The sequence below is a fragment of the Clostridium fessum genome, from assembly GCF_003024715.1.
Classification (GTDB): Bacteria; Bacillota; Clostridia; order Lachnospirales; family Lachnospiraceae; genus Otoolea; species Otoolea fessa.
Genome location: NZ_PYLO01000003.1, coordinates 173,015 through 230,685, shown reverse-complemented (window position 1 = coordinate 230,685; position 57,671 = coordinate 173,015). Strand labels below are relative to the sequence as shown.

Here is a 57,671-nt window from a genome sequence, read left to right as displayed (position 1 = left end):
TATGGACTGGCAAGATTAAATGGTAATAGTCGAGAAAGATTGTATGTTGAATTAAAGGATGCAGGCGCAGATTTTGTAGATGAATTGCAGGAATATAGTGCCACTGTGAGTGGTTATATAGAGGCTATTGATTGGGAAAATGAGATACCTAGGGATGATATTGAAACGTTGTTCTCAATTATTGAAGGAGGCGGTCAAGATGGTGGCCTCATAGGAGTAAAACTGCGAAAAAATTATGCAAATATTGACGTAAAGGACATGGTAAAGTTTGCTTCAATATTGAATCAATACGGGTTGGGTGTTCAGATTCCAAGTTATTTTGAACAAATCTTCAATGATTATATTTATAATGATGGTGAATGGAAAAAATACAAGATATATACAAATTTTAACGCAAAAACGAAAGATTCCTTTGCGAAGGACTTGAATGAGTATGGCCAAGCGAATAAAACGATAATATGTATCATTGATAATCAGTTGGAAGAAGAACAAAGAGCTAATGAAATTCTACAAGAAATTGAACAAATTAATGAGAATGGTAGAAAAAATATTGTTGCTGCTATTTTGAGTTCTAAAGAAAAGGAAGAAAAAATTAGCAGTAAAGTTTTTGCAGAGCATGTGTCAAAGGATGCACCAGATGGTTTGCAGATTGCATTGGCTAAGAGTGCATATAGTTTGCTACTATTCAAGTTGAAGAATGTATATCAGAAGATATTAGAAGAAGCTTTTGATGACGCTATAGTAAACAAGGACATTGCATACTATTTTGCTAAGATGGCATCTAATGAAGGTGTTACAAATTATAAGGTAGTAACGGATTGGCTCAATTTACTATTTCAATATAAACTTAACGTAAATAATGAAATATTTGATATTATAAGGCTTACTCAAATGATGGATATATTGAATGATGAAGATATTCAATATTCAAGTGAAATGCAAAAATTGAATACATTTGAAGCGTTTGATTTAAGCATTAATCAATATTACCAACCTCCGGCTGCCGGCGATATTTTTAGAGATAGTAACGGGAATTATTATATTCTTGTAGGACAAGATTGCGATCTAATGATTAGCCAATCGCGTAGTGGAAATAACGCTGTGATAGAATTGGTTAAGGCTTCGGTTGTTAGTCAAAAGGATATTGAAAAATATGAGAAAAATTTGGAGTATATGTATGTTAATAATTTTAGGGAGTCCGATACAGAGCAGCCGAAAGGGTTAGAAATCAAATATTCATCAAGGGTATATCTTGATAATGTAGTTATACGATTATGTTGTTTTAATAAAGACGGAAAATGTAAAATAAGTTTAAACGAAAAACTTGATCCTGTAATACAGGATATAATATCGCCATACTTGTGTGATACATATGTAAAAATCCAACAGTTTTTGAGAAATATAGATGAACTTAAACAAACAGTTGGTGATAAAATGAATGCGGTTCTGGAGTCGGAATTTTCGCCGCGATTAACATCTATCGTGCATTATGAAAAAGATCAAGATGGTTGCATAGAATATCCGTATAGAAGAATTGGCCGATTGAACAGAAGCTATGTATTGTATTTGTATAAATTGTTCTTAGAATACAGAGGGAGACATCCGTTTGATTGTATTAATTTGACACGCCATGCAAGCTTAACAATACCTGTGGTTGGCAGTAATATAGAACTTCCGATAGAAGTGATTTTGTCCACGAATCGGGAGGATAATAGAAAACACTATTGCAAAAAATTAGATTGGTATATATATCCAAACAATTTAGAACAGGTAATAAAGGAATTATTTAATGAAGCTGTTCAAATAAAAGATTCGAAGTTACTTGTTTTGACAGATAGTGAAAATAACATAGAATGTACTGGTAATAAAAAGATAATCCTTACTAAAACTAAAAAAGGTGTACAACTTCAGTTGAAGTGACATGCAATAAGTGTCGAGATGCTCTCTATAGTGGGGAGGTTTACCTATCCCCACTATAGAGATAGAAATAATTTCGCAAAAGCTACCAGTTTCGCTATTTAGTATAAGAAGTAACTTTCACCGCATGTGGAGACGGTAGTCTTGATGTCAAGAAAATAAAATCAAGTGCCAGAAAGCGGTGTATTTCCGGGCTTTTTCGGAGGGTTGGATTTGAAGCCAGACTTCCGAAAAAGCTCGGTTTTCTTATATTGAAACATATCTACTGCAAAAAGTGTGTCAGGTTGTAACCTCGGATTAGATGTCACGATTTGAGACAGTGGATTAGATGTCAGGCATTTTGGGATGATTTTTGGAAAATGAAAACGGATGACAACCAATCCGGCAACTCGACCATTTTGGGTGTTTGTAGGCAATGGGATAGATGTGAAGGAAAAGCAGATTAAATCGGAGGTCAGAAAAATATAAAATGAACAAATATAGAATTATTTTTAGCCCAACAGGTGGAACTGAAAAGGTAGCAAATACGATGACAAAATTCTGGAATGAAGTGAAAGACATAGACCTTTCAAAAACAGATTTGGATTTTAGTTCCATTTCATTAACAAAAGAAGACATAGCTGTGATTGCAATGCCTTCTTTTGGTGGAGTAGCACCACAGCTTGCATTAGATCGGCTTGCGAAGATGAAAGGTAATCAGTGTAAGTGTGTGATTGTTGCTGTATACGGAAACAGAGCATATGAGAATACGCTTGTACAGATGGAAGATTATGCTGTTAAAGCAGGTTTTCATGTGATTGCAGCTGTATCAGCAGTTGCGGAGCATTCTATTTTGCATCAGTATGCGACCGGAAGACCGGATGAAAATGATGACAATCAATTAACTGAATTTGGTAATCAAATATTAGAAAAAACGGGAAGTGGTAATGAATCTACGCCAAGCATTCTGGGGAATAGACCATATAAAAAATCTAGTGCAGTTCTGATTCCAAAAGCAAATGCTTCATGCTCTGGTTGTGGATTATGTGCGGATAAATGCCCTGCAGGAGCAATTGACAGGAAAAAGCCAGGAATGACAGATAAAAGTAAATGTATTTCATGTATGCGGTGCGTAGCCGTATGTCCAAAGCATGCTCGGAAGGTAAGTGGCTTTATGACGGCAGTTGCGGGTATGGCAATTAAAAAGGCTTGCTCAGTCAGAAAAGAATGTGAATTGTTCATATAAATCGAAATTTATCGACAACTCCACTTATTTTATATCCTGCATATCTCCATATTTATCTTTCAGACTTTCTATTCCGCTAATTACAGAGAGGAAACATGATTGATCTGTATCCATTTCAAAAGAGAGAACATTATTAATGTCAGGCCTTTCCTGAGATTTACCCTTTACCGTTGCATGTCCAGAAGAACCCATTGTTAGGGTAAATATTAAATCGTTTTCTAAGAGCAGTGCATACCGATATGTTCCGGTGCGAGAGTGATTGCAGGGATTAACGATTTGGCGACATTAGAGCCGCTACTGGAAAAGCAGTGGTCGGAAAAGAATAAGATAAAACCGACAGAAGTTTCTATTGGTTCTCATAAGAAAGTGATTTGGAGATGAGAGAAAGGACACGAGTGGGAAGCTGCTGTTAAGAGCAGGACAATAAATAAAACAGGTTGCCCGTATTGCAGTGGGTACATACTCCTGAAAGGGTTTAACGATTTGCAGACAACACACCCTGAAATTGCTTCGGAGTGGTCGTAGAAGAACTTGCCATTGAAGCCTGATGAAGTAAATGCAAAGTCGAGGAAAAATGTCTGGTGGAGATGCAGTAAATGCGGTAACGAGTGGAAATCTGTTATCAATGCCCGTGTGAAAGGTACGGTATTGCGGTATGGAAAAATCCCATACCGCAGATAGTATGTTAGGTGAGATGGTACAAAGTTATACTGTCAGAAATAATATTTTCAAAAAAATTAGAAGATGTTAATCTGTCAGTTTGTTTTCTTCACCCCAAACACAAAGCTGATCTAACACTACCATTAGTGACTTGCCACGTTCCGAAAGACAGTATTCCACCTTGGGTGGAATTTGAGGATATTCAGTACGGATAATCAGTTTGTCAGACTCTAGTTCCTTGAGATTGGTACTTAATGTTTTATCGGAAATTGTTTTCAGATAACGCTTCAGCTCATTGAACCTTACAGTTTTAAATTCCATTAAACAATAAAGAATGACCATTTTATGTTTGCCGGAAATCAGGGACAAGGTGTAAGCAAAGCCTGTATCTTCAAAATTGGCATTTTCAATGTAGTTTTGTATCATTACACTTTCTCCTTGGATAGTACCTATCATTTTGACCAGTACTTGAAATTCTGAATTGATTGGATATAATTATAAGCAGGATAAATAATTCTGTCAATTTAATTTTAAGGAGAGATTATTATGAGAACAAAGTTGAAAATTACGGAAGGAATTTTTCCTATGCCAGTGTTGATGGTGGCAACTTATAATGAGGACAACAGTGTGAATGTAACTGCCGATGAGAGCGTTATGGTAGACGGTAAAATTGATATTTCCAAGGTAAATGCCATTGCATTTGACCCTTATGCTCATGGTTACTACAAGGTTACAGAGCGTGTGGGTGAAGCTTTCAAAGATGGGTTAAAACTGAAAAAGTAAAGCTACAGGAAAGAAAAATTGATTAAGAGAAGATTCTTTCATAAAACATAGACACAAAATTTAATATTATATGGAGAATGGCACAGGTGCTAAATTCGGTAATCATCAATAAAATAATAGCCAAGCTGGGATATATATCCATGCTTGACTACTATCTAACAGTTTGTGAAAACTAAAGAACCGCCTTGGTACGGAACCGTATGCCAGGTGGTGTGGGAGGTCGGTAGATAAAATAATTATCTACCTCCTACCCGATTTTAGAAATTAAGAAAGTTCTGCCACATTCTTGTAGCCCGGATGGAATTAATCATCAATGCCGTATTTGTTTTCCAGCGCTTCTTCTGCTAATTCCAGTTCATCTTCCAGTTTTTCAATCGCGCGTTCTCTCGCTTTGTATATCTCGAAGCTAATCTCTTTCATCTGGTAAGCATACTCAAATTCATCATCAAGTTTATCCAGTTCGTCATCAACTGCGTCTACCTGTTTTTTCAAAGCGTAGAATTGTTCGTGATTCTCAGATGCATTTGTAGATGTTTTTGCATTGTTTACACTTTTTGTTATATTACGGATATCGTTTTCATAAGAAGAGAAATCATAATCCATTTCGTTCGCATTCTCTACTGCGTTTTCTGTGTTGCTGATATTATCATCATTGTCATCTGTATTTGATGTTACAACTTCCTGTGTCTTAATTTCTATATCTTCTGCTGCTCTATTATTGGATGAAGTGCATCCTGTAAAAGCAAATATTAATGTGAGAGATAATAAAACTACTAATATTTTTTTCATAACGTGTTCTCCTTCCGTCTCTTGGATGTTTTGTTTTTGCTGTTATATGTATCATATAGGGGGAAGATTAAAAAAAGATTAAAACAAATAGTAATTTCAAAAAATGAAAAAAGGACTCTAGCACACGAAAATGATTGGTATTATAATAATTACATTATGAGATTACTGATTGTAGAAGACGAGAATGATTTAAGAAACATTGTCAAAAAAAGGCTTGTCAAGGAACATTACAGTGTAGATGCCTGTGGGGATGGTCTGGAAGCGATGGATTATATCGATATGACTTCCTACGATGGTATTATTCTTGATATCATGTTGCCGGGAAAGGACGGATATGAAATCTTAAGAGAATTAAGGCAACGAGAAGATGATACACCGGTTCTGTTACTGACAGCAAAAGACAGCATTGAAGACCGTGTCAAAGGACTGGATCTTGGTGCCGATGATTACCTGATCAAACCATTTGCATTTGAAGAACTGCTTGCAAGAATCCGTGTCATGATGCGTAGAAAGCCACAATTTACATCCAATCAACTAAAAATAGCAGATCTTATTCTGGATCGTGACACAAGAAAGGTTACAAGAGCCGGAAATGAAATTGATCTTTCTGCAAAAGAATTTATGGTTCTGGAATGTCTTATGCGCAACAAAAATATCGTAATGACAAGACAGCAGATTGAACAGAATGCGTGGGACTTTGATTTTGAAGGCGGTTCCAATGTGATCGACGTATACATTCGCTATTTGCGAAAAAAAATCGATGCACAATATGAACAAAAACTCATCCACACTGTTCGCGGTGTTGGATATGTAATGAGGGAAAACGAATGAAACAGATGACGATCAAGAAAAAAATTACGCTATGGTACACCGGAATCATCGCCGTAGTTCTTGGGACTATTCTAGTTCTCTTCCTTCTTTTTGTGGATAGGATTGGAATTTCTGCGACAGAAGAAGCAATCAGTGCCGCAGTGACCGGATTCTCTTCAAATATTAATTTTCAGGATGATTCCTTTTATCTTGACGGCGATACCGAATTTTACGATAACGGTATTATGTTTTGTATTTATGACAAAAACGGACGATTACTTTATGGAACGATTCCAGCCCAATTTCCAGAAGAAACTATCCTCATGTCGAATACACCGCGAACGATAAGCGAATCAAATCGAAAATGGATGATATATGACAGCGTTTACACTTACGGTGATGATGACGAAATGTGGGTACGAGGAATTACCTCTGTACATTCTATAGAACTTTTCATACAGACATCCGAGAAAATGCTGTTGATTGTATTCCCATTACTCATTATTCTGATCGGGGCCATCGGATATTTTATGATCAAGCAGGCATTGAGACAGGTGGATCGTATCTGCGATGAAGTTGAAAACATCAGCAATGGAAAAGATCTTTCCAAACGATTGTCTCTGCCAAAAGCAAAAGATGAATTATACGAATTGTCGAAGAAATTTAACGAAATGTTCGAGCGCTTGGAATTTTCGTTTGAGAAGGAACGTCAATTCACATCAGACGTATCCCATGAATTGCGGACTCCCGTTGCTGTTATCATTTCCCAGTGTGAGTACTTATTGGAAAATGAAAACTTATCTGCGGAAGATAAGGAAGAGATTGCAGTCATCTTAAGGCAGGCAAAACGAATGTCAAAGCTGACAAGAGAAATGTTAATGATCGCCAGAAACGAACAGGATGAGCAGCATCTGATGGAAAAACTGGATTTTGGATTATTAAGCGAACTTGTAATAGAAGAACTGCAGACAAAAGCACAGGAAAAAAATATTGAGATCACCCTGCAAAAGCAGGACGACTTATTTATGAATGGCGACCAGACATTGATTTTGCGTATGATGATGAATTTAATAACCAATGCCATCAATTACGGAAAAACAAATGGACATATTCATGTTATCCTGAAGGGCGAAAATGACCAGATTGTCGGTGAAGTGAAAGATGATGGTATTGGAATAAGTGAGGAACACCTGGACAAAATCTGGGAGCGTTTCTATCGCATAGACAAAAGCCGTTCCAGAGAAAATGGCGGTACCGGTCTCGGCCTTTCTATGGTGCGCTGGATTGTAAACCTCCACAATGGAACCATTCACGTCGAAAGTATCGAAGGTATCGGAACGAGTTTTATTTTCCGATTTCCGAAAATATAATGAGTACAGCTATCGTAATCTATTTTGGAAAATGGATAAAATCTGTCATTCCGATAAACCTCATTGTACTGTTACTACTTGGGCATGCCCTGCACCCTTGTATTTGCCCTTATCAGAGTCCATAAACGCTGGTGGGACGATATAACACAAGGGAAACAATAAGGGAAAGCTCACCTGCGATAAACCCAGTGTTTTCAATGGTTTGAGGAGAATTTAATAACAAAATATAATAGTTATTAAATCTCTTAAAACAGGTGAAATCTCAATCGAGATTGACAGAGGTAATGAAATGTTTGAAGAATTAGGAATTAGTTTTGGCACAGCACTAATCGTCTTACTTGCATTATATTTTATAATTAAATGGGCGGTCAAAAATGGAATAAAAGAAGCCTATAGGGATATTACAGGGAAAGTCACTACCGAGGATATTGAGGCAGAACAAATATGTAACGAAGAGGAAAAATAGTTAATAAAGAGAGGTGCATATGCTATGCCAGGTATACTCGTGGTTGAAGATGATGAAAATTTAAATCGTGGAATTACATTCTCACTGAAAAAATCCGGATATGAGGTTTTTTCAGCAGAATCAATGAAAAAAGCGAAAAGAATTGCAAGTGATAATAATGTGGATGTTACCATTTGTGATGTGAATCTTCCGGATGGGAATGGACTGGAATTTGTAAGGTGGATGAGATGCAATTATAAATCATACATTATTTGTCTTACAGCACTAGATCAGGAGATGGATCAGGTCATGGGATATGAAGCAGGGGCAGATGATTATATTACAAAGCCGTTTAGTCTTTCGGTACTTCTTTTGAAATTAGAAGCACATTTCCGCCGCAGACAGGAGAAAACGGAAGCCGGAAAGATGATTTCGGGAGATATCGTATTTATCGCAGGAGAAATGAAAGTCCTGATAAAGAGTCGTGAAATCAGTCTGACAAAAACGGAGTTGAAAATGCTGACTTTTTTTCTTCAGAATCCGAAACAGATTCTTTCAAAAACACAAATATTGGAAAATGTGTTTGATCTGGAAGGGGATTTTGTGGATGAAAATACAATCGCTGTCAATATCAGAAGACTCCGTGAGAAAATCGAAGACAATCCGGCTGCACCGGTCTATATAAAGAATATCAGAGGTCTTGGGTATATATGGAATCAGGAGGTAAGGCAGTGACAAAGAGATATCGCAAGAAGATCACAGTAGCGCTCTCCTTGGTTTTGCCTGTCATAGTATTGTTTGCAATATTAAATTGCTTTACCACGTATGTGTTTTATGAAGATTATAAATATAAAATGAATCTTATGACAGAGATTGCTGCAAAGGAAGAATTTTCCGGGCTGGATGCTGTTTCGGAATTGCTTAAGGATAAGGATATTGAAACTAACGAACAGGGAAGGCGATTATTGGAGCAATATGGATACTGGGGGAATAAAGGGAATGAATTTTATTCGCAATTCCGGCATCAGGTTATGGTGACCGGTGCTGTAAGCACTGTGATATGCGTGCTTCTTTTGACTTTTTTACTTTATTGGAAGAAAAAAGAAGATGCGTGTCATCAGAAAATTTTAGACCAGTTGGAAGAAATTCTGATCAGATTCCGTGAAAATAAATTTGATGATTTACTGAAAACGGAAAATCATGCAGAACTGGAAAAATTGAATGACCAGCTTGAAGCAATCGGACATCATATTCAGTTGATAAAGGAAGAAGCAAGGGCAGAAAAGGAGAACACGAAAGAAATGGTTTCTGATATTTCTCACCAGTTAAAGACACCGGTTGCAGCTTTGGATACATGTTTTAGTGTGCTGATGCAGAATGATTTAAGTGCCACAGAACAGGAGGAGTTTCGTATCCGTTGTCGGAGTGCTCTGGATGGACTGGAGACATTATTGCAGTCGCTTCTTGAAATATCCAAGATGGAAACTGGACTGATTCAGATTAATAAGAAAAAACTTCCGCTTATGGATACTGTCATATCTGCTGTGAACCGCACTTATCCTAAAGCGGATGAGAAAGAAATTGAATTCGTTTTTGACTATGAAAAAGAGCTGGAAACATGCACGATTATGCAGGATAAAAGGTGGCTTGGTGAAGCTGTGATCAACGTTCTGGATAATGCGGTCAAGTACAGTCCGTGTGGTTCAAAAATATTTATCCGGTTACAAAAAAGAAACGATCTTGTAAGAATGGAAATTGAGGATCAGGGAATTGGTATTCCGCAGAATGAGTATCACAAAATTTTTCAACGATTTTACAGAGGAAGTTCCAAGGAGGTCATGGAAAAGAGTGGTACAGGAATCGGACTTTTTCTATCGAGAGAAATTATCGAAAAACACGCAGGTACGATTACGGTAACCTCCGGCAAAAAGAAAAAAGGAAGCATGTTTGTGATTCAATTACCATATGTTGGTTAAATTTTAAGTGAGCAGAAATCTTACAATTCTGTAAGACTTCTGCTCGTTTTTTGAAAGTGAAATGAAAGATTGCCCTGATACAATTTGGATGTAAGATGAAAAGGAGGCAACACATGAGTGTGATATTAGAAACCAAGCAGCTTTGTAAGTTTTATGGCGCAGGTGAGAATCAGGTCAAAGCGGTCAATCAGGTGGACATTCAGATTGAGCGGGGAGAATTTGTCGCAATTGTTGGAAAGTCAGGTTCCGGTAAAAGTACATTACTTCATATGCTTGGAGGGCTTGATACCCCGACAAAAGGCAGTGTTACTTTAGCAGGGAAAGATTTATACAGGATGAAAGAAGATGCTCTTGCTGTTTTCCGCAGAAGAAAAATCGGATTTGTTTTTCAGGCATTTAATCTGGTTTCATCTGTTAATGTATGGGAAAATATTGTACTGCCACTGGGGCTGGATGGAAGAAAAGTGGATGAAGCGTATGTAAATGATATTATTGCAACTCTGGGGATTGAAAAGAGGATTTACAATCTGCCAAATCAGTTATCCGGAGGACAGCAGCAGAGAGTAGCGATTGCAAGAGCACTGGTGAATCGTCCGGAAATTATATTTGCAGATGAGCCGACAGGCAATCTTGATTCTAAGACCAGTGATGAGGTGATTGCACTGCTTAAAATGACAGCAAAAAAATATGGTCAGACGATTGTAATGATTACCCATGATGACGAAATCGCACAGGTCGCTGATCGCATTCTGGTGATTGAGGATGGACAGGTGGTGGATTTCAGATGAAGACAATAAGCAGGATTGCACATAGCAATGACAAAAAGAACAAGACAAGAAGTATACTGATCATGATGTCCATATGTCTGACCACGATGCTGCTTGTTATCATCAGTACTGTGGGAAATGGGGTAATTCATTTACAGAAAAGTCAGGCGGCAGGCTCATATGGAAGCAATTATGGTCTGTTTGTTTCCGCAGACGGATCGCAGTTAAAAGAAGTAAACCGCCGTGCGGAAATAGATGCTACAGGCACTATGTGCACCGAAGGTGTCATAAAAGGCAATGAAAAAGGCGGGTTTGTCTGCATGGATGAGACTGTAAAAAAAATGCTTCCCTATAATAAAGAATATGAGTTAAAGGAAGGAAAGTATCCGGAAAAAATGCAGGAAATTGCCGCAGGAAGAGCATTTTTCCGTGCAATGGGGTATGGTGATGTAAAAGTCGGGGATACGGTGACATTGGATTACCGCGCAGGGATGCAGTCAGAATATAAGCCGGAAGAATTTGTTGTCAGTGGAATCCTATATGATCGGGATGAGTATACCATCGAGGCATCTTATGTTGTTTTCGGGTCACAGGAGTTTTATGATGAGCACGTCGCAGAGAATGACAGACAGTATAATATTTATTTTACTTTAAATGATTCTGCAAATGTATCTATGAATAATATTGATTCGGTTATAAAGCAGTTTGCAGCAGCCTGTGGGATCGAAGAAAAAAACGTTATAGTCAATGATCTCTATTTGCAATGGGTCTTGCAGCCGAGTTATGAAATGATTGTGGTTTGTGGAACCCTGATCCTCGGAATCGTGCTGTTTTCCGTTGGGGTCATTTATAATATCTTCCAGGTCGGGATCGCCCAGAAGGTTCAGGAGTACGGAAAAATCAAGGCGCTGGGTGCAACCAGAAAGCAGATGAAGCAGTTGATCTTTCGTGAGGGCATTCTTCTGGCGGTTCCTTCGATACCGCTGGGGCTGCTGTTTGGCTTTCTGATTGCAAAATGCGGTTTTAACTGGCTGGTAGAACAGGGGAACCTTGTATCAACCGGAACTGGCTCTATGGGAGTTCAAAATCAGCAGGTGCCTCTGTTTTCCCTGCCTGTTATGTTTCTCTGTATTTTCGTATCATTTCTTACCGTTGCTTTGGCACTGCGTAAACCAATGAAAATTGTTTCATGGATTTCACCTATCGAAGCAACACGGTATTTAGAAAATGCAGAAACACAAAAAAAAGGAAAACGAAATGGCAGAAAAAATGTCACCGTGTTTTCTATGGCAATGGCAAATGTAACGGGTAATCCCAAAAGAACTATTGGTACTATCCTCACAATGGGTTTTTCTTGCGTATTGTTTGTGATTATCTCTAATTATGTGGGAAATATTGACACGGAGCATGAAGCACGTCTTTCCGTTAATCATGGACAATTTGAACTGCAGCTTGACTATTCTGCTGAGTATGATGAAAGATATCCGGAGAATAATCTGGATACGATTCTGACGGATGATCCATTGAATGATTCGCTGATTGAAGAAATCAAAAGCATTCCGGGAGTGACAGATGTCATGACGAGAGAGATAGTCTCTGTAAATCTGAACGGAACAAGATTTCCGGCTGATATTGTGAGTAAAAATGATTTTGATTTTATGCGCCAGGACGGGGATATTGGCTCTATGGACTATGATCAGGCGGTAAAGAATGGTGATATTTTCTTTGGCTGGTCAACGTGGATGGAACAAGATGGATATGCTCCGGGTGAATCCATTGTATTTGACTTTGAGAATGGAAGTGAAACCTATACCTATCAGGGAAAGATTGCAGGATCCTTTGTAAGCGCGGACACTTATCTTGTCATTCCAGAAGGTGTATACCGTTCCATGAATCCGAGAGGAACAGCCTATGGCTATCTGTGGGTGGACTGTGACAAAAAAGATGTGGCATCTGTGGAGCAAAATCTGAATACATTGATTTCTAATACTTCGCATATAAAAATGGGTACTTATCATGCGCAGTTACAATCTGCAGAATTCTCAGCTCGCACGATGAAGCTTGGCTGTTATCTGTTTATGGCGGTTGTAGGATTCATCGGTTTTATGAATATGGCAAACACCATGATCATGAATATTACGACAAAAAAGCAGGAATATGGTGTATTACAGGCTGTGGGTATGACAAATAAACAATTAAATTTATGTCTGCAGTTACAGGGACTGATTTTTACGGTTGGCACCATATGTGTAGCACTTGTCGTTGGTCTGCCACTTGGCTACGTGCTCTTTGCCTATGCAAAGCATAATGGGATATTTGGAATGAATGTCTATCATGTTCCAATTACACCAATTCTTGCTATGATTTTGCTGGTCAGCCTTTTGCAGATTGTGCTTTCCTGCGTTTTAAGCAGTAATCTGAAAAAGGAAACGTTGGTTGAAAGAATAAGGTATCAGGGATAGCAAGTAACCAGGCTGTCACTCGGACAATGAGTGACAGCTTGGTTTGCGAGTATACGTCAAAAGATTCTGTGCCCTTGTATTTTCCCTTATCAGAGTTCGTAAACTTATATGGGAATATATAACACAAGGGAAAAAATAAGGGAAAGCTCACCTGCGACAAATCCAGTGTTTTCAAGGGTTTGCGGAGAATTTAATAAGAAAATATAACAGTTATTAAATCTCTTAAAACAGGTGAAATCTCAATCGGAATTTGATGAGGTGATAATATGAGCAAAAGTAAGAAGTTGACAAATAGGATTATTGCTGTCCTATTGATTGTTTTGGGTCTTATATTGGGTGGCACATGGAATAGCACGAAGTATTGCATTGGAGATAAAATTTTTATCGCCTTAGGTATATCTCCTTGGTCAAATGGTTCAAGTGGAACACATTATCCTGCTATTATTGGTAGTTTTGTTATTTTGGCTGGAATAAGTATCTTGAACTTAACTTTGCAAAAGAAAACTCGTCTGTGGATTTGGACTGCTGTTATTCTATGCTTTATTTTGTTTAAGTTGTTTTTTACCTATATGTAGTAGATGATAACTTCCAGTTTGGCTTTATAAAGAGAGAGATTTAGTAGAAAACTACTTTCTCAAATTAAAAGTGTTTCGCCGAATAGCTTGACCACAACATAGCGACACGTTATGATAAACTTGCTTCCACTTTTCTGGGTTTTGTATGCATCGTCTCAATATTAATTTGGGTAAAATGAACAACTCAAAATGTTTTTCAAAGACGCTCTAGGACAATTATATCATGGGCTTTACTAAGCCTATTACAAACTGGAATTTCATAGACGCATTTGCTTTTTAAACGCAAACATTCCCTCGTTTCCATCACCGACAAAATCGTCCGGTGTATCCGGCATAGGATGTTTTTCATTAAAAAACTCCGTAATATGAAAGCCGCAGACATTCACATAAAAATGAATGTTGCGCTTATCAAAGTACGGCGTACAGGTTTCCCATACTTTCGTGTTCGGATATATTCGTTCCAATTCAAACCATATCTTCTTACCGATACCATTGCTCTGAACTCCGTTCTTTACAAAAAGCAGGTCAAGATGGTTATGCTGTGTACTCTCATTGATAACAACAACAGCACCACCCACCATTTCTCCATCGACAACGGCTTTATAGACAACAGAACCCTCCGCATTCAGCGACTGGTCAATGTCCTTTTCAGGTAGAATAACAGCAGCTGTTTTTCCGAAAGCATCTTCAAAACCTTTTTGAAATGCTTCCTGCATATCCGACTTGTATTGCGTTAATTCTTTTGGTTCTATACAAACTAATTGGAAGGTCATTTTATATCGATCTCCTCAAAAATACCGATTTTCTTAATTCTACATACTGGAAGTTATAAACATCTTTGCAAATATATCATATCTATCAACTGTACACCGCCCTCATAAATTGGGTGGTCATAATTGTCAGTAAAGAAATTGGGAATCTTGTGAGAACGAACAAACCCACATTTTTCATAAAATGGTATCGTCAATGGACTGTCACCTGTTCCAACTTGCAAAACAGAATATTCATCTGCATATTTACTGGCAAGAAAATCAATTAGTGCTTTGCCATAGCCCTTTCCCTGATTTTCCGGATCGACTGCGATATTCTTGATTTCAAGTATTCCATTACCTTCATCGGTAACAACACATTCTGCTTTTTCATCATTGTCTTCAAGCACATACATAGTACCTTTTTCAAGATAGCGCTCAACCATGCTCTCCTGTTCATCAGCTAATAACAATAATGATATAAATTGCTTTTTATTTTCGTTCACTTCTCGGATTTTCATATCCATTACTCCGTCAAATTGGAATTGATCGTGCTCTGTCTTTCGCTAATGCAACTCCATTTTACTGTGCAAACATAAGTTATGCCCGTCTCAAGATTCGCTTTATATCATCCAGATTTTCAACAAAAAAGATTCCCTCCTGTCGCTCGTTAGAAGATAATCCTTTTTCAATCATATGATTTAGAAGTGCTTTCAAATCATCGTAGTAACCGTTCAGGTTGTAGAGAATGCAGGGTGCCTCCAGATGTTTCAAAGACACCTTCGACATTACCTCTGCAATTTCCTCCAATGTTCCCGTGCCGCCCGGGAAGGCAATAAAGGCTTCTCCTAACTCAATCATTTTGTTTTTTCTCTCAGACATATCCTTAGTCACAATCAGTTTTGTCAGTCCATCATGTTGAAACTCATTTTCAATAAAAAAATTCGGCTCAACACCCGTAACATCACCGCCTGCCTTCAATACACTGTCTGCCAATGCTCCCATTAAACCACCTTTAGAACCACCGTAAACAAGTGCATTTCCACTGTTTCCAATCCATGCCCCCAATTCCTCAACTGCTTTTCGTAAGCATGGGTCATTTCCTTCGTTTGCCCCAAGATAAACTGTTATATTCATTAAAAATTTCCTCCTACAACTTCCGATTTTGGGATTATTTCTTAAACAGCTCAGAATGTGAACCAAGGCGATAATGCATCAAAAGAAGAACTTCTCCACGAATCTCATAAATAAGCAGCCAGTCTGGTTCGATGTGGCACTCACGCGTTTCTTTATAGTTGCCTGTAAGATCATGATCTCTGTATTTTGCTTCCAGCGTACCGCCATTCGCCAGAATATCGATTACCTCAAACAGCTTATCAAGATTTTTATTTTGCTTTTTGGCAAGCTTCAAATCCTTTTTAAATTGATTTGTAAACTGAATGTTGTATTTCATACATCGAGAGCTGCCTTAAGCGCATCCATACTGGAATAACGCGGAGCAGAAGGATCCGTCATCATTTTTCTGCCTTCCTCAATGGCAGCGGCTGTGGTATCATTCGGTACTTCCAGTTTTAATTCAAAAGGAATACCATGCTCACGGATAGCGGTTCTCAGGAATATATTTACAGCAGTTGTCATATTCAGACCAAGCTCATTGAAGATTTCCTCCGCCTGATCCTTGATTGCCTTGTCTGTACGAATATTTAAATTAGTTGTTGCCATACAGAACACCTCCATTCAAGTATAGTATATGCATAAATTCGGGTGATATCAATACAATGTCATTATACAAGTTGTGAATTTTCTGTTAAAATGCATCGAAGCCCTTCTGCGTAGCAATCTGCGAATAGACTTTGTATCAAGAAGATTTATGCTGATTCAGAGCTTGAAGAAGATTCAACTATTCGGAATTTCCGAATAGTTCAAAACGAAGGTTCTCGTCAGGTCACACGCGATACCAAACACTATAACCTTCAAATGATCATTGCCGTAGTATGATATCGGATAAGTTGCCGGAGGATATTCAAAAGATGTACGATCACGCACATAAAGAATAAAGAAATGCCGCATATTTGCCCTTTAGAGACAAATATACGGCATTATTAGTATTCAAATGTAATGAAGGTTTAGTTTGTGGGTATAGAAAAAGCACCGTCCAAATAAACCTTGAACGATGCTCTGATAGTTAGCGGATTGTTGCTCAATCTTCTATCTCTTTATATTTTGTTTTATTGCAGTGGTCACTGCATCTATATTGAATGGCTTTGAAATGTGTCCGTTCATTCCAGAATCCAAGGATGCCTGTACATCTTCCTTGAAAGCATTTGCAGATTGTGCGATGATTGGAATTTTCGCAGCGTCTGGGCGCTCCTTGCTCATTGCACGAATTGCCCTTGCCGCCTGATGCCCATTCATTTTAGGCATCAGGACATCCATTAGAATCACATCATATGTGTCTGCTGGATTGTTGGCAAAACAAGCAACTGCGTCCTGTCCGTCTACTGCACGAGTTACATGCATACCTGCTTCTTCGAGCAGCGTGATTGCCAATTCCGCATTCAGCTCATTATCTTCTGCGAGAAGAACCTTTACTCCATTAAGGCTGACATCCTGTATCAGATTCAGCTCAGGTATCTGTTTTGGGTCTGCAAGTTCCATAGGAATTTCTACTGTAAAAGACGAACCACACCCTTTCTTGCTGTGAACCGTAATTGTACCGTCCATCAGTTCTACATATTGCTTGGAAATTGCCATTCCAAGCCCCGTTCCGGCATAATGTGTTCGTGCGCCGTTATCCTCCTGTGAAAAGGGTTCAAACAGCCTTTTCTGAAATTCTTCACTCATACCAATGCCATTGTCTTTTACCGCATAACTGCCTACAATATGCCGTTCGTCTATGCCCGGTTTGATACTAATTTCAAAAGTAATCGTTCCGCCATCTTTTGTAAACTTGACCGAATTACTCAGAAGATTCGTCAATATCTCACGAATTTTTGTTGCATCCGTCAGAACATAAAGTTCTTTGGGGATGTTGCGATGTATCTCAAATGTTAAATCACGATTCAGTAGGAGTCCATCCACGATAGCAATCACATTATCTATTAGGACAGGCAAATTCTCCGGCTCAGGTGAGAAGCTTACCTTTCCGTTCTCGATACGGCTAAGATCCAGTACATTATTCAATAACAACAGCAGATGCTCTGAACTTATTTTTACCTTTTGCAGACTATCGTGAATTTCAGATACATTTGTCTGGTTCAGTGCAATGTCCGTAAATCCGATAATAGCATTCATAGGTGATCGAATATCATGTGACATGTTAAGTAAGAAGGATGATTTTGCTCTGTTTGCGGTCTCTGCTTTTTCCGCAGCCTCGCGCAACAAAAGCGTCTGTTCAATTTCATCTTCTCTTTTTCTTTTGTAGCCGATAAAGCAGACAGCACAAAGCAAAAACAGCACACATCCTGCCATAGCTCCAACATAAACGGATGCTCTTCTTGTTCGCTCTACCAGCCCATTCACAGACTGCATATCCATTTCAATGCATAAAGCACCAACTATTTCATCCGAATCGCCCGTTATAGGATAACAGGCTGTGAAAATAGGACCCCATGTCGTATCAACAATGTTCTGCGAATACACCGTTTCTCCTGAAAGAGCCTTGTTAATATACGGAATCATTTCATCCTCAATATAGTCTCCCGGATGTCTGACATCTCCTGCGTTGGGATCCAGACCGTCCACCACATAGATCAGCCTGTTTTCTTCATTTCGGGTGGCGGTGTATAAATATCTGGTTGAATTCAGCGTTCGAATTTCATTTAGAAACGAGGAAACCTCGTGATACATTTCTGTATTTTCATCAGATTGATGGCGGAGCGTGGCAAATTCTTCTCTTCCGATTTTTTTATTTACCAATTTATGAATTGCATCTGCATTTTCCATATCACGTTTGAGTTCCGTTTCAAGGGCGATATCTGTATACGATTTTTGCAGAATATATGTATATGCTGATGCCAACAATGTGATTGAAAGCGTCAAAATTGCAAATAAACCTATGGAAAACTTAGTAAATCGCTGCTTTAACTCCTGAATGTCTTTGACTGACTTCTTGTCTGCTTGTGTTTTCATTCAATTTGACTCCACTTTTTATTTCATAGAAATATGTGGAAGGGGCTGATGTAAATACCGCATCTGCAGAGCGTGCATTTTTCCATCAGCTGATTCGCTTTTCAGATTTATCCTTTAATTGTTTCCTTATCCGTTCGGATGTTCAGATTTGTTGCTGACATACGCACAACTTCCACATGGTTTACAGTATACTTACATACTCATGTTACATCAATATAGTGTCATTATATGAGCTGTGAACTTTCTGTTAAAAGGCATCCATGTCAGATTGTGTAGCCATCTGCGAATAGCCTTTATATTCATCAGAAGGGTGATCCCTCTGGGATGGGGATTTATCCGCGGATATGCGGCTTTGCGGTATGAGAAGGTTTATTTTTTTGTTTGGGGTTTCAAACTTTTATGTGACAAACATAACTGTCTGTGTTATTATAAAAATGATATAAGCGAAAATGACTTTTGCGGAAACGAAAGTATCTTTATATTTTTTTATCCGTATACTTCCCATGATGGGGATAAATACTTGCAAAGTTGATTACTAATATTTTTTCATTATTACAGGTACAATAAGAACATGTAATAGCGGAAATGAGGTATAGTTACTTGCAGATAGAGAAGTATATTGCGGATAAAATAACATCTTTATGTGAAAAGCGTGATATCAGTAAATACAGATTATCGCAGCTGTCGGGAATTTCCCAGTCGTCACTGGGAAGGATCATGGCGCAGGAAAACCTGCCGTCGCTGATCACACTTGAAAAAATATGTGCAGCTTTGGGCGTGACATTATCGCAGTTTTTTCAGGAAGGTAATTCAGAGAATCTGACAGAAAAACAGAAAGAAGTTCTAGGGATATGGAACGATCTGAATGCAAATGAGCAGGAAACAGTAATGTCAATGCTTCGTGGACTTCGGAAGTAGAAGAACAGTTCGAGTATATATATCGGCTGTTCTTTTTTTGTTTTCAGGCGTTAAAACGGTAATGTTTTTCTTGTGTACAGTAGAGCGCTATAGTATAATAAAACCAGTTTTTTGCATAAGTTTAAAAGCTATAATAAGGAAATCGGCAAACCAGATGAAAGTCTGGGACGCAAAGCTACAGGGCCTGTAAAATGGCAGCCAGTTGCATAAAATGAGGTGCACTGTCTGTCTGACAGTGCTTTTTTGTGGTGTTATTTCATAGGCGTAACTATAATGACTTTATCAGGAAAGAAAGAGGTAAAGTATGAAAAAGGCAAAACGTTGTCTGATAGCAGTGGTGTCAGGTGTACTTGTAGCAACTGCTGTCTTGTCTGGATGTGGACAGTTAAAGAAAGAAGTATCTAAAAACGATGATCATATTACCGTTTATCTGTGGGAAAATCGTTTGATGAAAAATATTGCACCCTATATCCATGAACAGTTTCCTGATCAGGATATTGAATTTATTATTGGGAACAATGATACCGATTTATACAGTTATTTTAAAGAACATGATGAATTACCGGATATCATAACAGTACGTCGATTTTCTGGAACAGATGCACAGGACTTACAGCCTTATCTTATGGATTTTGCTTCTTATGATGTTGTTTCTAAGTATTATTCCTATGCGGTGCAATATTATAAGAATGCGGAGGACGAAATCCAGTGGCTGCCAATCTGTGGTATTCCTCAGACGATCATTGCCAACAAAACACTGTTTGATCAGTATGGCATAAAGATTCCAGAAAATTATGAGGAATATGTACAGGCCTGTCAGCAGTTTTATGATAATGGCATAAAACCGTATTCCATGGATCTTGGTGAAGACTGGTCTAATAATGAAATCATCCAGGCAGCGGCAATCGGTGAGTTTACAAGCCTGGATGGTATTGAATGGCGAAACGGTGCAGAGACTGCAGCGGATGAAGTAAAGTTTAATGATACATTATGGAAACGTATTTTTTCAGAAACCAGTCAGTTTCTTAAGGACTCGCATTTTGGCAAAGAAGATATCAATATTGACATCAATACAGGAACCCAGATGTTTGTCGAGGGAAAATCAGCAATGTTTCATGGACATCCGACGGTTATGCAGCAGCTGCAGAAACAGATGGATGCGGAGCTGATCCGTATTCCTTACTTTTCACAGACATCGGATGAATCCTATGTGTATATGACTCCGTCATTAAACATTGCATTTAACAAAAACCTGGAAAAAGACCGGGAGAAACTGGATACTGCACTGGATGTGCTGGATTGTATGATTTCAGAAGAGGGGCAAAAGCTGATTGCGGATGGAAGCGGTGTTATTTCATTGAATACAGATGTTCCAACCATGATGCAGGATGTACCTGGACTGGAAGAGGAAATTAAAAATAATGCTGTTTATATCCGATATTCCGCTCAAAAATCATTTGATGCAAGTCTTGAGGCTGTTCACGGATTACTGTCAGGGGAAATGGATGAAACACAGGCTTATGATACTTTGCGCAGTGTAATGAATCGTAAAGTTCCGGAAGAAAAAGCAACGGTGAATTTTGAAAATGAATATTCCATTTCACTGAACGATAGAAATGGCCGTGATGCAGCATCTTCCATTTTAACTACGATCAGAGAAGAAAATGATGCACAGCTGGCTCTGGCACCATATTATTATTTCACTTCTTCTATATATAAAGGAGAATGCACCAATAGCCGGGTTGGCATGATGACAGCAAAGAGTTCAGATACAGCATTATATTTTACAAAAATTAGTGGTAAACAGGTTTGTGAACTCGTGGAAAATTATTTCGCCGATGCGGATGAGAATTTTTATGTAACCAATAAATACGAATTACCAATTGCATCCGGTATGAAAATTATCGTCAATCAAGCGGAAAGTGGATTTTCATTAAAGGACTTGACAGTTAATGATAAGAAAATAGACAAAGAAAAGGAATACTCTATTCTTCTTACAGACACCACAATGTCTGTTTTGAAAAAAATAAATCCGAAATGTGAGATTGAGCAGCTTAAAGATACAACATTATCAAGTGCATGGATCGAAGCAATGTCAAAAGGACAGCAGCCGTCAGCACCGGAAGATTATATAGAGGTTGAACAGTAAAAGTGGAGATAGAACAAACGGTAAATAAAAGAAAAAAAATAACAAGGCTGTTGCTTATACTACTTATTATTCTTTTAAGCGTAGTTTGTATAAAGTATCTTATAAGTAAGTCTAGCAAGTATATCAGTGAAAATGGAAAAAGCAGTATGGGAGCTGTTGTTGAGCAGATGCAGCAGACCTATGATCTTCAAGTGAGTGGGTACTACAGCCAGCTGCAGTTGGTTAAGGAATTTTTACTTCATGAGAGGGAGCTGTCTCTTGAAACGGATATGAACAAAAGTTTCTTTGAAGCATGGGAAAAAGAATCGGAAAGTACACTTATATTCCTTCGGGAAAATGGTCAGGCAATATCAGCAGGTGGAACAAAAATGCGGATTGATATGCCAAGTAAATTTCTGCTGGACTTAAAGAATGGATACAATATTGGAAAACTGGTGCGTGTTGATTATGATCAGAAGAAAAAAGACGGTTATCTGGTTGCGATTCCATGTCAGGAATATACTATCAATGGGGAAACTTATACGGCAATTGGAAGCGTGTATGATCATTCGAAACTGGATTCCATGTTAAAACTGAAAGGTTATGACGGGAAAGCATATTTGTTCATTCTGGATAATGACGGAAATATTACGTATACGAACCAGAGTGGTGATAAATACCTGCGTAATTATTCTCTGTTAAAACATTTAAAAGGAGAACAGGCTATTACAGAAGAAGAGGCTGATTTGTTCAAAAAGAAGTTTGATAACAGAGAATCCGGAGTTGCACTTTTGGGAAAACAGAACCCCTATTATCTGGGGTATTGCCCGATAGAAAGCAACAACACCATTTTGGTATGTATTGTGGAAAGGGGAGTTGTTGACAATGTGCTGAGGGATTACCAGAAAACGGTGTTGTTTACAACAATACTCATGGCAGGTTATATATTTTTACTTTTTGCCGGATTATTCTACAGTATTTCCAGACTTAGTCTTGCAGATCAAAAAGCAGAATATGAAAAAAGAAATAATGAACTTCATTTACAAACAATGAAGGAAATGGAAGTAGTCAATCAAAAACTGAAAAAGGCAAAGAACGTTGCAACAGAGGCTTTGCAGACAGCTGAAAATGCAAATAAGGCGAAAACGGATTTCCTGTCTAATATGTCACATGATATCCGTACACCTATGAATGCAATCATTGGTATCACATCTTTGATCAGACATGATGCAGGTAATAAAGCAAAAGTTATAGAGTATGCAGAAAAAATAGACATTTCATCACAGCACCTGTTAGGAATTATCAATGATGTTCTGGATATGAGCAAGATTGAGGCAGGAAAAACAGTCTTCAAGTATTCTGACTTTTCTATTCTGGATCTTGTACAGGAACTTGACACTATATTTCATACTCAAATATATGAAAAGCAGCAGACCCTTACAATCATAAAAGAAAATATTCAGCATGAGTGGGTGAATGCGGATCAGGTTCACCTGATGCAGATTTTCAGCAACCTGCTTTCCAATGCAGTGAAGTATACCCAGGAAGGTGGGGAAATTCAGTTCTTTGTAGAAGAATGTGAGACAAAGTCATCTGTCTATGCAAAGTACCGTTTCTTAGTTAGCGATAATGGTATGGGAATGTCGGCAGATTTCAAGGATACAATTTTTGATGCGTTTACCCGTGCGGAAAGTTCCCTTACAAATAAAATACAGGGAACCGGACTTGGAATGGCGATTACTAAGAATCTGGTTGAGGCAATGGGAGGTACCATTGATGTGGAGAGTGAACCAGGACAGGGAAGCTGTTTTGAGGTTCTCTTGGATCTGAAAATTGCAGAGGATAGAACGGTTGCTCTGGCGGCACAAGAAGAAACAGATGAGCAGGATGGAAATATTCTGCAGGGAATGAAATTCCTGTGTGCAGAGGATAATGAGTTGAACGCGGAGATCCTGATAGAACTGTTAAAGATTGAAGGTGCGGAATGTACCATTTGTGAAAATGGCGAAGAGATTTTGGAAGCATTTGAACAGTCTGCTCCAGGTGATTATGACATGATTCTGATGGATGTGCAGATGCCTGTTATGAATGGTTATGATGCAACGAAGGCAATCCGCAGAAGCTCCCATGAAGTAGCAAAGAAAATTCCAATCATTGCAATGTCTGCCAATGCATTCTCGGAGGACGTTCAGCATTCTCTGGCAGCCGGTATGAATGCACATATTTCAAAACCGGTTGAGATGAAGGTGCTGGAAAAGACGATCAGAAGCATAAAATCTGGTGGGGGGGGGTACCGAACCGCAGGTCACTGAACAGTAACAAATGGATTTGATGCGGCAGTGCAATTTTATTAAACTAGGAGGTTGACAAGGAGATTTAATATGATTTCGAGAGCAAAGAAATATGTGGCAGTGTTACTGGCTTTTGTATGCGTGTGTATGATATTTTCTCCCCAGACCGCATATGCAGCCGAGGACAGTTCGCAGCATGAAACTGTCAAAGTCGGTTTCTTTGCCATGGATGGTTATCATGTGATGGATGAAGAAGGCAACCGCAGCGGGTATGGCTATGATTTTCTTCGGCTGATGGCCCGTTATTGGGATGTAGATTACGAATATGTCGGATATGATAAGAGCTGGGATGATATGCAGCAGATGCTTGAAGATGGCGAGATTGATATGGTAACATCTCCCCGCAAAACACCGGAAAGAGAAGAAAAGTTTGATTTTTCACGTCCGATCGGAACCAATAATGGGATTCTGACCGTCCGCAGTGACAACAGCACGATTGTGGATAGCAATTACAGTACTTACAACGGTATGCGTGTGGCATTTTTGAACGGAAGCTCACGAGATAAAGAGTTTGCGGATTTTGCAGACAATAAAGGATTTACATATGATCCATTTTATTTTGATACGACAGCAGAGATGGAGGAAGCTCTTCTGAGCGGAAATGTCGATGCTATTGCTGCCACTTCTCTGAGAAAAACAAACAATGAGCGTATCGTGGATAAATTTGACAGCAGCGATTTCTATGTCATGGTTAAAAAAGGTAATACAGAATTGCTGAATGAGATCAATTATGCAATCGACCAGATGAATGCAGTTGAGGGTGACTGGAAAGCGACGCTTTATAATAAAAATTATGAAAGCATCGAAACTAAGAATCTGGAATATACGGAGAAAGAAAAAAGTATTATTTCACAGTATTCCAAGGACAACCCGCTTCATGTTCTGTGTGATCCGACCCGTTATCCATATTCTTATAATGAAAATGGTGAGATGAAGGGTAGTATCCCGGATTACTTCCGGAAAATTGCAGACTATGCCGGGATTTCCTATGAGTTTCTTACACCTGCCACCAGAGATGAGTATATTGCTTATAAGAAAAATAAGGAAACCACAGATATGAGCATCGATGCGCGCCTGGAAACAGATAACTATGCTGAGACGAAAAAATGGGGGATTACTGCACCTTTCATTACGATGCAGCTGGCAAGGGTGACACGGCGTGACTTTGATGGAAAAATTAATGTTGTTACTACTGTTGACCAGACAGCATCAAATTCAATTGAAGATGCAATGGCACCTGGTGCAGAAAAACTGATGTGCAGTACCCGACAGGAAATGATGGAAGCTGTCCGTGAGGGTAAAGCAGATGCTGCCTTCGTCTATTATTACATGGCACAGGCGTTTGTGAACAGTGACACTACGGGCACCATGACATATACTCTGCTGGAACAGCCTACATTCACCTACCGCATGGTAATTTCATCAACTGAGAACCATGCGCTGGCTGGTATTCTGACGAAAGCAATGTATGCCATGCCCCAAAATCTTGTTGAAGATCTTGCAGCACAGTATACCACATACAAAGCAACAGAGCTGACATTTGTTGACTGGATCCGTCTGCATCCTGTTGTTACTGTTTTGGCTCTTCTTATTTTTGGAGGGCTGCTGACTACTATGGCTGTGATAATGGTGCGTCTCAGTGCAAGAAAAAAAGCTCAGAAGACGGCTCAGGAGAAAGCTGAGGAAATGGCGGAATTGGCAGAGCATGCACAGGCTGCAACCAAGGCAAAAACAGCATTTCTGTCACATATGTCCCATGATATGAGGACACCGATGAATGCAATCATAGGATTTACCGGTATTGCAATGAAAAACAATCCGTCAGACGAGGTGAAAAATTGTCTGGAAAAGATTGACGAAAGCTCAGAGCATTTACTGTCGCTGCTCAATGATGTATTAGATCTGACCCGCATCGAAAGTGGAAAAGTGAAATACAATCCGGTACCGGCGGATGTGAAAAACATTACAGATTCTGCATTGGATATTACAAAAGGCTTTCTTACGAACAGGGATATCAACTTTAAGATTCAGCGTGAAGGAGCAAAGATTCCAAATGTACTTGCGGATCCTGCACGCCTGCGTGATGTGCTGGTCAATATTCTGAGCAATGCCGTAAAATACACTCCGGATGGAGGGACGATTACATTTGAAGCCCGGTGTCTGGAAAAGGGCGGGGATGGATATATAAATATGCGTTACCGTATTTCGGATACTGGTATTGGCATGAGTGAGGAATTTACAAAAGAAGTTTTTGAGGAATTTGCACAGGAAGATTCCGATGTGAGAACGCAGTACCATGGAGTTGGACTGGGGATGGCTATCGTAAAGAAGTATGTAGATATGATGGGTGGAACCATTTCCGTGCAGAGTAAAAAGCATGAGGGAACCACATTTACTGTGGATATTCCTTTGGAAATTACAGATAAGGAATGTAGTAAGTCAGACACAGGTATTTCTGAAAAGGTGAATCTTACAGGTGTGAATGTCCTTCTTGCAGAGGATAATGAACTGAATGCAGAGATTGCTGCCGTGCAGTTGGAAGAGTTCGGGATGAATGTAGAAAGAGTTGTGGATGGAAAGAATGCTGTTGAGATTTTCAGAAATCATCCGGAAGGCACATTTGATGTAATCCTGATGGATATCATGATGCCTGAAATGAATGGTTATGAAGCAGCAAAAGCAATCAGGGCAATGAATGACAGACCGGATGGAAAAAACATTCCTATTATAGCAATGACAGCTAATTCATTTGCAGAAGATGTTCAGGCATCACTGGATGCAGGAATGAACGCACATTTGTCAAAGCCGATTGTGATTGATGAAGTTATAAAAACGATTTTAAGGTATGTATATAATTGATTCGCAGAGGTTCATGAATTAGTGGAATACAATTGACAGGAGGACTAAAATATGACAATGCAAGAGTGTTACGAAGCTATTGGAGGAAACTATGAAGCTGTCTTGGGACGCCTTCACAGCGAAGCACTGATTCGGAGATTTGCATTAAAGTTCCTTGAAGATCAGAGTTATATACAGTTAAAACAGGCATTGGAAAATAAAAATTATGAAGATGCTTTTCGCGGTGCACACACACTGAAAGGGGTGTGTCAGAATCTTTCTTTTGACCGTCTGTATGAGGTTAGTCATGAGTTGACAGAACTTTTGAGAGATAGAACCGGAGAGCAGCCGGGGATACCGGAAGCAATGGAAAAAGTAACAGAAGTATATGAGATGACAATTGAAGAAATAAAGAAGGGGCTGTAGTATTAAGTAATGCGACATGACTTTCTGCCTTGAATCAAGTGCTTGGAACATCATAAAAATGAGTGGATAAAGGAAACAAAATGTCGATTCACCAATAATTGGCCAAAGCGAACGTGGGAAAACTCCACCGCTCCCAGCGCATGACCGATTCGCTTCGGTGCTTCCGGCTCTGCTTCCATCTCCGGCTCATCCAGCAGCTCATATACCCGCTCCATGGAGGCCAGCGCCGATTGCAGAGAGTTTGTCATATAGGAAAGCTCTGTGATCGGTTCGCTGGACATGTTCATGTACTGGAAAAAGGCCTGGAACGTGCCGGGGGTCAGGCTGCCTTTTATAAGCATCCCACCGCCGAGGATCGCAATCCATGTGTCTGCCCTCCACGGCAATGTTGATCTTGTCGGCGGTGATGGTAGGGATCAGCAAAGCGCCTGCCGCATTCGCCAGCGTGACAAGTAGGATGAATACACACTTGCCGCGATAGGGGTTGAGAAATAGCAACAGATTTTTGAAAGATGAATCACGCTTTCCACAGACTATGGAGGTTGCAATAAGCGTAGACCGCTTCGACTTCATCGCCCTCGCAGAGAGCGAAGCAGACCTCCGGCTTTTCGCCGGGATGCAGTTCCTTGCGCTGATTGCCTTGCTTGGTCTGGAGAGATACCCATTCGATGTAGTGCTCCGGCAGCATAGGATGCTCCAAGGAGCCGACCTTGACATGGACGATGCCGTTTTCTACCGTCCAGACGGGAACATGCTTCTCCACGGCGGCGTCGGTGGTGCCGGGAACGATCTCGCTCATCGGCTCGCCGCAGCAGATGACGGGAACGCCCGTGTCCTTGACCTTGGCAATGATGTTACCGCAATGCTTGCAAATGTAAAACTTCTGCTCCATGATGATTCTCCTTTTCTTTCTTTAATAATTTTCCGCGTGGATCTCAAAATAGCTCTGGGGATGATTGCAGGCAGGGCAGACTTCCGGCGCTTTCTCACCGATCACAATGTGGCCGCAGTTGCGGCACTCCCATACCTTGACCTCACTCTTTGCAAAGACCTCCGCCATCTCCACATTGTGCAGCAGGGCACGGTAGCGCTCCTCATGGTGCTTTTCAATAGCGGCAACCAGACGGAAGCGCTGCGCCAGTTCATGAAAGCCTTCTTCATCGGCGGTTTTGGCAAAGCCGTCGTACATATCCGTCCACTCGTAGTTCTCGCCCTCAGCGGCAGAGAGAAGATTTTCAGAGGTATCGCCAATGCCGTTCAGTTCTTTGAACCACAGCTTAGCATGTTCCTTTTCGTTGTCAGCGGTTTTAAGGAACAACGCCGCGATCTGCTCATAGCCTTCCTTCTTGGCCTTGGATGCAAAATAGGTGTACTTGTTGCGTGCCTCGGACTCACCGGCAAAGGCAGCCATCAGATTTTTTTCGGTTTGAGTACCTGCGTATTTCGTTTCTTTCATGATCGATTCTCCTTTCGGTTTTCTGCTTTCATTATATTAGAATTATGATTTCACTCTGTGACAAAGTCACATCTATTTCAAACGATTTAGTCTGTTCTTATCCCGCAACGTGATCGCGCCTCGTCTTAGTTCTACGAGCCCGTCCTCCGAGAAGCTTTTGAGCATCCGCGCCACCGCCTCCCGCGCCGAGCTGATGTGCTGGGCGATCTGCTCATGGGTCATGCGTATCGTGTCGGAGTCAGTACGTTCCGCTTCGGCAAGGAGAAACTCTGCCAGCCGCCGATCCAATCCCTTGAACATGATCTGCTGCATCGCCCACATCACATCAGAAAAGCGTTTCCATTTCGTGTTCGGTCAAGGATGACCAGAACGGAAGCTGTGTCAGTGTTCGTTCCATATCAATGGCAGCTATGCTTGCCGCAGCCGTGGTTACCGCAGGTGTGACCTTTCTCGCCGTGCTCATGGTCATGGTGATCACAATGAACATTGGGGTCATAGCCCAGATTTCCGCTGAGCAATGCGCTCACCGCTGCATCAGCGTCCCCGCTGACACCGCCGTAGAGCTTGATGCCCGCTTCGGCCAGAGCTGCCTGGGCACCGCCGCCGATGCCCCCGCAAATCAAAGTGTCCACGCCGTTCTGCATCAGGAAGCCTGCCAGTGCGCCGTGACCGCTGCCGTTGGTATCAACAACTTCCGCATGAGTGATTTTGCCGTCTGTAGCTTCATAAAGCTTGAACTGTTCGGTATGGCCGAAATGCTGAAAAATTTGACCGTTTTCATAGGTAACTGCAATTTTCATAATGGAATCTCCTTTGCATTTTTTGTTGGATTTTTCTGTGTTGGCTCTCTGCATCCGGCACCAACGGCCGCAGTGGGCTGCCTCCTGCCCTCCGCAGATGCGGTAGTTTCCTCCGGTGATGTGCAGCGGTTTTCCGTGGACAAGACACGCTGCGATCTTGCGCCGTGCGACTTCGTAAATCTCCTGCACGGTAGAGCGTGAAATGTCCATTTGCACGGCACACTGTTCGTGGGTTTGCTGCTCCAAGTCAACCAGACGAATGACCTCGTATTCGTCCAGCGTCAGCAGGATCGGCTCGGTATTCTCGCACCCATTGGGGCAGAAGGTATCAACTTGTGGTGCGCCACAAATCCGACGGCACCGTGACGGTCTTGGCATGGACACGTTCCTCCTTTTGTTTTCGGTATATACCGATTATAACACCTCGCACAGAAAAATCAATACAGATTTTTTAAAAGCCGCTGTAATGCTTATCAGAATCTCAAATATAAATATGGAAATCGACATTTTTGGTGCAGAGGATATTCAAATCTCCAAGCTGTGTGTCGGATGCATGAGTTTCGGCAAGGCATTGACCAGAATCCCGCGGATGGCAGCCGGAAATGCAGCGCCGTCCCAATCAGCGGCTTTTCTGTTTCCGGTATTCCGTTGGGGTTAATTGGTAGCGTTTTTTGAATAATCTGCAAAAATAGTCAACGTTATGAAAACCTGTCTCAGAAGAAATGAGACTGACTTTTTTCTCGGTTTTTGAAAGCAACTGACCGGCCTGTTTTAAACGGTAGTTAATGAGATAGTTAACCGGCGTTATATGTAAATATTTCCGAAACAGATTCAAAGCGGTACTTTTACTGACCATTGCCTGTTCTGCAATGTCATCCAATGAGATACTCCGTGAGTAATTTAGATGGATAAATTGCAGCATGAGCTGTAACCGGGCTTGAGAAGCGGTTGAATGATCCTTGTGTTCTTCCTGATATGAAATGTCTGTGTTTTCAAATATTTCCAGCCAGAGATTCTGAAGGAGAGAACTGGTAAGGAGTTCTTTGGATAAAACGGAATCCTGTGCAGAAATAATTTGCCGCATGATAGATAAAACCTTTGCTTGCCAGCATACTTTTTTATGAAATACGAGAAATGGCAATGAGGAAGAAATGATCGGCAGAATATATTTCTGATAAATCAGGCTGTCGCAAGGGGCAATAAAAGAAGGCATAAATACAAAATTGGGAATGAGGGCTTTTGAGGGAGAATAAAGGCGATGGAGTACCTTTGTATTAATGAATATGCCATTTCCTTCGGTTAAATGAAATTGGTCTTCTCCAATCCACAAAGTAACGGTTCCGGATTCAATATAAATAAACTCCAATTCAGTATGCCAGTGCCATTCGATACAGTTGAAATCAAAAACGGACAGATCTTCATAGTAAAACTGGAAAGGATAGAGAGTGCTTCCGTGCTGAGCTGTCTCCATCAAATCTTCACCTGTAATGATTTTGGTATAGGTTGTATTTATATTCATAGAAACCCCACTCTTTGAAACATACTTTACGATATTATACAATAAATTTCGGAAATAAATCAATGAAAATAAAGATGTTATGTTATATAATTCAATAAAAAACGAGGAGTGATGACCATGCCAAATTACCGGAAAACAAAAATAGCCTGTTATATGGGATTTATTACACAGGCAATTGCAGCTAATTTTGCCCCATTGTTATTTTTGAAATTTCATAATGATTATCAGATTGCACTTGGAAAAATCGCGTTGATTTCTACCTGCTTTTTCCTTACACAGTTGTTGGTAGACCTGTTTTGTGCAAAGTTTGTGGACAAAATAGGGTATCGCATCTGTATTGTTACTTCTGAGGTATGTTCCGCAGCAGGATTGGTTGGTCTGGCTTTTTTGCCGGAGCTTTTGCCGGAACCGCTTGTTGGAATTATCCTGAGTGTGATTGTATATGCAGTCGGAAGTGGTCTGATTGAAGTGCTTTGCAGCCCGATCGTGGAGGCGTGTCCATTTGATAACAAAGAGGCAACGATGAGTCTGCTTCACTCTTTTTATTGTTGGGGAGCAGTGGGAACGATTGTGATCTCTACACTGTTTTTTGCGGTGTTTGGCATGGACAGCTGGAAATGGCTGGCTGTCTTATGGGCGCTTGTTCCGGCCATAAATATCTATAATTTTGCAACCTGTCCGATCGAGCATTTGGTAGATGAGGGGGAAGGAATGGGAATAAAAGAACTGTTTCGAAAACCTCTTTTCTGGCTTTCCATATGCTTGATGATTTGCTCCGGTGCATCAGAACTGGCTATGGCACAATGGGCATCTGCTTATGCGGAAGCTGCTCTGGGGCTGTCAAAGACAGTTGGTGACCTGGCCGGTCCCTGCATGTTTGCTGTTACAATGGGGATCAGTCGTATAATTTTCGGAAAATATGGTGATAAAATGGATCTGATGAAATTTATGATCGGATCTGGAATTTTATGTGTGATATGCTACCTGCTTGTTTCTGTATCGTTGAATCCGATATCAGGTTTGATTGGATGTATTATCTGTGGCTTTTCTGTTGGGATTATGTGGCCCGGCACAATCAGTATTTCATCAGAAAGATTTCCGGCAGGTGGAACGGCTATGTTTGCTTTGCTTGCTATGGCGGGGGACCTGGGTGGAAGCATAGGTCCGGGGATTGTTGGACGTGTTACACAAAGTGCAGGAGACAATATTCGTGCAGGTATGGGAGTTGGGCTATTGTTCCCGGTTATTTTATTAATCGTGCTTTTTATTTTTGCAAGGCAAAAAAATAATAAATGAAAGCTTTTTATAATTCATTACATAGAAGTAATAAGTCAGAAAACTGCCCAAAGAGTGATGGACTCAATTACAAAATATATTGAATCTAAGCTACTTCTAAAAGTAAATCGCAAGAAAAGTAAAATAGGAAGACCAATAGAGATAAAATACTTGGGATTCACATTTTACAATCAATTCAAAGCCAAGAAGTATAAAGCCAAAGCTCATGAAAAGTCAGTACAAAAGGTAGTAAGAAAATGGAATGACCAAAGGCAAACAGGAAGTGCCAGAAGATGATGCCCTTGACTTTTCTCCAAAAAAGTTTTACTATCAAACTACTGTTAGATAGTATTAAAAACTAGATATCGGGGTAATGTAAAAAAGAAGTGGTTTGAAAGTTGAAGAAAGGCAGGGGCGATCAGGACATGAATAAGAAAGCATGGAAAGCGGGTGCGGTATCGGCACTGGCAGTTGGAGCGGGGCTGGCGGCAGCGGCGTCGAAGCGGAAAAAGGCAGGAAAAGTGGTTAAGTCGGCTTCGGATTACCGGAATACGGAACGCGGCAGCCAGGAGAAAAACAGCAAGGGAATTTATTATTCGAAGGGAAATTATGAGGCATTTGCGCGCCCGGAGAAACCGGCGGGAATCGAGGGCAAATCGGCTTATATCGTCGGAAGTGGATTGGCTTCTCTGGCGGCGGCGTGTTTTCTTGTGAGAGACGCACAGATGCCGGGAGAAAATATCCATATTCTGGAGGCGATGGAGGTAGCAGGCGGTGCATGTGACGGTATTCAGGATCCGACCCGTGGATATGTGATGCGCGGCGGCCGCGAGATGGAGGATCATTTTGAGTGCTTGTGGGATCTGTTCCGCAGCATCCCGTCCCTGGAGGTGCCGGGGGCATCAGTTCTCGATGAATATTACTGGCTGAATAAACATGATCCGAACTACTCGCTCTGCCGTGCGACGGTCAACCGAGGCGAGGATGCACACACGGACGGCAAATTCCGCTTGAGCCAGAAAGGCAGCATGGAGATCATGAAGCTGTTCTTCACGAAGGATGAGGATCTGTATGACAAATCCATTGAGGATGTGTTTGATAATGAGGTGTTTGATTCGGATTTCTGGCTGTACTGGAGAACAATGTTTGCGTTTGAAAATTGGCACAGTGCATTAGAGATGAAACGCTATTTTCAGCGTTTTATCCACCACATTGGCGGACTTCCGGATTTCTCGGCACTTAAATTTACGCGTTACAACCAGTATGAGTCGCTGATTCTGCCGATGCAGAAATATCTGGAGACGGCAGGCGTCCAGATCCAGTTTGGCACCGAGGTTACGAATGTGCGGTTTGACATCCAGGGTGAGAAAAAGGTTGCGAAGGCGATCGAGTACGTGAAGGGCGGCGAGAAGAAGGAAATCGCGTTGACTGAGGATGATTTTGTCTTTATTACGAACGGAAGCTGTACTGAGGGAACGATCTACGGCGACCAGAATCAGGCACCGGTAGAAGGTGCGGAAGTGCGTACCAGCGGCTGCTGGAGTCTGTGGCGTCAGATTGCTGCGCAGGATCCGGCATTTGGACATCCGGAGAAATTCTGCTCGGATATCCAGAAGACGAACTGGGAGTCTGCGACGGTCACGACTTCGGATGAGACAATCATTTCCCAGATCCGCAAGATTTGCCGCAGGGATCCGAGAAGTGGACGCGTCGTAACAGGCGGTATCGTGAGCTGCCGTGATTCAAGCTGGCTGCTCAGCTGGACGATCAACCGTCAGGGACAGTTCAAAGCGCAGGATAAGGACGAGATCTGCGTCTGGGTATACAGTTTATTTACGGATGTACCGGGCGATTATGTGAAGAAGCCGATGCGCGCCTGCACGGGCAAGGAGATCACCGAAGAATGGCTGTACCATCTCGGAATCCCGGAGGATCAGATCGAGGAACTGGCTGAGAACCATGCGAACTGTACGCCGACGATGATGCCGTATATTACAGCATTCTTTATGCCGCGGCGTGCCGGAGACCGCCCGGACGTTATCCCGGATGGATGTGTCAATGCGGCATTTCTGGGGCAGTTTGCGGAGACCCCGCGTGATACTATTTTCACGACCGAGTATTCCGTCCGCACCGCGATGGAAGCGGTGTATGGCTTGTGCGGCGTAGACCGCGGCGTACCGGAGGTATGGGGAAGTGTCTACGATATCCGCGAGCTTCTGGACAGCACGGTCAAGCTGATGGATGGCAGATCGCCGCTGGAAATGAAGCTGCCGATGCCGCTTGAAGCACTCAAAAAGCCGGTTCTCCGGAAGATTGACAAGACGGTGGTTGGAAAGCTGCTGCGCGATCACGGCGTGCTGAAAGACTGGATGGTGTAAGAGACTGAGGAACGCAGGTGTTACTGGACACGTATGCATGAACAGTAACACGCAGGTAAATATGGCTGCGTTAGATAAAGGAAGACAGGCTGTCACAAACAGAAGGCCCCGGACGGAAATCGTTCGTTTGGCATTCGTGTGGCAGCCTTTTTTTGTGTAACAGGAAATTGTCGTGAGGCACATTCTTTTTCACTTGCCCGTTTTTCTCTGACATGATACAATAAAGATTGGCGTAAATGTAGAAAATTTGAGAAGAAAACGATTTTGAAAAGGATCGTTTGATAGATGTGAGGGAAAATAGATGGATTATTTACTTTGTATCCCGGCGCGGGAGACAAATACGAGAGAGAATTGTGAGAAAATACATAATGTTCTGGCGCGCATGTCCGATACCTACAAACTGCGGATTGTACCGGAACCGGTTAAGAATAAGCAGTTTCCATGTCCACCGTATTACAAGAAATACCGGATCTACAAGCCGGTAAAGGAACGCGATACGAACGGAGAGGCATATCTGGAAAAAGAAGAGGAAGAGATGCTCTTGAGTTCCTGCAAGACGGAGGAAGAGCAGGAACTGATGAAAAGCTGTATCTATGCGTACCAGTATTCGGCGGCGATCGTACTTAAAAGCTTCCGGGAGAAGGAAAAGAAAAATAAGATGCAGGTTCGACCTCTTTCGGAGCGGACACAGGCGCCAAGAGGCGTAAGTGGTCCGAATAGGGGAACACGTCTGGAAACACCGGAAAAAGCCGAAAAGCCGGAACAGGAGCGCAGCGCACAAGAACGTCCGTCTGGCAGTGACAGACCGGAACGATCGGAGAGAAGCTATCGGAACCGTACAGCGGATCGTGCTGCTGAGGGGAATACTGAGCGCACGCAGGGCAGAGAAAGAGCTTGCTCAGAGAGAGAGAGGGCAGCGCGTGTTTCGGGAGCCGAGAGAGCAGCGGACAGACGTAGCGGAAACCGCGCGGTGCCGGAAAATGAGAAACGGGAAGACCGCCCGGCTTCTGGAAGACGGGAGCGGTTTGAGCGCCGTCCACCGCGCAGAGGAGAACGACCAGAAGTGGAGAAAAATGAGGTCGTGAGAGATCCGGCGCAGGGCGAAATTCCGTTCCGCGCTTACATGGAGACAGGCAGCCTCCCGGCGTTCCGGGATACGGCAGCAACGGTGCCTGTACAGCCGATACAGCGGAAGAAAGAAGGTTATATGCCGATGGAGCGCAAACCGGCCGCGCAGACGCAGGAGCCGGAACCACAGGTGTAAGGTATGTGACCGAAACAGAACGATAAAATTAAATCATAGAATTTATAGAATGGCATCGAAACAATAAGAGTTCCGATGCCATTTGAGCATCAAACAGGACTATGCTTTCCATTTCTTTATTCCAACCATTCAGTTCTAATCCCCCCTATTTTCCGCATATGAATAAATGCAGTCTGTGAAAAGTACAGAACAGGGACAGAAAAAGGGGGAAATGCGCATGTATGAGAACCGGACGGTGGAAGAGGTGTGCAGGGAGTTTTCGGTCGATTTGCGGACAGGCTTATCGGCAGCGGAAGTGGAGGTGCGGCAGCGCCATTATGGGGAAAATGAGCTGCGGGAAGCACCACCGCGGAGTCTGATTGTGCGCATCGGGGCACAGCTTTGCGACTCCCTGATTTTTGTGTTGTTTGCGGCAGCCGGGATCTCCCTGCTTTTGGGCGAGTACGGCGATGCGGGGGTAATTCTGGCGGTTGTCGTATTAAATGCCACGGTGGGCGTGATTCAGGAGGGGAAGGCGGAGAAAGCGCTCGAATCCTTAAAACGGATGACGCAGCTGGAGGCGGTTGTGATCCGGGAAGGAAAAGAGCGGGAGATTGCCGCGCGGGAGCTGGTGCCGGGGGATCTGGTCGTGCTCGATGCCGGGCGGCAGGTTCCAGCCGACCTGCGTCTTACCGAGACAGCTGAAATGCGGGCAGAAGAATCAGCGCTGACCGGCGAATCGCGGGCGGTTGAGAAAAACAGCCATTTTTTAGCCGCCGGTGCGCTTCCGGTGGCAGAGCGTAAAAATGAGACATTTATGACTTCTTACGTGACGGCAGGGCGGGGAAAGGGAATTGTCATCGCCACCGGCATGAATACGGAGGTAGGGCGGATTGCTTCTCTGATCCGCGAGGCGCCGGAGGAGGAGACACCGTTGCAAAAAAGGCTGTCGGATCTGGGGAAACTATTGAGTATTCTTACGATCGGGCTGTGCGTTTTATTATTTGCCCTCGCCGTCTGGCAGAAGCGCGACGTGATGGAAATGCTGCTCACTGCGATTTCCCTGGCGGTAGCTGCCGTGCCGGAGGGGCTTCCGACGACGGTGACGATTGTGCTGGCGCTGGGAGTGACGAAAATGGCGCGGGCTGGCACGATCGTGCGCCGTCTTCCGTCCGTGGAAACACTGGGGGCAGTCAGCGTGGTCTGCTCAGATAAAACGGGGACGCTGACGAAAAATGAGATGACGGTGACGACATGTTATGTAAATCGACAGGAGTATACGGAACAGGAATTGGCGCGCTCTAAGGAAAGAGAAGTGGGAAAACGGCTTCTGGAGGTATTTGCGCTGTGCAGCGATGCCGGGGAGACGGTGGGGGATGCCACCGAGCGGGCGCTGTACGGATTTTGTGAAAATTGTGGTGTTTCTCCGGAGCATCTGCGTCGGAGATATCCGCGGAAAGGGGAGATTCCCTTTGATTCGGATCGGAAGAGAATGACGACGGTGCATGAGCAGGGAGAAAACTGGATTTCTTGTGTAAAAGGGGCGCCGGATGTGATTCTTAAAAGGTGTCGTTATGAGATGGAAGAGGACAAAATTGTGCCGCTGACCAGGGAGAGGCGGACAGAGATTGAGACGGAGATCACGCGTATGTCCGCGCGTGCCCTGCGAGTACTCGCGGGGGCGTATAGGGAGCTTCAAACAGGAAAAATGCCGGATGGAAAGTGGGAGAAACAGGTGGGACAGCTGGAGCAGAACCTGGTATTTCTGGGTCTGGCAGGCATGATGGATCCGCCGAGGGAGGCAGCAGCCGGGGCAGTTGAGGCATTTCGCAGGGCATCTGTGCGGACGGTCATGATCACTGGAGATCATGCAGACACGGCGCTTGCGATCGCCAGGCAGCTGGGGATTGCCAAACGGCGGGAAGAATGCATGACGGGGGCGCAGCTGGAAACGCTGGATGAGGGAGCTCTGGAGGAACGAATCGGTTCTGTATCAGTCTTTGCACGGGTGTCGCCGGAACATAAAGTCCGGATTGTGCGGGCTTTAAAACGCGCCGGGTGCGTGACGGCGATGACCGGGGACGGCGTAAATGATGCGCCGGCGCTTAAATCAGCCGATATCGGGATCGCGATGGGAAAAGGCGGAACCGATGTGGCGCGGCAGGCGGCGGATATGATTTTGACGGATGATAATTTTGCGACGATCGAGAGGGCAATTGAGGAAGGGCGCGGCATCTATGAAAATATACGAAAATCTATACTGTTTCTGCTTTCCTCCAATCTGGGGGAGATTTTAACCATGTTTGCCGCCGTTGCTATCGGAATACCGGCGCCGCTGGGAGCCGGGCACATCCTTTGGATCAATCTGATTACGGACTCGCTTCCGGCGCTGGCACTCGGCATGGATGGAAACGACCGGGAGAACTTGATGCGTCAGCCGCCGCGCCGGACGGGCGAGTCGCTGTTTGCCGGAGGCGGGTGGTTCTGCATGGTATTTTACGGGTCTCTGATTGCAGCAGTCACGCTGGGGGCATTTTTCAGCAGACAGGAGCTTTTGCGGGCACAGACGTATGCATTTACCGTTCTGGGGCTGTCGGAGCTCTTTCATGCGGTCGGCATGCGCTCGCTTACGGGCTCGGCATTTTCACGCAGTCTTGGGAAAAATCCGCTGATGCTTGCGGCAGTCCTTGTGGGGATTCTGATGCAGGTTGCGGTGACGGAGATTCCTTTTTTGATGAAACTCCTTCACACGGTGCGGCTGCGCCCGGCAGAGTGGCTGGCGCTTCTCCTGTTATCCGCCACGCCGCTGTTAGTGCATGAACTTCTAGCATTTCTTTTTCGGAAACGGCATTGATATAGCGAAAATGCAGTTTACAGATAGGCATTTTTGAAGCCACGGAAAAATCCGTTACTGGGCATGTGTGCGTGAACAGTAACACGCGGTAGGAGATTGGGCAGATTTCGAAAACAGGCTTGTTCTTTTGGACAAAAAAACTTATAATAAAATGGAGTCCAAGCTGATTTTGTCAGAAAAGTATAAAAAGTTGCTGTCCGCAGACTGGCATTATTGAAGCCTGAGGTGCCGCATGAAATTAGAATGGCAGCAATCATAGATACATAGGAAGATGAGGGAAGAGATGAGGGAGAAACAGACGAGAGAGGACGCCTCCGGCGTTCGAAAGAAACCGGCAGCTTCATCCGCACGATCTTCGGGCAGGCGGGGCACCGCAAAGAAAAGCGGGAAAATCGATGTCGGCAAGCGAAAGAAAGCGGGCAAAAATAACAGCTGGAGCGGTGGGCGGATCGTGTTCCATGCGATGGCAAGGATCTTTGGAACCATGTTCAAGACGCTTCTGGTGTGTCTGGTACTGCTGGTGATTGGCGGTGCCGGATTTGGAGCATATAAGCTGATTCCGCTCTATGAGGACTATAAAAGCCAGATAGAGGGAGTGGTGGAAAACAGTACGCTGGATACATTCCGTTTGCAGGAGGCAAGTTATATTTATGATTCCAACGGTAATGTGCTGGCGAAGCTGACGGGAGACGAGGATTCCAGTTATTTGAAGTATGACCAGATACCGCAGAATGCAGTCAACGCATTTGTGGCGATCGAGGATCGGACGTTCTGGGAAAATCCAGGCATTGATATAAAAGGTATTTTCCGTGTCGCAGTCAATTACTTTTTGACTGAGGGAGCAGAAAAGCACGGCGCGAGTACGATCACCCAGCAGTTAGCGAGAAACCGTTTTCTGACCCGCGAGGTGTCGATGGAGCGGAAGATCAAGGAGATGCTGATTTCCTTAGATCTGACGAAGAAATACACCAAAGAGCAGATTATGGAGTTCTATATCAATGATATCAGCTTCGCGAACACGTACTACGGGCTTCAGGCGGCTGCAAGAGGTTATTTTGGCAAGGATGCGGATGAACTGTCCTTGAGCCAGACGGCATATTTGTGTGCGATTCCGAACTCGCCGACGTATTACAACCCGTACCGTCATCCGGAAAATGCGCTGACACGCCGCGATAAGATTCTGGAAGATATGCTGAGTATGGGATTTATTACGGAGAAAGCGTGCAAAGAGGCAAAGGCGGAGGAGATCACGGTCAACCGCCAGAGAGTGCCGCTGCACAACTATGAGACGACGTATGCGATCGACTGTGCGATTCGCTATCTGATGCGCCGTGACGGCTTTGAATTCCAGTATGGATTCCGCAGCGACGAGGCTTACAAAGAGTACAATGCCAATTACAACGAGGTGTACAACCAGGAGCGCGATGCGCTCTACACGGGCGGCTATAACCTTTATACCTCGTTGGATCCGGACAAGCAGACGATCCTGCAGGATGCATTAGATGGAGTTTTGTCCTTTGATGGCAATACATCCGAAAACGGCGTTTACAAGCTGCAAGGCGCGTCCACCGTTATTGACAACAAGACGAACCGCGTCGTGGCGATTGTGGGTGGACGTAGTCAGGAGACGGATACCTACACATTAAACCGTGCGTTCCAGAGCCCGAGACAGCCGGGAAGTTCTATCAAACCGTTGATCGTGTATACACCGGCACTGGAAAATGGTTACACATCGGAAACAAAGATTCCGAATATCGATATTGACGCGGCGAAGCAGAAGGGCGTGGATGTGAAGTCCCTTTCCGGCGAGAGGCTGGAGCTTCGAAATGCGGTCGAGCGAAGTAAAAATGGTGTGGCATGGTATATCTATGATGATATCACACCGGATGTCGGCATGGCATATTTAACCCAGATGCGCTTCGCGAGCGTGCAGGCGGCGGACTATTATCCGGCGACCTCCCTGGGCGGCTTTACCACCGGTATGACGACCGAGGAGATGGCGGGCGCTTATGCAGCGCTGTCAGACCGGGGACAGTACCGCGAACCGACCTGTATTATCAAGATGATCAATAACCAGGGCGAAGATATTTTTGAAGATTATGAATCGGTTCAGGTTTACCAGGAGAGCAGCGCCGTGATGATGACCGATATTTTAAAGGGAGTTGTCACAAAAGGTACGGCGGCATCGATGGGGTGGAGCGGCAATATAGAGGCGGCCGGAAAGACCGGTACGACCAACGGCAGCCGTGACGGCTGGTTCTGCGGCATGACGCCATATTATACGATGACGGTCTGGGTTGGCTACGACCAGCAGAAGACACTTTCCAGCCTGTACGGCGGCACGTATCCGGCGAAGATCTGGAAAAATGCGATGGAAAAGATGGTAGAGGGGCTTCCGGCGGCGTCCTTTGATACCCCGGAGACGGACAATGGACGCGGAGAAGGAACCTATCTGGCAGGTCATCCGGATGCATTTGAAATCACAACCAGCGGATATACCGCGGCGAATTTCAGAAGGGATCATTTGCTCTCGGATGAGGCGGCGAAGCTTCTGGAGTCTGCAAAGAGCGGCGATTCCGGCCGCAGCAGCAAGGAGTTAAAAGAAGACGCCAGCGCCAAGATCGAGCAGATCAAGAGCGAATCCATCAAAGAGCGGATGCAGCGGATCCACAAGACGGGTACGGCAGGAAAACGGTATTCAGCCCCGGCGGTGGTGCCGGAAACACCTGCCGAGACAGTTGAAGATCCGGCAGAATCTAGCACGACGATCGTGCCGGCAGGACCGGGCAGCGACATCGGACCAGGACACGGTCCGGCGCAGGAACCGGCAGTGGGTCCGGCGGCGGAGATTGGGCAGTAAAGAATTGAAAATGAGAAGAGTCATTTGATGCAGAGACATTAAATGGCTCTTCTTTGTTTTGTAGAAAAGAATTGTTCTATGAAATCTGTTCAAGATTTATGTGGAATCAATGGCGGAAGAATATTTGAATGAGAATAAAATTGACCGATTGTTTATGCAATAAGGGAAATATGGGGGAAAATGGATTGGAAATGTACAATACAATGAAATAAAACATGATAAAAGATCAATACGATTTAAAGTTCGTCAAATAAAATCAGAAAACGACTTGAAAATAAAAAAATAAAGTGCTAATATATCAGTAAGATATCTGAGATATATTAAAGAAAACAAAGTGCATGTACTAATAAAAGATTAAAAAAGAAAGGAAGGAAAAAGAGTATGGGCGACAAAATCAGATTTGGTATTATCGGCGGCGGTATGGCAGGTCCGTTAAATGCAGGAGCACTTCGGGATATCCCGGAAGCAGAGGTTGTTGCATTCTGTGACGTGAAAGAGGATGTGGCAAAGGAATTCAGCAAAGAGTACAATATTCCGTCTTATTACACGGATTATAAAGAGATGCTGAAACGAGATGATATCGATGCTGTCTGTGTAGTAACACCTCCATTCCTGCATGAGCAGATGGTTGTGGACTGTGCGAAGGCTGGCAAACACGTAATGTGTGAGAAACCAATTTCTGTCGATTGTAATGCAGCTGACAGGATGATTGCAGCATGTAAAGAAGCGGGCGTTAAATTTGGTGTTATCTTTATGTACCGTTTCATGGATCAGGCTCAGCTGATCAAGAAAGCGCTGGATGAAGGCAAGCTTGGTAAACTTCTTTCGGTTGATTGTTCTGGAAAATGCTTCCGAAGCGATGAATACTATGCTTCCGGTGCATGGAGAGGTACATGGAAAGGTGAGGGCGGCGGTTCCCTGATTAGCCAGACCGTTCATTTTATTGACTTAATGCTTTATTTAGTCGGCGATGTAGAGAGACTGACTGGTAATTATATGACAACCCTGCATCCGGATATTGAAGTAGATGACGTAGCCAACGCAATATTCAAATTTAAGAATGGGGCGTTGGGAAGCCTGGTAAGTAGTAGTGCAGTCCGTCCGGGTTATCCGCGTCACATCGAAATCCATGGTGAAAAAGGTACGATCAAGATTGTGGAAGAAGAGATCGTAGAATGGAAAGTAGAAGGCATGAACGAGGATGATTACCTGACCAAGGTAAAAGTTGACTCTGGTGATACAGCAACGGGTGCTGGCTATGTGGCAACCGAAAATCACAGAAGACAGCTTACTGATTTCATCCATGCGATCAAAGAAGATCGTGAGCCGATGGTAGACGGCGTAGAGGGAAGAAGAACACTTGAATTTATCCGTGCGATTTATCAGTCGAGCGACCTTGGTAAAGAAGTGCATTTCCCGATCCAGGAAGATGAAAAATACGGAAAGAAGACAGCTTGGTAATAAGGAGGTATAGATTATGGAAAAGAAGATGTATACAGAGACGTTGGAAAAGGTTCGCAATGATTATGCGGTTCGCAATATTGATAAATTAGAGGCAGCGATCAAAGCCGGTGATATGGAAAAAGCGCTGGAGCTGCACAAATTAAATGTAGAGAAAAAGACAGGATTTCACCATTTCGCAGTCCGCTGGGTAAATCAGACATTACGCAATTTCAAGAAATGGGCACCGGATGAGGCGATCTTTGAATGTATGGAAGACTATGCATTATGGTGCTATCCGCCATGTCTGCAGGACTGGATGGAGAAATATAAAGCGGGTCAGGCTACATATAAAGATTTCCCAATGGAAGATTTCCTGGAGAACCGTGCAGTATTATGGTCTGCTCTTCATGATAACGGCGATCAGATTTGGGAAGAGGATGAGGAGAAGATTACCTTTACACTTCCGCGTTGTAACAGCGGCGGCTGGCTGGTAACCGAATGTCAAGACAAGGTACAGACTTTAGATAAACCGGATCCAAGAGCTTATAATAAGGAAGGATTCCAGTGCTACTGCCTGAACTGTACAACCATGTGGGAGTTTGGTTGGTACAAATGGTTTGGATGGCCATTATTCATTATGGATGTGCCGACTATCGGCAGTGACGGTAAGTGCGTGATGGTTATGTACAAAGATCCGAAAGATATCCCGGATTCTTACTATGAGAAACGCGGCTTAGAGAGAAAGATCTAATAAAAAACCGGCGGCAGTTTCACCGGCTGCCGCCTTTGTAAAAACTATCCAGGAAAGGGGGATACATTATGAAAGAAAAGGGGAACCCACTTCTCCAGATAATTCGAAATGTAAATGATGCGGTAGTAGTTGTTCTTTTCCTTGCGATGACAATTACAGTTATTATTCAGGTTTTTTTTCGTTTTGTAATACAGAGTCCTCTTAGATGGACCGAAGAATTAGCGAGATATCTGATGATATGGCTGGTATTGATGGCATCGGCGATTGCGATGAGAAATCGTTCTCACCTTCAGGTAGATGTTCTGACATCTGCACTTCCGCAAAAGCCGAAACGCATTTTGACCGCGATTGTAGATCTTTTAACGATTGTTTTCTTATGTATTATGACATATTTCGGGTTCAAAGTAGTACAGTCTACGACGGCTCAGACGTCTCCGGCGATGCAGATTCCGATGGCTTTGATTTACGCGGCATTCCCAACCGGTGGAGTTTTGATGATTATGGAACAGCTCCTTACCTTTATCGAACGCTTAAAAAACAAGAATGCACCGGAAGAACCGAGAGAATTTATAGATTAGTAAAGGAGGCTGCGATATGTTAGGATTTTTATTTATCTGTATTTTGTGTCTGTTTCTAATCGGAGCCCCTATTTTTGTTGCACTCGGAATGGGAACGACACTTTCGATTATGCTTGAGGGAAATTTCCCATTGGTTCTGGTACCGCAGAGAATGTTTGCGGGTCTTGACAGCTGGCCGATCATGGCGATTCCGATGTTCATGCTGGCAGGAAATCTGATGGATCAGGGCGGTATGTCCAAACGGATTGTAGATTTTGCAAGTGCGTCGATCGGCTTTGTAAAAGGAAGTCTGGCGATGGTAGCCGTACTGGCATCCATGATTTTCGCGGCAATTTCCGGTTCAGCAACGGCTGGAACAGCAGCAATCGGTTCGATCATGACGCCTGCATTTAAAGAAAAAGGCTATAACATGAGTTTCGTAACGGTTCTGCTCTCAGCAGCAGGAAGTATCGGACCGATTATTCCGCCAAGTATCTTAATGGTTCTGATTGGATATTCCACAGGTGCATCTGTTGGTCAGTTATTCCTCGGAGGCGCTATTCCTGGAGTTATGATTGGTGTGGCACTGATGGTCTACTCCTATATTCACGCTTCCAGGGGCGGAGATGCATATATCCAGACAACCAAGTTTGATCCGAAAGAAGTACGGAGAACGATGTTTTCTGCACTTCCTGGTTTAGGACTTCCGATTATCATTATCGGTGGTATCATCAGCGGTATCTTTTCTGCAACTGAAGCAGCGGCTGTGGCGGTTGTCTATGGCTTCCTGGTAGGTATGTTTATTTACAAAGAAATTACATTGAAAGATTTACCTGGTATTTTTGTTAAGTCCGCGCAGACAGCGGCTGGCATCATGATTATCACAGGCTGCGCTTATATCTTTGCATGGTTTATCACAGCAAAACAGCTGCCGCAGCTCTTAATCCAGGTTATGAATACATTCATCACAAGTAAGACTGCATTCCTTATTTTCTTAAATATTGCGCTGTTCTTAGTTGGAATGTTTATGGAAAGTTTCTCTGCAATTATCGTTTTAATGCCGATCTTATTCCCGGTAGCAACCGCTTATGGAATCGACCCGATTCACTTTGGTGTTATTGTCTGCATCAACCTGGCGATTGGATACGTAACACCGCCTTATGGAGCAACTTTATTCGTTGCCTGTGGATTGACCGGCAAGAGTGTAAGAGAGGTATTCCCGTTTGTAATTCCTACGATTCTTGCAATGTTAGTTGTACTGATTATTGTTACATATCTCCCGCAGACCTATTTATGGCTGCCGCAGTTAATGGGATAAGAAGATGAAATGAAAGGAGGATTTATTGATATGAAGAAAAATGTGAAACGGTTTGTAAGCATGACGATGGCGATGCTGGTGGCAGCTGGCTCTCTGGCAGGATGTGGAGGAGGCGGCAGCGCTTCCACAGGAGAGTCCGCAAAGGCAGCGGCTAATACAGGCGGTTCATCCGGTGGTGCGGTGACCGTAAAGGTTTCCTTATCACAGGCAGCAACCGAACCTCCGGTAAAAGCAGCGGAATATTTTAAAGAGATTGTGGAAGAGCGATCCAATGGCGAAATTAAAGTAGAAATATATCCGGATAACCAGCTTGGCAATGAGCGAGATGTCATTGAGGGTATGCAGCTTGGCACCGTAGAGATGGCGATGACGTCGGTAGCGCCGTTCTCCAGCTTTGTTCCATCTGTTAATATATTCTGCCTTCCGTTCCTCTGGAGAGATAAGGAACATATGTATTCCGTTCTGGACTCTGACGAGATTGGAATGTCCTATAGCGGTGACTGTGAGGAGAAAGGCTTCCATCTGATGGGCTTCCTGGATTTGGGAACCAGACATATCATGACAACGCAGAAGACGATCAACAGTATCGAGGATTTAAAGAATCTCAAGATCCGGACCATGGAAAATCAGGTACAGCTGGATTCCTTTACCGCATTCGGCGCAAGCCCGCTGCCGATGGCATACGGCGAATTATACACAGCGCTGCAGCAGAACATTATTGACGGTGCAGAAGCGGCCAATACAAACTATTATTCCAAGAAGTTTTATGAGGCAGCGCCGCACTGGGCAATGGTTGGATGGACCAACGACTTAGGTATCTGCGTAGTTGCTAAGAATTTCTATGATTCTCTTTCGGACGAGCACAAACAGATTATCGATGAGTGCACCAAAGAAATGATCGATAAAGAGAGAGAACTTTATACAGCATCTGAGGATGAGTGCTTGGAACTGTTAAAGGGAGAGGGCATCGAAATCACAGAGCCGGATCGCGAACCATTTATCGAGGCAGCCCAGAGCGTATATGATCAGTGGGGCGATAAAGTAGGCGGAAGAGATAAAATTGACGCAATCGTTAATTTTGGAAAATAAAATGTGTTCAGTGACAGAGAAAGGCAAAGGTGTATATGGGATTTGATTATCAAAGTTTTTTGAATGACAAGATTTTTGAAGAATTAAACAAGATAAAAGCCTTTTCTCCGGAGGTTATTGAGCAGGAAGCGGCGGCGCGAAAAAAACCGGGATTTCCGCATGATAAGCTGGTATTTGCGGCAGCGGATCACAATGCCAGAATGATCAATGAGTACAAAGGAAATCCGATTGGTTTAAGTAATAGGCGGGAGTATTTATCCCGCCTGGTGCGGATGCTGCAGAGTGATCAGATTGATGGAATCGAGGCGACACCGGATATTATTGAAGATTTATTTATCCTCAATAAGTTGCAGCGGGAACGTGGAGAAAAGGCGTTTCTGGATGGGAAGATGCTGGTTGGCACTGTGAACCGGGGCGGTCTGAAAAATACGGTATGGGAGATGGACGATATGCCGTCCTGTTATACAGTCGATCGCCTAGTGAAACTTCGGATGGACGGTGTAAAGTTTATGATCCGTCTGAATCCGATGGATGAGCGAAGCAAATATACGGTTCGGTACTGTGCAGAAGCTGTCAATGCAGCAGAGTCAGCTGGTCTTCCAATTTTTATCGAGGCGCTGTATGTAGAAACGACGGAAACGGGGTTTACGATGAAGACGGATTCAGAGAGTCTGTGTAAGGTAGTCGGCGTGGTAGGCGCTCTTGGCTGCCGTGCATCCGGCAAATGGATTGAAGTTCCGCTGAATCATGAATATGCAGTTCCGACGGCGGCGACCACCTGTCCGGTGCTGGTAGTTCCAGACGAGGTAAAGAGTGAGCCGATTGAGGTTGTAGAAGAGTACACGAAAGAGATCGGAATCAGCAGCAATATCCGCGGAATCTTGCTGGGACGAAATGTTATGTACAATGAATCGGATCCGCTTCCAATCGCGGAAGCGATCGCGGATATCTGGCATAAGGGCGGCAACGCGGAAGAAAATTACAAGCGATGCGTCGAAAAATTATAAAAAAAATAGGGCATATCAGGTTACTGGGCATGTATGCGTGAACAGTAACTATATCAGAAACGGGGTATATACAAAAGTCTAATTGAATTTGATCCTTATTTGCGCTATTATAAAAATAAGCATTCCTGTAGACTAAAAGAAGTTGGATGCAAATCACAGATTTGTTCTACAAGAAAGATGAGGGAAACAATGCGAGTTAGTGATGTGGCATACGAGAAGATTAAGATGATGATTATTACAGCCAGACTTCGCCCCGGACAGACATTAGTAGAGGCTGAATTGATGGAAGAGCTGGGGATGGGACGAACTCCCATCCGTGAGGCACTGAATCGACTGGCATGGGAAAACTTTGTGAAAATTGTCCCGAGACAATGTATTATGGTAAATGAGATTTCCTTATATGAAGTGGAATCGATTTATCAGATGAGATTTGCTCTGTCTCCACTTGAATCAGAGCTTGCTGCTATGAATCGGACGGAAGAAGATTTAAAGCGGCTGAAAGACAGCCTGGAAGTCCTGAGAGAGGAGACAGATGCGGAAGAAAGAGTTCTTTTGGATCGAGCATTTCATAGAATTATTTCTTCTATGACTAGGAATCCGTTTCTTGAGCGGGAGATGAATAATTACCAGGATTTGAGTATTCGTCTTCTGTTTTTAAACCGGATTAATTTATCTTCGATTGATGATATGGATATTGGACATCATGAGGAAATTTATCGTTGTCTTCAGGAGAGAGATGTAGATAAATTGATATCGGTTCAGAAAGCGCATGTTCAGGCATTTAAAGAAAAATTTATCCGCTGAGAGCGGGAACTTCCCTTCGCTGAAAGGCGAAGGGAAATATAAGCCACATAAGATATATTTGAAGTATATTACTAACTCGGACTTTAAGTTGAAAGGAGACCAGCTATGAAAAAAATTGCTTTTATTGGAAGTGGAACTATGGGTACAGCTCTTGCAACGGCAGCCTGCAAGGGAATTGATCCATCGGAAGTTGTGATTACAGATGTGGTTACAGAAAAAGGACAGAAATTAGCGGACGAGCTGGGATGCAACTTTGTTGAGACCAATGGAGAAGCGATCAAGGCAGCTCATTATGTTGTGTTCTGTGTAAAACCGCAGTTTTTAAAGAGTGTTCTGGAAGAGGTGAAACCGGTCTTTGCGGCATGTGCAGAAGAAGGGCAGGAAAAAATTATCGTTTCGATTGTAGCGGGTGTTGAGGTTTCAACCTATATGAAAGAATTAGAGTTAGAAGGAAAGAATGTTCCGGTTATCCGTATTCTCCCGAATACAGCCTGCTTGATTGGAAAAGGTTTTATCCTGATCGAACAGGGCGACAGCTACACGAAGGAACAGGAGGACGAATTCCGGTATATTCTACGTGAAGCCGGTGGATTTGACAGCCTTCCGGCCTCCCAGTTTGTGGCAGGCACGGTATTAACATCTACATCCCCGGCGTTTATCGCAATGTTTGCTAATTCTCTGGCAGACGGCGGCGTTTACAATGGTCTTTTACGTTATCAGGCGAGAAGATATGCACTGGAAGGAATCCTTGGAACCGTGCAGCTGTTTTTACAGAGCGAAAAGCATCTTGAGAATTTAAAAGATGATGTGTGTTCTCCGGCTGGTCCGGCGATGATCGGTGTGAAGACACTGGAAGACCGTGGGTTCCGCAGCAGCGTGATCAATGCGGTTGTCGATGCTTATAAACGATTTGATGAAATTGGAAAATTAAAATAATCGTTGCATCATCCTGAAAAAGCCCCCCTTTATATTTTTATACCACCTTAGCAGCCGGTCGGTTTCCCTGATGAAGAGAAGCCGGCCGGTTTTCCATTAACTGCTTGGGATATCTGGTTTTGATAAGTGTTGTTTCCGGTACTGTGCTGGTGTGCAGCCAATGATCCGTTTGAATGTGGCGATGTAATTGCTGACCTGGTTGTATCCGACCAGTCCGGCAATCTGTGAGATGGGCAGATCGCGGTGAAGGAGGGAAACACTGGTCTGGATGCGGTAATTAGTTAAATATCCATAGGGAGTTGTGTGAAGAATATTTTGAAAAATCCGGCAGCATTCTCCGACGCTGATATTGGCTGATGCAGCCAGGTCTGAGAGCTGTAAATCATCTGCGTAATGTGCATAGATGAACAGGAGAATGGATTGCAGGCGCTGCTGGCGCAGGAGGTTAATAGAGGTAGAATTCCCACTGCTGTGAAAATTGGAAATCAACAGATTCCACATCGAGGTAATCTTAATGCAGATAGAATATTCATTGCCTTTAACCTGATTGGAAAGAAATAAATCGGTTATTTTTTTGTGCAGTCCGATCAACTCTTTCTGCCATTCGGATTCCGGGTGAATAGAGAAAGCGGAGAATTTCCCGCCGGCGGTATAGGGCAGGACGTAGTCCTGATCCATGCGGCTTCCAGGAAAAAAGGCAAGAAGGCGGTAAGGAAAATTGAGGCTCGCATAGGAGCCGTCTTCCGACATCTGTGTGACGGCATGAATCAGGGAGGTGTTGACGAAAATCAGATCTCCAGCCTGTCCGGGCAGAGAAAGATTATCTACCTGCATTGTCAATGTTCCGCTTAGTACGAGGGTAAACTGCAGCTCATCATGCCAGTGGAAGTCGCGCAGCCAGCGTCCCGGCGGCTGCATGGAATGAATATCAGAATAGTAGACATTGACCGGAAAATCTTGATCTTGATAGTGGTTGATTTCCTGTAACTGGGAAGTAGATTTCAAAGGATCCCTTCTTTCTATAAAAATTCAATATGTTAAGATTTTGGTATTTTTAGTTATTGATATTGTACCATTTCCACATAAGAATTGCTATACTTTTAAACGAAAAGAGATTTATAGCAGGTGCTAAAAAAATAAATCCCACAGAATGGGAATGTGAGTAAAAAATAGGAGGAAATCAGATGGCAGCAATCGAAAGAAAACCATACATGGATCGGATTGACCGATTAAAACAGAGAGTATTAAAGACCAAGCCAGAGATGGATCTGGAAAATGCAATTATCCTGACAAAGGGCTTCCAGGAATCAGAGGGACAGCCGCTGTGCATCCGGAAAGCATATGCATTTAAGAAACAGTGCCTGGAGAAAACTGTAAAAATCTGGGGGGATGAGCTGATTGTCGGCAATGCCGGAAGCAAGCAGCGCGGCGGTATTTTAAGTGTCGATACCTGCTGGTCGGTTCTGGATGAGGAGCTGGATACCATCAGTACCCGTCCATATGACCCATTCTATCTGCGCCCAGAGGATCGGAAGGCATTTGAGGAGATCATCCGCCCGTACTGGAAGGGACGTTCCACGTATGAGCAGTGGCTGGTACAATGCCCAGATTTTGCGGCAACCTTACGTGACTGCGGCGCTCTTTACATCAACCGTAAATCGGTTCGTGGCTGGGGCGAGACGACTGCGGGTTATTCCAGAGTCATTAAAGAAGGCATGGAGGGAATCAAGGCGCATATCCATAAAGTGCTTGATACACTTGATATTACCCGTCCGGGTGACTATGAGAAGATTGAATACCTGAAAGCGATGGAGCTGGCAGCTGACGGTATCTCCGCATTGGGACACCGCTATGCGGCAGAGGCGAGAAAGCTGGCAGAGGCAGAGCCGGATGAGAAGCGCAGAAAAGAACTGTTACAGATTGCAGGGACCTGCGATCAGGTTCCGGAAAAACCGGCGCGTACCTTCCGCGAGGCGATTCAGTCGATGTATATTTACCAGACCTGTATTTTCATGGAGCAGAATGCAGCAAGCTACAACCCGGGACGTATGGATCAATATCTTTACCCATTTTATAAGGCAGATATCGAGGCTGGCCGTTTGACAGAGGAAGAGGCGCAGGAACTTTTGGACTGCTTATGGGTTAAATTCTCTGAGCAGTGCCTGTTCCAGGATCAGGTAACCGCACAGTTTTCCGCCGGTTACCCAATGTTCCAGAACGTATGCTGCGGCGGTGTGGATGAGCGCGGCATGGACGCAGTCAATGACGTGTCGTACCTGATTTTGCAGGCAACCGCAGAAGTACAGTTATATCAGCCATCCCTGTCTGTCCGCTACAATATGGCGAAGAATCCGAGCAGCTTCTTAAAGAAGATTGCAGAGGTTATCAAGCTTGGAACCGGTTTCCCGGCATTTCACAACGATGAAGTTGGTATCGAGATGCTCCTGAACAAGGGAATCCCGTTAAAAGAAGCATATAACTGGAATCCATGCGGCTGTGTAGAGACGAACCTGGAAGGAAAACAGAGATGCTACACCGCATATGCAGACTTCAACTTAGGTTCTGCGGTTGAATTTGCCCTGTTAAACGGCAAGAGCCGTAAATATGGCATTCAGGCATCTGAGGCGACCGGCGATCCGACTGCCTTTAATACCTACGAAGAGTTTGAAGAGGCAGTCAAAGAGCAGATCCGCTATGAACTTCGCGGAACCGTGGCTTCCAGCCATGTATGCGATGACATTGGCTTCCAGAGGGTCGTTCCGGCACTTTCCCTTTCCTTCTATGAGTGCGTAGAGAATGCGAAAGATTACGCATGGGGCGGTGCGAAATATAACCTTGGAAATGGTATTGATGCGATCGGCGTAGCAGACCTGATCAACAGCCTGATTGCAGTAAAGAAACTTGTATTTGATGAGAAAAAAGTAACGATGCAGCGTCTTCTGGATGCACTGGATGCAAACTTTGTGGGTTATGAGGATGTCAAGAAGATGTGTGATGAAGCTCCGAAGTACGGCAATGATGACGACGAAGTAAACGAGCTGACCGGTGATATGTTCTGTTTTATCGCGGACTATATTGAGTCGTTCCACAGCAAATTCGGCAAGATGACGCCAGGTATTCTTCCGGTATCTGGAAATACTCCGTTTGGTCTGGAGGTCGGTGCACTTCCGTCCGGACGTCTGGCTTGGAAACCGTTAGCAGACGGCGTATCTCCGAACCAGGGAACCGATACCGAGGGCATGGGCGCTGTATTGAAATCCATTTCCCACATTCCGCATGGCCGTTTCAATCAGGGAACCCTGCTGAATGTAAAGATGGATACGGTATTCCGCGACAGCCCGAACTCGACAAAAGAACTGATGAACTACCTGCGGAGTCTCTGCTCCCTGGGCGTATTCCACACACAGTTCAATGTCATCGATACGGAGACCTTAAAAGAAGCACAGAAGCATCCGGAGGATTACAACGGACTGCTGGTACGTGTAGCTGGTTATACAGCATATTTTACAGAGCTTGGAAAAGAAGTACAGGACGATATCATTTCCAGAACTTCACATTCCAATATCTGCTAGGAAAAAGAGTGAAATCTGCCGTGTTTCATAAAAAATACGGCAAATCAGCTACCGGGGATGTGCATCATGCGCGGTGGCGGGCAGCAGGCAAGGTGTACTTGACAGGAGGAACAGCGTATGGAATTAAAAGCAAATATTCTTCGGATTGAGCGGTTATCCCTCTCCGATGGGAAGGGAATGCGGACGGTTGTATTTTTTAAGGGCTGTCCCCTGCGCTGTGCCTGGTGTTCGACACCGGAGTCACAGTCGGGGCAGCGGGAAGTCTACTATATGAAAGAGCGCTGCACCGGATGCGGTGCCTGCATCCAGGTCTGTCCGGAACAGGCACTTCGCCGGAGCGAAAAAACGGGAGAGATCGTGAGGGATTACAGCCGCTGTAAACAGTGCTTTCAGTGTGTGGATGCCTGCAATTACCGGGCACAGCAGATCTATGGCAAGGAGATGACCGTAAAAGAGGTAATGCGCGAGATCCAGAAGGATGAGATGTTTTTCTTCTATTCTGGTGGTGGCGTGACACTTTCAGGAGGTGATCTGTTCTGTCAGACGGATTTTGCGGAAGCACTGCTGGAGGCCTGTGATGATGCCTGTATCAATGCGGCGGCAGAGTTAGATATGTTTACTTCGTTTGAAAATGTCAAACGGATCGTGCCGCATCTGCAGATGTTTTATGTGGATGTGAAAACCATGGATCCGGAAAAGCATAAGAAATGGACGGGGCAGGACAATGCCTGTATTCTGGAAAATATCCGCAAATCCGATGCGATCTGCGCGCCGCATTCGATTCATGTCCGTGTGCCGCTGGTAGAAGGAGTCAATGATGATGTGGAAAATATTCGGAAAACGGCGCAGTTATGCCAGGAACTTAAAAATTGTCAGGAATTGGAATTTCTGCCATATCATAGACTGGGGCTTCATGCATACCGGCAGCTGGGGAGAAAATATCAGTTAGAAGAACATACGTCGATGAGTCGTTGGGATGTGTATCAGAAAATGGAATTTCTGTGCGAAACGGATTGGACATTTGATATAGCGATATCGGGATTGGAGGTGTATAAAGCTGGAATAGGAAAAACGGGAGTAACAGAGGAGGTGTTAAAAGCGTAAAATACGATAAAAATTAGTATTGGATAAAAATGGATAATGGGAAAATGCGTACCGTGTAAGATAAGGTTGGTTGGTGAAAAATAGTCTTGCACGGTACGTTTATTTCTATGAATTTTCTATGAATTTCAATTTTCCTCTGGACAAATAAGATGAGTTAGTGTATACTAACTTCATCAGCAGTTAGACAGAGCTAACTTTCGGAGGATAAAATATGAGTGTTGTAATTGTAGGTGGTCATGACCGCATGGTCAGCCAGTACGTGAAAATCTGCAAATCATTTAACTGTAAGGCAAAGGTATTTACACAGATGACGGCGGATTTCGGCAAACAGATCGGAGCGCCGGATCTGCTTGTACTCTTTACAAGCACCGTTTCCCATAAAATGATTCGGACGGCGGTTGATGGTGCAAAGGGAAGCCGGACAGAAGTTGTCCGCTGCCACACCAGCAGCAAAACCGCGTTGGAAGAAATTTTGCAGGAACACTGTGCAGCTTGCTGACGTATTTAAAGGCGAAGCCACGGCAAATTCCGTTACTGGGCACGTATGCGTGAACAGTAACTCCGTCGGTTTCTGGAAACGATAGATTGATTTCGATATGGTTTGAAATATTCTTCCAAATATGGTATTCTAGTATATAGTATTATGGTAACTGGTCGGCAGTTTGGGAAGACTATTCTGCGGGAGACGGGAAGGCACGAAGCCAGGCCGGTTATGTGTTAGAAGTTTGGAGGGAATCACTTTGAAAATACAGCAGTCAGCAGAGGATTATCTGGAAACGATTCTTATGTTAAGCTATCGCAAGCCGATGATCCGTTCGATCGATGTAGTCAATGAGCTGGGGTATTCAAAACCAAGCGTCAGCGTTGCGATGAAGAATCTTCGTGAAAACGGTTATATTTCGATGGATCATGAGGGATATATCACTCTGGAGCCGTCGGGACGGAAGATCGCGGAGATGATTTATGAGCGTCATACATTACTGACAAAGCTTTTGGTAGCGTTGGATGTGCCAAGAGAGGTGGCAGTGGAAGATGCCTGCCGCATTGAACATGTGATCAGCCCGCAGAGTTTTGAGGCAATCAAAGAATTTGCAGCCGCGCATCTGGCAAAGCTCGAGAAAGCAAACCGGACAGATGAGCCGGAAAAATAGATGGCTGTTTAAGATTCGGACAGTTATATTCTCATCATAAATTTATAATTGCAGAGGACACGGAAGAGAGACCGCACGCGTGAACGTGGCGGTCTCTTTTTTCATAGGAAATTACGTCCTATGAAACAAAAAAACGCTTCGCGGGATTTGCACTCGCGTGAAGAAGCTTTTCTCAAATAAAAGCGATCAGGCGTTGAGCATCTGTACCGAAAAATCATTAAAAGTACCCAGAACCGCCAGTGTGTAGCTGTAACCGCTGCGAAGCCGGATATTTGTGTTGACGATGGCGAATCCCGGATTGGTCCGGCGGTAGACGGTCAGCTGGTAGATGCCGGGGATGATGTGCATGTAGCGCGTATAATTCATGTAATCCAGATCGGATACGACCAGACGTCCGTTCAGGTATATATCGATGGGTTCGCGGATGGAGGCGGCATTGTAGAAACGCAGGTGCGCGATCTCCGATGAGGTGGAAAAGAACGGCGAGAGAATGCCCCAGGTCCAGAGCGCGCCATTTGGAGATGGCTTCCAGTTGGAACCGCCGCAGTTTATGCAGCCACCGGTGTTCGGGCTGCCATGATTATTGGACGGCAGGGTGGGCATCACATCCCCGTATGGTCCGAAGCCCGGAGATACCTGAAGATCATTGGATGAGCTGTCCGGATATGTTAAGATAACAGGAGGCTGAGAACTAAATCCAGACTGTGCCGTATCACTGGTTCCAGCTGCTGCCGCATCCGTCTCCGGTGCCGCCGCCGGAGTCGTGTCAGCATCCCCCTCAGGCACTGCTGCTGCATCGTAGTTGTATGTTTCCATAAAAAGATACCTCTTTTCATATTGGCTATATTGCAGTATATGAAGAAGAAAAAAGGAGAGTTACTATTTGCAGGCAGGAATTTTCTGGACTGAAAATCCTGTTCGATACTGTAGAAAAGTGTATTTTGCCGATCTGGAATGCGGAGCATCGGCAAAATTCAGTTATAGTTTACATGATTTTGTGAAAGGTCAAGAATGAAGAAAATAAAAAAGAGACTCGAATCTCGAATCTCTTTCCAGTGACCTGTCCGGGAATCGAACCCGGGTTTACGCCGTGAGAGGGCGTCGTCTTGACCGCTTGACCAACAGGCCATATTTAATTTTATTCAATCGAGGCGACGTGATTCGAACACGCGACCTCTGCGTCCCGAACGCAGCGCTCTACCAAACTGAGCCACGCCTCGATATGATTTTCTCGCTTTTGAAGCGGTGCTCATCAGCGACTCCTATATACTATCACGCCTTCAAAAAAAATGCAAGCGTTTTTTTGAAAAAAATTGAAAAAGTTTTAAAAAATTGAAAAAACCCTTTAAAATCAATATTTTCACGCTTTTAACTTATATTTCGAAATTATTATGAATAACGTAAGAAAGCGAAAGGATGATTAAAGTCTTGCTAAGGATGCGCCGAAACTCTTTTCATTTTGGATAAAAAGAATAAAATGGGGAACAAAGCATAGTGAGCTTGCATTGAAAAATGAATGAGTCAGGAGGAATTAAGTATGAACATCATCGCAGCCATCTTATTTGGAATATATGGAGTGATCGGAGGCGTGAGTACCGTCGTATGTACCGTGAGCATTCCGGGTATCATTATTTGGAAAATTTACCGGAAAACGAAATATCATAAGGCGCTGACGGATTAAGTAAAATAAGGGTAACTGTTCAGTAGGTCTGTGCATTTACTGCGCTGACCGTACGAAAACATGGGCTAGCAGGCAAAAATCCCATTGCCGTAGGCAATTTTTAATGGATTTTTGCGCGTGACTGTGAAGGTACTGAACAGTTACAAATAAGAATTATAAAAAAGGGTCTTGCAGGTGAAAGATTTTCTATCTGCAAGACCCTTTTTTGCTTAAAATCAATGTAATTATCGGACAATATAGACATCGGCGCTTCTCTTTCCATACTGCAGTGCCTGACTGTGGGAATTGAAGAAGATGTCCAGTTTGTTTCCGCGGATGCCGCTGCCGCTGTCCTCAACGGTATAGACAACGCCGTTGATGCGGAGTTTAGTTCCGAGCGGGAATACGCGCAAGTCGGCGGAAATGGTATGTCCTGCCTGCGGAATGGTGCCGGATTTAGTGCGGTTCTTTCCACCACGGCAGCATCTGCGGCAGCTGCAGTAAGCAGTTGTCGTAAAACGTCCGGCGTAGATTTCAGCAGGTGCCTCTGCTTCCTGTGCCTCGGCAGCAGCAT

The 57,671-nt window shown here is 43.5% G+C and carries 53 protein-coding genes, 2 tRNA genes, 3 pseudogenes and 1 riboswitch (2 of these 59 running past the window's edge); of the genes and pseudogenes, 39 read left to right on the top strand and 19 right to left on the bottom strand.

Annotated elements, in window-relative coordinates; all coding sequences use genetic code 11:
• The 4 genes and pseudogenes from C7U56_RS10310 to C7U56_RS16135 all read left to right on the top strand — a co-directional run.
• Window positions 1-1,920 carry the 3' portion of a hypothetical protein gene (locus C7U56_RS10310; RefSeq protein WP_107001145.1) on the top strand. 102 nt of this gene lie to the left of the window's left edge, so the window shows 1,920 of its 2,022 coding nt (coding positions 103-2,022); the start codon falls outside the window, past its left edge; it ends in the stop codon at window positions 1,918-1,920.
• Between the two features lie 466 nt (window positions 1,921-2,386).
• Window positions 2,387-3,142, top strand: a complete 756-nt coding sequence (locus C7U56_RS10305; protein WP_107001144.1) for a 4Fe-4S binding protein — start codon at window positions 2,387-2,389, stop codon at window positions 3,140-3,142.
• A gap of 255 nt (window positions 3,143-3,397) precedes the next feature.
• Window positions 3,398-3,667, top strand: a pseudogene (locus tag C7U56_RS16395) (zinc-ribbon domain-containing protein).
• A 6-nt stretch (window positions 3,668-3,673) separates the two neighbouring features.
• Window positions 3,674-3,823 carry a zinc-ribbon domain-containing protein gene (locus C7U56_RS16135; protein WP_338108860.1) on the top strand — a complete coding sequence of 50 codons (150 nt, stop codon included), beginning with the start codon at window positions 3,674-3,676 and terminating at the stop codon, window positions 3,821-3,823.
• A gap of 66 nt (window positions 3,824-3,889) precedes the next feature.
• Here C7U56_RS16135 and C7U56_RS10295 read toward each other — a convergent pair whose 3' ends face one another.
• Window positions 3,890-4,228: a winged helix-turn-helix transcriptional regulator gene (locus C7U56_RS10295; protein ID WP_107001143.1), complete on the bottom strand. Its 339-nt coding sequence runs from the start codon at window positions 4,226-4,228 to the stop codon at window positions 3,890-3,892.
• Window positions 4,229-4,348: 120 nt separating this feature from the next.
• Between C7U56_RS10295 and C7U56_RS10290 the strand changes: the two genes are divergently transcribed.
• Complete coding sequence (locus C7U56_RS10290) at window positions 4,349-4,585, top strand: hypothetical protein (RefSeq protein WP_107001142.1); 237 nt, start codon at window positions 4,349-4,351, stop codon at window positions 4,583-4,585.
• 303 nt (window positions 4,586-4,888) lie between these two features.
• Here C7U56_RS10290 and C7U56_RS10280 read toward each other — a convergent pair whose 3' ends face one another.
• Window positions 4,889-5,374 carry an entericidin EcnA/B family protein gene (locus C7U56_RS10280; RefSeq protein WP_107001141.1) on the bottom strand — a complete coding sequence of 162 codons (486 nt, stop codon included), beginning with the start codon at window positions 5,372-5,374 and terminating at the stop codon, window positions 4,889-4,891.
• 156 nt (window positions 5,375-5,530) lie between these two features.
• Here C7U56_RS10280 and C7U56_RS10275 point away from each other — a divergent pair, with 156 nt between their 5' ends.
• The 10 genes and pseudogenes from C7U56_RS10275 to C7U56_RS16020 all read left to right on the top strand — a co-directional run.
• The gene (locus tag C7U56_RS10275; RefSeq protein WP_107001140.1) at window positions 5,531-6,205 is read left to right on the top strand and encodes a response regulator transcription factor; all 675 of its coding nucleotides are present in this window, start codon (window positions 5,531-5,533) and stop codon (window positions 6,203-6,205) included.
• On the top strand, window positions 6,202-7,554 hold the full coding sequence (locus C7U56_RS10270) for a sensor histidine kinase (RefSeq protein WP_107001139.1): 1,353 nt from the start codon (window positions 6,202-6,204) through the stop codon (window positions 7,552-7,554). The genes C7U56_RS10275 and C7U56_RS10270 overlap by 4 nt, the downstream gene beginning before the upstream one ends.
• Entirely contained in the window at window positions 7,554-7,679 is a 126-nt protein-coding gene (locus C7U56_RS16320; protein ID WP_243023761.1) for a DUF6040 family protein, read from the top strand. The genes C7U56_RS10270 and C7U56_RS16320 overlap by 1 nt, the downstream gene beginning before the upstream one ends.
• A gap of 164 nt (window positions 7,680-7,843) precedes the next feature.
• Window positions 7,844-8,020: a DUF6019 family protein gene (locus C7U56_RS15685; protein ID WP_021939191.1), complete on the top strand. Its 177-nt coding sequence runs from the start codon at window positions 7,844-7,846 to the stop codon at window positions 8,018-8,020.
• A 24-nt stretch (window positions 8,021-8,044) separates the two neighbouring features.
• The gene (locus tag C7U56_RS10265; protein WP_107001138.1) at window positions 8,045-8,734 is read left to right on the top strand and encodes a response regulator transcription factor; all 690 of its coding nucleotides are present in this window, start codon (window positions 8,045-8,047) and stop codon (window positions 8,732-8,734) included.
• Window positions 8,710-9,975, top strand: coding sequence for a sensor histidine kinase (locus C7U56_RS10260; protein ID WP_107001137.1), 1,266 nt, complete (start codon window positions 8,710-8,712; stop codon window positions 9,973-9,975). Before C7U56_RS10265 ends, C7U56_RS10260 begins: the two co-directional genes overlap by 25 nt.
• A gap of 113 nt (window positions 9,976-10,088) precedes the next feature.
• Window positions 10,089-10,763, top strand: a complete 675-nt coding sequence (locus C7U56_RS10255; RefSeq protein WP_107001136.1) for an ABC transporter ATP-binding protein — start codon at window positions 10,089-10,091, stop codon at window positions 10,761-10,763.
• Window positions 10,760-13,204 (top strand): ABC transporter permease, encoded by a 2,445-nt coding sequence (locus C7U56_RS10250; RefSeq protein WP_107001135.1) that lies wholly within the window; start codon window positions 10,760-10,762, stop codon window positions 13,202-13,204. Before C7U56_RS10255 ends, C7U56_RS10250 begins: the two co-directional genes overlap by 4 nt.
• Before the next feature lie 266 nt (window positions 13,205-13,470).
• Window positions 13,471-13,779, top strand: a complete 309-nt coding sequence (locus tag C7U56_RS10245; protein ID WP_107001134.1) for a hypothetical protein — start codon at window positions 13,471-13,473, stop codon at window positions 13,777-13,779.
• A gap of 22 nt (window positions 13,780-13,801) precedes the next feature.
• A pseudogene (locus C7U56_RS16020) lies at window positions 13,802-13,958 on the top strand (IS5 family transposase); the annotation flags it as partial.
• A gap of 78 nt (window positions 13,959-14,036) precedes the next feature.
• Here C7U56_RS16020 and C7U56_RS10235 read toward each other — a convergent pair.
• The 5 genes from C7U56_RS10235 to C7U56_RS10215 all read right to left on the bottom strand — a co-directional run bounded on the left by C7U56_RS10235 (window position 14,037) and on the right by C7U56_RS10215 (window position 16,250).
• Window positions 14,037-14,552 carry a GNAT family N-acetyltransferase gene (locus C7U56_RS10235; RefSeq protein WP_107001133.1) on the bottom strand — a complete coding sequence of 172 codons (516 nt, stop codon included), beginning with the start codon at window positions 14,550-14,552 and terminating at the stop codon, window positions 14,037-14,039.
• Window positions 14,553-14,605: 53 nt separating this feature from the next.
• On the bottom strand, window positions 14,606-15,049 hold the full coding sequence (locus C7U56_RS10230) for a GNAT family N-acetyltransferase (RefSeq protein ID WP_107001132.1): 444 nt from the start codon (window positions 15,047-15,049) through the stop codon (window positions 14,606-14,608).
• A gap of 79 nt (window positions 15,050-15,128) precedes the next feature.
• Window positions 15,129-15,665 (bottom strand): LOG family protein, encoded by a 537-nt coding sequence (locus C7U56_RS10225; protein WP_107001131.1) that lies wholly within the window; start codon window positions 15,663-15,665, stop codon window positions 15,129-15,131.
• 34 nt (window positions 15,666-15,699) lie between these two features.
• A complete protein-coding gene (locus tag C7U56_RS10220; protein ID WP_107001130.1) occupies window positions 15,700-15,981 on the bottom strand; it encodes a type II toxin-antitoxin system YafQ family toxin in 282 nt (93 codons plus the stop codon).
• Complete coding sequence (locus C7U56_RS10215; RefSeq protein WP_107001129.1) at window positions 15,978-16,250, bottom strand: type II toxin-antitoxin system RelB/DinJ family antitoxin; 273 nt, start codon at window positions 16,248-16,250, stop codon at window positions 15,978-15,980. The genes C7U56_RS10220 and C7U56_RS10215 overlap by 4 nt, the downstream gene beginning before the upstream one ends.
• A gap of 135 nt (window positions 16,251-16,385) precedes the next feature.
• Between C7U56_RS10215 and C7U56_RS10210 the strand changes: the two are divergent.
• Window positions 16,386-16,520 (top strand): annotated as a pseudogene (locus C7U56_RS10210) (cell filamentation protein Fic); the annotation flags it as partial.
• 216 nt (window positions 16,521-16,736) lie between these two features.
• Here C7U56_RS10210 and C7U56_RS10200 read toward each other — a convergent pair.
• Window positions 16,737-18,659: an ATP-binding protein gene (locus C7U56_RS10200; protein WP_107001128.1), complete on the bottom strand. Its 1,923-nt coding sequence runs from the start codon at window positions 18,657-18,659 to the stop codon at window positions 16,737-16,739.
• A gap of 585 nt (window positions 18,660-19,244) precedes the next feature.
• On the opposite strand from C7U56_RS10200, the gene C7U56_RS10195 reads away from it, so the two are divergent.
• The 5 genes from C7U56_RS10195 (at window position 19,245) to C7U56_RS10175 (ending at window position 27,320) form a co-directional block, all read left to right on the top strand.
• A complete protein-coding gene (locus C7U56_RS10195) occupies window positions 19,245-19,577 on the top strand; it encodes a helix-turn-helix domain-containing protein (RefSeq protein WP_181357225.1) in 333 nt (110 codons plus the stop codon).
• A gap of 134 nt (window positions 19,578-19,711) precedes the next feature.
• Window positions 19,712-19,787, top strand: a riboswitch (cyclic di-GMP riboswitch).
• 94 nt (window positions 19,788-19,881) lie between these two features.
• Window positions 19,882-21,726, top strand: coding sequence for an ABC transporter substrate-binding protein (locus C7U56_RS10190; protein WP_107001126.1), 1,845 nt, complete (start codon window positions 19,882-19,884; stop codon window positions 21,724-21,726).
• A 146-nt stretch (window positions 21,727-21,872) separates the two neighbouring features.
• Complete coding sequence (locus C7U56_RS10185) at window positions 21,873-24,017, top strand: ATP-binding protein (RefSeq protein WP_107001125.1); 2,145 nt, start codon at window positions 21,873-21,875, stop codon at window positions 24,015-24,017.
• Window positions 24,018-24,086: 69 nt separating this feature from the next.
• Window positions 24,087-26,915, top strand: coding sequence for a transporter substrate-binding domain-containing protein (locus tag C7U56_RS10180; protein WP_107001124.1), 2,829 nt, complete (start codon window positions 24,087-24,089; stop codon window positions 26,913-26,915).
• A 51-nt stretch (window positions 26,916-26,966) separates the two neighbouring features.
• Window positions 26,967-27,320 carry an Hpt domain-containing protein gene (locus C7U56_RS10175; RefSeq protein ID WP_107001123.1) on the top strand — a complete coding sequence of 118 codons (354 nt, stop codon included), beginning with the start codon at window positions 26,967-26,969 and terminating at the stop codon, window positions 27,318-27,320.
• A 50-nt stretch (window positions 27,321-27,370) separates the two neighbouring features.
• Here the strand turns inward: C7U56_RS10175 and C7U56_RS10170 are convergent, their stop codons facing one another.
• The 6 genes from C7U56_RS10170 to C7U56_RS10140 all read right to left on the bottom strand — a co-directional run bounded on the left by C7U56_RS10170 (window position 27,371) and on the right by C7U56_RS10140 (window position 31,095).
• The gene (locus C7U56_RS10170; protein WP_107001122.1) at window positions 27,371-27,661 is read right to left on the bottom strand and encodes an ABC transporter ATP-binding protein; all 291 of its coding nucleotides are present in this window, start codon (window positions 27,659-27,661) and stop codon (window positions 27,371-27,373) included.
• A 176-nt stretch (window positions 27,662-27,837) separates the two neighbouring features.
• A complete protein-coding gene (locus C7U56_RS10165) occupies window positions 27,838-28,212 on the bottom strand; it encodes a desulfoferrodoxin family protein (protein ID WP_107001121.1) in 375 nt (124 codons plus the stop codon).
• 21 nt (window positions 28,213-28,233) lie between these two features.
• Complete coding sequence (gene rbr / locus C7U56_RS10160) at window positions 28,234-28,776, bottom strand: rubrerythrin (protein ID WP_107001120.1); 543 nt, start codon at window positions 28,774-28,776, stop codon at window positions 28,234-28,236.
• Between the two features lie 72 nt (window positions 28,777-28,848).
• Complete coding sequence (locus C7U56_RS10155) at window positions 28,849-29,088, bottom strand: Crp/Fnr family transcriptional regulator (protein WP_242995740.1); 240 nt, start codon at window positions 29,086-29,088, stop codon at window positions 28,849-28,851.
• An 86-nt stretch (window positions 29,089-29,174) separates the two neighbouring features.
• Window positions 29,175-29,954, bottom strand: a complete 780-nt coding sequence (locus tag C7U56_RS10150; RefSeq protein WP_107001119.1) for a DUF134 domain-containing protein — start codon at window positions 29,952-29,954, stop codon at window positions 29,175-29,177.
• Window positions 29,955-30,195: 241 nt separating this feature from the next.
• Window positions 30,196-31,095 (bottom strand): AraC family transcriptional regulator, encoded by a 900-nt coding sequence (locus C7U56_RS10140; RefSeq protein ID WP_107001117.1) that lies wholly within the window; start codon window positions 31,093-31,095, stop codon window positions 30,196-30,198.
• A gap of 117 nt (window positions 31,096-31,212) precedes the next feature.
• Here C7U56_RS10140 and C7U56_RS10135 point away from each other — a divergent pair, with 117 nt between their 5' ends.
• From C7U56_RS10135 to proC, 13 genes are all read left to right on the top strand, one after another.
• Complete coding sequence (locus C7U56_RS10135; RefSeq protein ID WP_107001116.1) at window positions 31,213-32,391, top strand: MFS transporter; 1,179 nt, start codon at window positions 31,213-31,215, stop codon at window positions 32,389-32,391.
• A 404-nt stretch (window positions 32,392-32,795) separates the two neighbouring features.
• A complete protein-coding gene (locus tag C7U56_RS10125) occupies window positions 32,796-34,748 on the top strand; it encodes an oleate hydratase (protein WP_107001294.1) in 1,953 nt (650 codons plus the stop codon).
• Window positions 34,749-35,049: 301 nt separating this feature from the next.
• On the top strand, window positions 35,050-36,012 hold the full coding sequence (locus C7U56_RS16015; protein ID WP_233430245.1) for a hypothetical protein: 963 nt from the start codon (window positions 35,050-35,052) through the stop codon (window positions 36,010-36,012).
• A gap of 217 nt (window positions 36,013-36,229) precedes the next feature.
• Window positions 36,230-38,845 (top strand): cation-translocating P-type ATPase, encoded by a 2,616-nt coding sequence (locus tag C7U56_RS10115; RefSeq protein ID WP_107001114.1) that lies wholly within the window; start codon window positions 36,230-36,232, stop codon window positions 38,843-38,845.
• Window positions 38,846-39,128: 283 nt separating this feature from the next.
• Window positions 39,129-41,705, top strand: coding sequence for a transglycosylase domain-containing protein (locus C7U56_RS10110; protein WP_233430244.1), 2,577 nt, complete (start codon window positions 39,129-39,131; stop codon window positions 41,703-41,705).
• A 381-nt stretch (window positions 41,706-42,086) separates the two neighbouring features.
• Complete coding sequence (locus tag C7U56_RS10105; protein ID WP_107001112.1) at window positions 42,087-43,166, top strand: Gfo/Idh/MocA family protein; 1,080 nt, start codon at window positions 42,087-42,089, stop codon at window positions 43,164-43,166.
• Window positions 43,167-43,182: 16 nt separating this feature from the next.
• Window positions 43,183-43,899, top strand: coding sequence for a hypothetical protein (locus C7U56_RS10100; protein ID WP_107001111.1), 717 nt, complete (start codon window positions 43,183-43,185; stop codon window positions 43,897-43,899).
• Window positions 43,900-43,967: 68 nt separating this feature from the next.
• Entirely contained in the window at window positions 43,968-44,477 is a 510-nt protein-coding gene (locus C7U56_RS10095; RefSeq protein WP_107001110.1) for a TRAP transporter small permease, read from the top strand.
• A gap of 16 nt (window positions 44,478-44,493) precedes the next feature.
• The gene (locus tag C7U56_RS10090; protein ID WP_107001109.1) at window positions 44,494-45,774 is read left to right on the top strand and encodes a TRAP transporter large permease; all 1,281 of its coding nucleotides are present in this window, start codon (window positions 44,494-44,496) and stop codon (window positions 45,772-45,774) included.
• Between the two features lie 30 nt (window positions 45,775-45,804).
• Window positions 45,805-46,863 carry a TRAP transporter substrate-binding protein gene (locus C7U56_RS10085; RefSeq protein WP_181357224.1) on the top strand — a complete coding sequence of 353 codons (1,059 nt, stop codon included), beginning with the start codon at window positions 45,805-45,807 and terminating at the stop codon, window positions 46,861-46,863.
• A 35-nt stretch (window positions 46,864-46,898) separates the two neighbouring features.
• Window positions 46,899-47,870: a Cgl0159 family (beta/alpha)8-fold protein gene (locus C7U56_RS10080; RefSeq protein ID WP_107001107.1), complete on the top strand. Its 972-nt coding sequence runs from the start codon at window positions 46,899-46,901 to the stop codon at window positions 47,868-47,870.
• Window positions 47,871-48,059: 189 nt separating this feature from the next.
• The gene (locus C7U56_RS10075; protein ID WP_181357223.1) at window positions 48,060-48,674 is read left to right on the top strand and encodes a GntR family transcriptional regulator; all 615 of its coding nucleotides are present in this window, start codon (window positions 48,060-48,062) and stop codon (window positions 48,672-48,674) included.
• A gap of 105 nt (window positions 48,675-48,779) precedes the next feature.
• Window positions 48,780-49,610 (top strand): pyrroline-5-carboxylate reductase, encoded by an 831-nt coding sequence (proC, locus tag C7U56_RS10070; protein ID WP_107001105.1) that lies wholly within the window; start codon window positions 48,780-48,782, stop codon window positions 49,608-49,610.
• Between the two features lie 96 nt (window positions 49,611-49,706).
• On the opposite strand, the gene C7U56_RS10065 is transcribed toward proC, so the two are convergent.
• Window positions 49,707-50,615, bottom strand: a complete 909-nt coding sequence (locus tag C7U56_RS10065) for an AraC family transcriptional regulator (RefSeq protein WP_107001104.1) — start codon at window positions 50,613-50,615, stop codon at window positions 49,707-49,709.
• Window positions 50,616-50,794: 179 nt separating this feature from the next.
• Here C7U56_RS10065 and C7U56_RS10060 point away from each other — a divergent pair, with 179 nt between their 5' ends.
• The 4 genes from C7U56_RS10060 to C7U56_RS10045 all read left to right on the top strand — a co-directional run bounded on the left by C7U56_RS10060 (window position 50,795) and on the right by C7U56_RS10045 (window position 55,437).
• Window positions 50,795-53,182, top strand: a complete 2,388-nt coding sequence (locus tag C7U56_RS10060; protein ID WP_107001103.1) for a glycyl radical protein — start codon at window positions 50,795-50,797, stop codon at window positions 53,180-53,182.
• A 117-nt stretch (window positions 53,183-53,299) separates the two neighbouring features.
• On the top strand, window positions 53,300-54,286 hold the full coding sequence (locus tag C7U56_RS10055) for a glycyl-radical enzyme activating protein (protein ID WP_107001102.1): 987 nt from the start codon (window positions 53,300-53,302) through the stop codon (window positions 54,284-54,286).
• Window positions 54,287-54,497: 211 nt separating this feature from the next.
• A complete protein-coding gene (locus tag C7U56_RS10050) occupies window positions 54,498-54,785 on the top strand; it encodes a DUF2325 domain-containing protein (protein ID WP_022358490.1) in 288 nt (95 codons plus the stop codon).
• A gap of 241 nt (window positions 54,786-55,026) precedes the next feature.
• Window positions 55,027-55,437, top strand: a complete 411-nt coding sequence (locus C7U56_RS10045; protein ID WP_107001101.1) for a metal-dependent transcriptional regulator — start codon at window positions 55,027-55,029, stop codon at window positions 55,435-55,437.
• A gap of 186 nt (window positions 55,438-55,623) precedes the next feature.
• Here the strand turns inward: C7U56_RS10045 and C7U56_RS10040 are convergent, their stop codons facing one another.
• The 3 genes from C7U56_RS10040 to C7U56_RS10030 all read right to left on the bottom strand — a co-directional run bounded on the left by C7U56_RS10040 (window position 55,624) and on the right by C7U56_RS10030 (window position 56,657).
• Window positions 55,624-56,253, bottom strand: coding sequence for a DUF4397 domain-containing protein (locus C7U56_RS10040; protein ID WP_107001100.1), 630 nt, complete (start codon window positions 56,251-56,253; stop codon window positions 55,624-55,626).
• 240 nt (window positions 56,254-56,493) lie between these two features.
• Window positions 56,494-56,565: transfer RNA gene (locus C7U56_RS10035), tRNA-Glu, on the bottom strand.
• 18 nt (window positions 56,566-56,583) lie between these two features.
• A tRNA-Pro gene (locus C7U56_RS10030) sits at window positions 56,584-56,657 on the bottom strand.
• A gap of 317 nt (window positions 56,658-56,974) precedes the next feature.
• Between C7U56_RS10030 and C7U56_RS15680 the strand changes: the two genes are divergently transcribed.
• Window positions 56,975-57,118 (top strand): hypothetical protein, encoded by a 144-nt coding sequence (locus C7U56_RS15680; protein ID WP_022358601.1) that lies wholly within the window; start codon window positions 56,975-56,977, stop codon window positions 57,116-57,118.
• Window positions 57,119-57,342: 224 nt separating this feature from the next.
• Here C7U56_RS15680 and C7U56_RS10025 read toward each other — a convergent pair whose 3' ends face one another.
• On the bottom strand, window positions 57,343-57,671 hold the final stretch of the coding sequence (locus C7U56_RS10025; protein WP_181357222.1) for a 3D domain-containing protein. It continues 355 nt past the right edge of the window; 329 of the gene's 684 nt are visible here — the last part of the coding sequence; the start codon falls outside the window, past its right edge — the gene reads right to left on this strand; the stop codon is at window positions 57,343-57,345.

Excerpts from the sequence above, each read along its gene's own strand:
- C7U56_RS10165 (WP_107001121.1), bottom strand. The coding sequence starts at position 28,212 with ATGGAGCAGAAGTTTTACATTTGCAAGCATTGCGGTAACATCATTGCC.
- C7U56_RS10190 (WP_107001126.1), top strand. The coding sequence starts at position 19,882 with ATGAAAAAGGCAAAACGTTGTCTGATAGCAGTGGTGTCAGGTGTACTT.
- C7U56_RS10040 (WP_107001100.1), bottom strand. The coding sequence starts at position 56,253 with ATGGAAACATACAACTACGATGCAGCAGCAGTGCCTGAGGGGGATGCT.
- C7U56_RS10250 (WP_107001135.1), top strand. The coding sequence starts at position 10,760 with ATGAAGACAATAAGCAGGATTGCACATAGCAATGACAAAAAGAACAAG.
- C7U56_RS10195 (WP_181357225.1), top strand. The coding sequence starts at position 19,245 with ATGAGGTATAGTTACTTGCAGATAGAGAAGTATATTGCGGATAAAATA.
- C7U56_RS10125 (WP_107001294.1), top strand. The coding sequence starts at position 32,796 with ATGAATAAGAAAGCATGGAAAGCGGGTGCGGTATCGGCACTGGCAGTT.
- C7U56_RS10140 (WP_107001117.1), bottom strand. The coding sequence starts at position 31,095 with ATGAATATAAATACAACCTATACCAAAATCATTACAGGTGAAGATTTG.
- C7U56_RS10185 (WP_107001125.1), top strand. The coding sequence starts at position 21,873 with ATGGGAGCTGTTGTTGAGCAGATGCAGCAGACCTATGATCTTCAAGTG.
- C7U56_RS10155 (WP_242995740.1), bottom strand. The coding sequence starts at position 29,088 with ATGCAGCAGATCATGTTCAAGGGATTGGATCGGCGGCTGGCAGAGTTT.
- C7U56_RS10090 (WP_107001109.1), top strand. The coding sequence starts at position 44,494 with ATGTTAGGATTTTTATTTATCTGTATTTTGTGTCTGTTTCTAATCGGA.
- C7U56_RS10100 (WP_107001111.1), top strand. The coding sequence starts at position 43,183 with ATGGAAAAGAAGATGTATACAGAGACGTTGGAAAAGGTTCGCAATGAT.
- C7U56_RS10265 (WP_107001138.1), top strand. The coding sequence starts at position 8,045 with ATGCCAGGTATACTCGTGGTTGAAGATGATGAAAATTTAAATCGTGGA.
- C7U56_RS10260 (WP_107001137.1), top strand. The coding sequence starts at position 8,710 with ATGGAATCAGGAGGTAAGGCAGTGACAAAGAGATATCGCAAGAAGATC.
- C7U56_RS10050 (WP_022358490.1), top strand. The coding sequence starts at position 54,498 with ATGAGTGTTGTAATTGTAGGTGGTCATGACCGCATGGTCAGCCAGTAC.
- C7U56_RS10110 (WP_233430244.1), top strand. The coding sequence starts at position 39,129 with ATGAGGGAGAAACAGACGAGAGAGGACGCCTCCGGCGTTCGAAAGAAA.
- C7U56_RS10060 (WP_107001103.1), top strand. The coding sequence starts at position 50,795 with ATGGCAGCAATCGAAAGAAAACCATACATGGATCGGATTGACCGATTA.
- C7U56_RS10225 (WP_107001131.1), bottom strand. The coding sequence starts at position 15,665 with ATGAATATAACAGTTTATCTTGGGGCAAACGAAGGAAATGACCCATGC.
- C7U56_RS15680 (WP_022358601.1), top strand. The coding sequence starts at position 56,975 with ATGAACATCATCGCAGCCATCTTATTTGGAATATATGGAGTGATCGGA.
- proC (WP_107001105.1), top strand. The coding sequence starts at position 48,780 with ATGAAAAAAATTGCTTTTATTGGAAGTGGAACTATGGGTACAGCTCTT.
- C7U56_RS10150 (WP_107001119.1), bottom strand. The coding sequence starts at position 29,954 with ATGCCAAGACCGTCACGGTGCCGTCGGATTTGTGGCGCACCACAAGTT.
- C7U56_RS10105 (WP_107001112.1), top strand. The coding sequence starts at position 42,087 with ATGGGCGACAAAATCAGATTTGGTATTATCGGCGGCGGTATGGCAGGT.
- C7U56_RS10245 (WP_107001134.1), top strand. The coding sequence starts at position 13,471 with ATGAGCAAAAGTAAGAAGTTGACAAATAGGATTATTGCTGTCCTATTG.
- C7U56_RS10095 (WP_107001110.1), top strand. The coding sequence starts at position 43,968 with ATGAAAGAAAAGGGGAACCCACTTCTCCAGATAATTCGAAATGTAAAT.
- C7U56_RS10270 (WP_107001139.1), top strand. The coding sequence starts at position 6,202 with ATGAAACAGATGACGATCAAGAAAAAAATTACGCTATGGTACACCGGA.
- C7U56_RS10215 (WP_107001129.1), bottom strand. The coding sequence starts at position 16,250 with ATGGCAACAACTAATTTAAATATTCGTACAGACAAGGCAATCAAGGAT.
- C7U56_RS10085 (WP_181357224.1), top strand. The coding sequence starts at position 45,805 with ATGAAGAAAAATGTGAAACGGTTTGTAAGCATGACGATGGCGATGCTG.
- C7U56_RS10305 (WP_107001144.1), top strand. The coding sequence starts at position 2,387 with ATGAACAAATATAGAATTATTTTTAGCCCAACAGGTGGAACTGAAAAG.
- C7U56_RS10290 (WP_107001142.1), top strand. The coding sequence starts at position 4,349 with ATGAGAACAAAGTTGAAAATTACGGAAGGAATTTTTCCTATGCCAGTG.
- C7U56_RS10135 (WP_107001116.1), top strand. The coding sequence starts at position 31,213 with ATGCCAAATTACCGGAAAACAAAAATAGCCTGTTATATGGGATTTATT.
- C7U56_RS10235 (WP_107001133.1), bottom strand. The coding sequence starts at position 14,552 with ATGACCTTCCAATTAGTTTGTATAGAACCAAAAGAATTAACGCAATAC.
- C7U56_RS10295 (WP_107001143.1), bottom strand. The coding sequence starts at position 4,228 with ATGATACAAAACTACATTGAAAATGCCAATTTTGAAGATACAGGCTTT.
- C7U56_RS16015 (WP_233430245.1), top strand. The coding sequence starts at position 35,050 with ATGGATTATTTACTTTGTATCCCGGCGCGGGAGACAAATACGAGAGAG.
- C7U56_RS10055 (WP_107001102.1), top strand. The coding sequence starts at position 53,300 with ATGGAATTAAAAGCAAATATTCTTCGGATTGAGCGGTTATCCCTCTCC.
- C7U56_RS16320 (WP_243023761.1), top strand. The coding sequence starts at position 7,554 with ATGAGTACAGCTATCGTAATCTATTTTGGAAAATGGATAAAATCTGTC.
- C7U56_RS10200 (WP_107001128.1), bottom strand. The coding sequence starts at position 18,659 with ATGAAAACACAAGCAGACAAGAAGTCAGTCAAAGACATTCAGGAGTTA.
- rbr (WP_107001120.1), bottom strand. The coding sequence starts at position 28,776 with ATGAAAGAAACGAAATACGCAGGTACTCAAACCGAAAAAAATCTGATG.
- C7U56_RS10170 (WP_107001122.1), bottom strand. The coding sequence starts at position 27,661 with ATGCTTATAAAAGGCAGCCTGACCCCCGGCACGTTCCAGGCCTTTTTC.
- C7U56_RS10230 (WP_107001132.1), bottom strand. The coding sequence starts at position 15,049 with ATGAAAATCCGAGAAGTGAACGAAAATAAAAAGCAATTTATATCATTA.
- C7U56_RS10280 (WP_107001141.1), bottom strand. The coding sequence starts at position 5,374 with ATGAAAAAAATATTAGTAGTTTTATTATCTCTCACATTAATATTTGCT.
- C7U56_RS10080 (WP_107001107.1), top strand. The coding sequence starts at position 46,899 with ATGGGATTTGATTATCAAAGTTTTTTGAATGACAAGATTTTTGAAGAA.
- C7U56_RS10255 (WP_107001136.1), top strand. The coding sequence starts at position 10,089 with ATGAGTGTGATATTAGAAACCAAGCAGCTTTGTAAGTTTTATGGCGCA.
- C7U56_RS10220 (WP_107001130.1), bottom strand. The coding sequence starts at position 15,981 with ATGAAATACAACATTCAGTTTACAAATCAATTTAAAAAGGATTTGAAG.
- C7U56_RS10275 (WP_107001140.1), top strand. The coding sequence starts at position 5,531 with ATGAGATTACTGATTGTAGAAGACGAGAATGATTTAAGAAACATTGTC.
- C7U56_RS15685 (WP_021939191.1), top strand. The coding sequence starts at position 7,844 with ATGTTTGAAGAATTAGGAATTAGTTTTGGCACAGCACTAATCGTCTTA.
- C7U56_RS10075 (WP_181357223.1), top strand. The coding sequence starts at position 48,060 with ATGCGAGTTAGTGATGTGGCATACGAGAAGATTAAGATGATGATTATT.
- C7U56_RS10175 (WP_107001123.1), top strand. The coding sequence starts at position 26,967 with ATGACAATGCAAGAGTGTTACGAAGCTATTGGAGGAAACTATGAAGCT.
- C7U56_RS10115 (WP_107001114.1), top strand. The coding sequence starts at position 36,230 with ATGTATGAGAACCGGACGGTGGAAGAGGTGTGCAGGGAGTTTTCGGTC.
- C7U56_RS10180 (WP_107001124.1), top strand. The coding sequence starts at position 24,087 with ATGATTTCGAGAGCAAAGAAATATGTGGCAGTGTTACTGGCTTTTGTA.